Annotated in this window: 52 protein-coding genes; 36 read left to right on the top strand and 16 right to left on the bottom strand. The window is 67.9% G+C overall.

What is annotated here, in order from left to right; genetic code table 11:
* Positions 1-204 precede the first annotated feature (204 nt).
* From DFS13_RS21275 to DFS13_RS21260, 4 genes are read left to right on the top strand one after another with little or no spacing between them, the layout of a single operon-like run.
* Entirely contained in the window at positions 205-630 is a 426-nt protein-coding gene (locus DFS13_RS21275; protein WP_034203248.1) for a hypothetical protein, read from the top strand.
* A 46-nt stretch (positions 631-676) separates the two neighbouring features.
* Positions 677-2311 carry an LVIVD repeat-containing protein gene (locus DFS13_RS21270; protein WP_069352618.1) on the top strand — a complete coding sequence of 545 codons (1635 nt, stop codon included), beginning with the start codon at positions 677-679 and terminating at the stop codon, positions 2309-2311.
* A complete protein-coding gene (locus DFS13_RS21265) occupies positions 2311-3645 on the top strand; it encodes a DUF6765 family protein (RefSeq protein WP_006494240.1) in 1335 nt (444 codons plus the stop codon). The genes DFS13_RS21270 and DFS13_RS21265 overlap by 1 nt, the downstream gene beginning before the upstream one ends.
* Before the next feature lie 16 nt (positions 3646-3661).
* Positions 3662-5182, top strand: coding sequence for a hypothetical protein (locus DFS13_RS21260; protein ID WP_062910286.1), 1521 nt, complete (start codon positions 3662-3664; stop codon positions 5180-5182).
* On the opposite strand, the gene DFS13_RS21255 is transcribed toward DFS13_RS21260, so the two are convergent.
* Together DFS13_RS21255 and DFS13_RS21250 are read right to left on the bottom strand one after the other, a co-directional pair.
* The gene (locus tag DFS13_RS21255) at positions 5145-6080 is read right to left on the bottom strand and encodes an AraC family transcriptional regulator (RefSeq protein WP_176731454.1); all 936 of its coding nucleotides are present in this window, start codon (positions 6078-6080) and stop codon (positions 5145-5147) included. The two genes, DFS13_RS21260 and DFS13_RS21255, sit on opposite strands and share 38 nt — an antisense overlap.
* Before the next feature lie 143 nt (positions 6081-6223).
* Positions 6224-7114 (bottom strand): LysR family transcriptional regulator, encoded by an 891-nt coding sequence (locus tag DFS13_RS21250; protein ID WP_105866576.1) that lies wholly within the window; start codon positions 7112-7114, stop codon positions 6224-6226.
* A 101-nt stretch (positions 7115-7215) separates the two neighbouring features.
* On the opposite strand from DFS13_RS21250, the gene DFS13_RS21245 reads away from it, so the two are divergent.
* The gene (locus DFS13_RS21245) at positions 7216-7656 is read left to right on the top strand and encodes a PACE efflux transporter (protein WP_006484477.1); all 441 of its coding nucleotides are present in this window, start codon (positions 7216-7218) and stop codon (positions 7654-7656) included.
* A gap of 111 nt (positions 7657-7767) precedes the next feature.
* Here DFS13_RS21245 and DFS13_RS21240 read toward each other — a convergent pair whose 3' ends face one another.
* The 5 genes from DFS13_RS21240 to DFS13_RS21220 all read right to left on the bottom strand — a co-directional run bounded on the left by DFS13_RS21240 (position 7768) and on the right by DFS13_RS21220 (position 13962).
* On the bottom strand, positions 7768-8619 hold the full coding sequence (locus DFS13_RS21240) for an alpha/beta fold hydrolase (protein WP_059720626.1): 852 nt from the start codon (positions 8617-8619) through the stop codon (positions 7768-7770).
* A 238-nt stretch (positions 8620-8857) separates the two neighbouring features.
* The gene (locus tag DFS13_RS21235) at positions 8858-9187 is read right to left on the bottom strand and encodes a DUF3579 domain-containing protein (RefSeq protein WP_006484473.1); all 330 of its coding nucleotides are present in this window, start codon (positions 9185-9187) and stop codon (positions 8858-8860) included.
* Between the two features lie 25 nt (positions 9188-9212).
* Positions 9213-10574, bottom strand: coding sequence for a sigma-54 dependent transcriptional regulator (locus DFS13_RS21230; RefSeq protein ID WP_006484474.1), 1362 nt, complete (start codon positions 10572-10574; stop codon positions 9213-9215).
* On the bottom strand, positions 10564-12477 hold the full coding sequence (locus tag DFS13_RS21225) for an ATP-binding protein (RefSeq protein ID WP_012493577.1): 1914 nt from the start codon (positions 12475-12477) through the stop codon (positions 10564-10566). The genes DFS13_RS21230 and DFS13_RS21225 overlap by 11 nt, the downstream gene beginning before the upstream one ends.
* A gap of 120 nt (positions 12478-12597) precedes the next feature.
* The gene (locus DFS13_RS21220) at positions 12598-13962 is read right to left on the bottom strand and encodes a 2-hydroxycarboxylate transporter family protein (RefSeq protein ID WP_006481998.1); all 1365 of its coding nucleotides are present in this window, start codon (positions 13960-13962) and stop codon (positions 12598-12600) included.
* Between the two features lie 434 nt (positions 13963-14396).
* Between DFS13_RS21220 and DFS13_RS21215 the strand changes: the two genes are divergently transcribed.
* From DFS13_RS21215 to DFS13_RS21165, 11 genes are all read left to right on the top strand, one after another.
* Positions 14397-15227: a MetQ/NlpA family ABC transporter substrate-binding protein gene (locus DFS13_RS21215; protein ID WP_048985325.1), complete on the top strand. Its 831-nt coding sequence runs from the start codon at positions 14397-14399 to the stop codon at positions 15225-15227.
* A gap of 10 nt (positions 15228-15237) precedes the next feature.
* Positions 15238-16650 (top strand): LLM class flavin-dependent oxidoreductase, encoded by a 1413-nt coding sequence (locus DFS13_RS21210; protein WP_048985323.1) that lies wholly within the window; start codon positions 15238-15240, stop codon positions 16648-16650.
* Between the two features lie 18 nt (positions 16651-16668).
* Positions 16669-17853 (top strand): methionine ABC transporter ATP-binding protein, encoded by a 1185-nt coding sequence (locus DFS13_RS21205; protein ID WP_111442091.1) that lies wholly within the window; start codon positions 16669-16671, stop codon positions 17851-17853.
* Entirely contained in the window at positions 17846-18502 is a 657-nt protein-coding gene (locus DFS13_RS21200; protein ID WP_006491339.1) for a methionine ABC transporter permease, read from the top strand. The genes DFS13_RS21205 and DFS13_RS21200 overlap by 8 nt, the downstream gene beginning before the upstream one ends.
* 51 nt (positions 18503-18553) lie before the next feature.
* On the top strand, positions 18554-19396 hold the full coding sequence (locus DFS13_RS21195) for a hypothetical protein (protein WP_048985319.1): 843 nt from the start codon (positions 18554-18556) through the stop codon (positions 19394-19396).
* A complete protein-coding gene (locus tag DFS13_RS21190) occupies positions 19393-20604 on the top strand; it encodes an acyl-CoA dehydrogenase family protein (protein WP_059720631.1) in 1212 nt (403 codons plus the stop codon). Before DFS13_RS21195 ends, DFS13_RS21190 begins: the two co-directional genes overlap by 4 nt.
* A gap of 167 nt (positions 20605-20771) precedes the next feature.
* On the top strand, positions 20772-21980 hold the full coding sequence (zigA, locus tag DFS13_RS21185) for a zinc metallochaperone GTPase ZigA (protein ID WP_181461625.1): 1209 nt from the start codon (positions 20772-20774) through the stop codon (positions 21978-21980).
* 60 nt (positions 21981-22040) lie between these two features.
* Positions 22041-22961 (top strand): GTP cyclohydrolase FolE2, encoded by a 921-nt coding sequence (folE2, locus tag DFS13_RS21180; protein ID WP_034203464.1) that lies wholly within the window; start codon positions 22041-22043, stop codon positions 22959-22961.
* Positions 22955-23533 (top strand): 6-carboxytetrahydropterin synthase, encoded by a 579-nt coding sequence (locus tag DFS13_RS21175; protein WP_006491331.1) that lies wholly within the window; start codon positions 22955-22957, stop codon positions 23531-23533. The genes folE2 and DFS13_RS21175 overlap by 7 nt, the downstream gene beginning before the upstream one ends.
* On the top strand, positions 23533-24093 hold the full coding sequence (locus tag DFS13_RS21170) for a carbonate dehydratase (RefSeq protein ID WP_006491343.1): 561 nt from the start codon (positions 23533-23535) through the stop codon (positions 24091-24093). The genes DFS13_RS21175 and DFS13_RS21170 overlap by 1 nt, the downstream gene beginning before the upstream one ends.
* A gap of 3 nt (positions 24094-24096) precedes the next feature.
* On the top strand, positions 24097-25467 hold the full coding sequence (locus DFS13_RS21165; RefSeq protein WP_080331367.1) for a dihydroorotase: 1371 nt from the start codon (positions 24097-24099) through the stop codon (positions 25465-25467).
* Here the strand turns inward: DFS13_RS21165 and DFS13_RS21160 are convergent.
* Entirely contained in the window at positions 25464-25928 is a 465-nt protein-coding gene (locus tag DFS13_RS21160; RefSeq protein ID WP_006494255.1) for an Lrp/AsnC family transcriptional regulator, read from the bottom strand. The genes DFS13_RS21165 and DFS13_RS21160 overlap by 4 nt on opposite strands.
* A gap of 168 nt (positions 25929-26096) precedes the next feature.
* On the opposite strand from DFS13_RS21160, the gene DFS13_RS21155 reads away from it, so the two are divergent.
* Positions 26097-26723 carry a LysE family translocator gene (locus tag DFS13_RS21155; protein WP_034203259.1) on the top strand — a complete coding sequence of 209 codons (627 nt, stop codon included), beginning with the start codon at positions 26097-26099 and terminating at the stop codon, positions 26721-26723.
* Between the two features lie 32 nt (positions 26724-26755).
* Here the strand turns inward: DFS13_RS21155 and DFS13_RS21150 are convergent, their stop codons facing one another.
* Complete coding sequence (locus DFS13_RS21150) at positions 26756-27604, bottom strand: helix-turn-helix domain-containing protein (protein ID WP_111442089.1); 849 nt, start codon at positions 27602-27604, stop codon at positions 26756-26758.
* Positions 27605-27800: 196 nt separating this feature from the next.
* Between DFS13_RS21150 and DFS13_RS21145 the strand changes: the two genes are divergently transcribed.
* Complete coding sequence (locus DFS13_RS21145) at positions 27801-28754, top strand: DUF2167 domain-containing protein (protein WP_109342840.1); 954 nt, start codon at positions 27801-27803, stop codon at positions 28752-28754.
* On the top strand, positions 28751-29476 hold the full coding sequence (locus DFS13_RS21140; protein WP_111442088.1) for a site-2 protease family protein: 726 nt from the start codon (positions 28751-28753) through the stop codon (positions 29474-29476). Before DFS13_RS21145 ends, DFS13_RS21140 begins: the two co-directional genes overlap by 4 nt.
* A 66-nt stretch (positions 29477-29542) precedes the next feature.
* Here DFS13_RS21140 and DFS13_RS21135 read toward each other — a convergent pair whose 3' ends face one another.
* Positions 29543-30919 (bottom strand): MFS transporter, encoded by a 1377-nt coding sequence (locus tag DFS13_RS21135; protein ID WP_006491336.1) that lies wholly within the window; start codon positions 30917-30919, stop codon positions 29543-29545.
* 247 nt (positions 30920-31166) lie between these two features.
* On the opposite strand from DFS13_RS21135, the gene DFS13_RS21130 reads away from it, so the two are divergent.
* Both DFS13_RS21130 and DFS13_RS21125 read left to right on the top strand, forming a co-directional pair.
* Positions 31167-32744: an aldehyde dehydrogenase (NADP(+)) gene (locus tag DFS13_RS21130; RefSeq protein WP_111442087.1), complete on the top strand. Its 1578-nt coding sequence runs from the start codon at positions 31167-31169 to the stop codon at positions 32742-32744.
* 191 nt (positions 32745-32935) lie between these two features.
* Positions 32936-33490, top strand: a complete 555-nt coding sequence (locus DFS13_RS21125; RefSeq protein ID WP_034203261.1) for a hypothetical protein — start codon at positions 32936-32938, stop codon at positions 33488-33490.
* Between the two features lie 87 nt (positions 33491-33577).
* Here DFS13_RS21125 and kdgD read toward each other — a convergent pair whose 3' ends face one another.
* A complete protein-coding gene (gene kdgD, locus DFS13_RS21120) occupies positions 33578-34492 on the bottom strand; it encodes a 5-dehydro-4-deoxyglucarate dehydratase (protein WP_111442086.1) in 915 nt (304 codons plus the stop codon).
* Positions 34493-34721: 229 nt separating this feature from the next.
* On the opposite strand from kdgD, the gene garD reads away from it, so the two are divergent.
* From garD to DFS13_RS21100, 4 genes are all read left to right on the top strand, one after another.
* The gene (gene garD / locus DFS13_RS21115) at positions 34722-36275 is read left to right on the top strand and encodes a galactarate dehydratase (RefSeq protein WP_111442085.1); all 1554 of its coding nucleotides are present in this window, start codon (positions 34722-34724) and stop codon (positions 36273-36275) included.
* 183 nt (positions 36276-36458) lie between these two features.
* On the top strand, positions 36459-36851 hold the full coding sequence (locus tag DFS13_RS21110) for a nuclear transport factor 2 family protein (RefSeq protein ID WP_111442084.1): 393 nt from the start codon (positions 36459-36461) through the stop codon (positions 36849-36851).
* Positions 36852-36930: 79 nt separating this feature from the next.
* Positions 36931-37386: an RbsD/FucU family protein gene (locus tag DFS13_RS21105; RefSeq protein ID WP_006491332.1), complete on the top strand. Its 456-nt coding sequence runs from the start codon at positions 36931-36933 to the stop codon at positions 37384-37386.
* Between the two features lie 163 nt (positions 37387-37549).
* Positions 37550-37987: a DoxX family protein gene (locus DFS13_RS21100; protein ID WP_111442083.1), complete on the top strand. Its 438-nt coding sequence runs from the start codon at positions 37550-37552 to the stop codon at positions 37985-37987.
* Between the two features lie 113 nt (positions 37988-38100).
* On the opposite strand, the gene DFS13_RS21095 is transcribed toward DFS13_RS21100, so the two are convergent.
* Positions 38101-39411, bottom strand: a complete 1311-nt coding sequence (locus DFS13_RS21095) for an MFS transporter (RefSeq protein WP_060224768.1) — start codon at positions 39409-39411, stop codon at positions 38101-38103.
* A gap of 314 nt (positions 39412-39725) precedes the next feature.
* Positions 39726-40904 carry a branched-chain amino acid ABC transporter substrate-binding protein gene (locus DFS13_RS21090; RefSeq protein ID WP_006489492.1) on the bottom strand — a complete coding sequence of 393 codons (1179 nt, stop codon included), beginning with the start codon at positions 40902-40904 and terminating at the stop codon, positions 39726-39728.
* A gap of 580 nt (positions 40905-41484) precedes the next feature.
* Between DFS13_RS21090 and DFS13_RS21080 the strand changes: the two genes are divergently transcribed.
* Positions 41485-42279 (top strand): AraC family transcriptional regulator, encoded by a 795-nt coding sequence (locus DFS13_RS21080; RefSeq protein ID WP_006489480.1) that lies wholly within the window; start codon positions 41485-41487, stop codon positions 42277-42279.
* 84 nt (positions 42280-42363) lie between these two features.
* Here DFS13_RS21080 and DFS13_RS21075 read toward each other — a convergent pair whose 3' ends face one another.
* Together DFS13_RS21075 and DFS13_RS21070 are read right to left on the bottom strand one after the other, a co-directional pair.
* Positions 42364-42627, bottom strand: a complete 264-nt coding sequence (locus tag DFS13_RS21075; protein WP_006489463.1) for a hypothetical protein — start codon at positions 42625-42627, stop codon at positions 42364-42366.
* Positions 42628-42914: 287 nt separating this feature from the next.
* Positions 42915-44807: a bifunctional sugar phosphate isomerase/epimerase/4-hydroxyphenylpyruvate dioxygenase family protein gene (locus tag DFS13_RS21070; RefSeq protein WP_060210992.1), complete on the bottom strand. Its 1893-nt coding sequence runs from the start codon at positions 44805-44807 to the stop codon at positions 42915-42917.
* Positions 44808-45064: 257 nt separating this feature from the next.
* Here DFS13_RS21070 and aroQ point away from each other — a divergent pair, with 257 nt between their 5' ends.
* Genes aroQ through DFS13_RS21055 form a run of 3 tightly spaced genes read left to right on the top strand, consistent with a single transcriptional unit; the run spans position 45065 to position 47753 of the window.
* Positions 45065-45520 (top strand): type II 3-dehydroquinate dehydratase, encoded by a 456-nt coding sequence (gene aroQ / locus DFS13_RS21065; protein WP_006489476.1) that lies wholly within the window; start codon positions 45065-45067, stop codon positions 45518-45520.
* Positions 45517-46371, top strand: coding sequence for a shikimate dehydrogenase (locus DFS13_RS21060; protein WP_006489465.1), 855 nt, complete (start codon positions 45517-45519; stop codon positions 46369-46371). The genes aroQ and DFS13_RS21060 overlap by 4 nt, the downstream gene beginning before the upstream one ends.
* A gap of 38 nt (positions 46372-46409) precedes the next feature.
* The gene (locus tag DFS13_RS21055; RefSeq protein WP_006489486.1) at positions 46410-47753 is read left to right on the top strand and encodes an MFS transporter; all 1344 of its coding nucleotides are present in this window, start codon (positions 46410-46412) and stop codon (positions 47751-47753) included.
* 97 nt (positions 47754-47850) lie between these two features.
* Here the strand turns inward: DFS13_RS21055 and DFS13_RS21050 are convergent, their stop codons facing one another.
* Positions 47851-48960 (bottom strand): 2-aminoethylphosphonate--pyruvate transaminase, encoded by a 1110-nt coding sequence (locus DFS13_RS21050; RefSeq protein WP_034203267.1) that lies wholly within the window; start codon positions 48958-48960, stop codon positions 47851-47853.
* 261 nt (positions 48961-49221) lie between these two features.
* Here DFS13_RS21050 and phnS point away from each other — a divergent pair, with 261 nt between their 5' ends.
* The 7 genes from phnS to DFS13_RS21015 are packed head-to-tail and all read left to right on the top strand — an operon-like array spanning position 49222 to position 56516.
* Entirely contained in the window at positions 49222-50313 is a 1092-nt protein-coding gene (gene phnS, locus DFS13_RS21045; protein WP_006489475.1) for a 2-aminoethylphosphonate ABC transporter substrate-binding protein, read from the top strand.
* 34 nt (positions 50314-50347) lie between these two features.
* Entirely contained in the window at positions 50348-51451 is a 1104-nt protein-coding gene (gene phnT / locus DFS13_RS21040; protein WP_006494272.1) for a 2-aminoethylphosphonate ABC transport system ATP-binding subunit PhnT, read from the top strand.
* Positions 51429-52349: a 2-aminoethylphosphonate ABC transporter permease subunit gene (phnU, locus tag DFS13_RS21035; RefSeq protein WP_006489467.1), complete on the top strand. Its 921-nt coding sequence runs from the start codon at positions 51429-51431 to the stop codon at positions 52347-52349. Before phnT ends, phnU begins: the two co-directional genes overlap by 23 nt.
* The gene (phnV, locus tag DFS13_RS21030; RefSeq protein WP_006489484.1) at positions 52339-53199 is read left to right on the top strand and encodes a 2-aminoethylphosphonate ABC transport system, membrane component PhnV; all 861 of its coding nucleotides are present in this window, start codon (positions 52339-52341) and stop codon (positions 53197-53199) included. Before phnU ends, phnV begins: the two co-directional genes overlap by 11 nt.
* Entirely contained in the window at positions 53196-54506 is a 1311-nt protein-coding gene (gene phnA / locus DFS13_RS21025; protein ID WP_166677922.1) for a phosphonoacetate hydrolase, read from the top strand. Before phnV ends, phnA begins: the two co-directional genes overlap by 4 nt.
* Positions 54503-55957 (top strand): phosphonoacetaldehyde dehydrogenase, encoded by a 1455-nt coding sequence (phnY, locus tag DFS13_RS21020; RefSeq protein ID WP_034203268.1) that lies wholly within the window; start codon positions 54503-54505, stop codon positions 55955-55957. The genes phnA and phnY overlap by 4 nt, the downstream gene beginning before the upstream one ends.
* Before the next feature lie 4 nt (positions 55958-55961).
* Positions 55962-56516, top strand: a complete 555-nt coding sequence (locus tag DFS13_RS21015) for a phosphonate degradation HD-domain oxygenase (RefSeq protein ID WP_111442082.1) — start codon at positions 55962-55964, stop codon at positions 56514-56516.
* The last annotated feature ends 263 nt before the right edge of the window (positions 56517-56779 follow it).

The following is a 56779-nucleotide window of genomic DNA, read 5'->3' as shown; positions in this document are numbered from 1 at the left end:
GTTCCCTTTCCCGCCACCCGCCGAAACGACATCGGCGCGGCGCTTCATTCGTCGCGCCCACTCGGGTTACTCGGTACGCAATTTCTCGACAGTCCGCAATAAGTTGATATCTCGTCGCGGCACCGCTCACTACCATCCATCGATATCGAATCCACCCGATGGGCGGGCGGTTTGACGGAGCCACCTCGCGTGGCGTGAGTGTCGATGGAACGAAGCACGAGCATCGAGGCAGGGCGCCGGTCGTCGTGTGGCCGGGCGTCGGCATGGATCGCGATCGCGTTGACGCTGCTGCTGGCGTACGGCGTCGCGAGGCATGTGTCGCGGGCATCGCCGGCGCTGCCGCAGCAACGGCATTTTTCCGTCGACGTGGACCGCGACCGGGCGCCGTGGGCGCGACCCGTGATCGCGATTCACGAAGGCATGCCGGTGCATATCGACGTGCATGCGCGGGAAACCGGCGTCCTGATGGCGCACGAAATACCGGGGGCGTTGGCGGCATGCGCGTCCGGCAGCACGCAGTCGCTGGATATTGTCCCGGTCGGCATCACCGGGCGTTTCTCGCTGCATTTCCACAGCCGGACCGGCGACACGATCGAGGTCGCCGTGATCGAAATCTATCCGGGGCCGTGACCGCAGCGCATTTTCACCACGACAAACAAGACGGAAGGAGACAACGATGCAATCACCGATTCGCGCAGCGTTCGCGCTGTCGCTCTGCATGTTCGTGCTGACCGGCTGCGGCGGAGAAGCCGATGACACGCCGGCGGCCACGCCCGGCGTGTCCGTGGCCGACTATGTCGTGCCGCGGGTGCCGAGCTGCAGCCCGGGCGATACGCCCGAGACCGCGCTGCAGGGGCAGGTGCCGGCCGCACTTCGACAGGCCGGCTTCGGTGGCTTCAACTGCAACCTCAAGCGCGTGAGCCAGGTTCAGGGCGAAGGCGCGTCGTGGTCGGCCGCTACGTATACCGACAGGAAAGGCCAGACCTGCTTCTATCACGCGACGATGGGCGCGAGCGCGCTGTTCAATAATCCCGATGCGCCGCCGCGCGTGAACCCGGGCGTGCCGGTGATCGACATCACCAACCCGGCGCGGCCGGTGCGGGTGAGCTCGCTGACGTCCACGTCGATGATCGATCCGTGGGAGTCGCTGCGCGTGAACGTCGCGCGCGGGATCCTCGCCGCCGACAACGGCCTGGGCGGCGGTGGCGGCCCGGAGATCGACCTGTACGACATTGCTTCGGATTGCACACGGCCGCAGTTGCTGGCGAGCGTGCCGGTCGGCACGGGCGCGGACGGCGGTATCGTACCGACCACCCGGTCGCTCGGCCACGAAGGCGGATTTTCACCCGACGGGCTGACCTATTACGTCGGCGGCGCCTTCACGAAAAGCTACTACGCGATCGACCTGACCGTGCCGACCCGGCCGAAGATGATTTCCGCGATCGGCCTGCCGGATCTGGGCATGGGCAGTTTTTCGCACGGCCTGTCGGTGAGCCAGGACGGAACGCGGGCGTACTTCGTCGCGTCGGGGAACGGCGGTGCGGCCGTCGGCATGAGTGCGCCGCCGCTGAACGACGCGAACGCGACCGGCGACAACGGCTTTTTCGTCGTCGATACCAGCGAAGTGCAGAGCCGGCGTCCCAACGCGCAGATGCACCGGATCGCGACCGTGCCGGTGCGGAACGGCAGCGTCGCGCAACATACGATCTCGTTCGCCGTGGCGGGCAAACCGTATCTGATCGAAGTCGACGAGGGCGGGGGCGGCGGGCTCCAGGATCCGGGCGCAACGGCGGTCAAAGCCGCATGCAATGCCGGTGTGGCGCCGTTCCCGATGGGGCACATCTACGACATGTCCAACGAAGCTGCGCCGCGGCTGGTGTCGGAGCTCCGGCTCGAAACGCACGCGATCGCGAACTGCAGCCAGGTCATTCCCGATATCGCCGGCCTGACCACATTCACGTACGGCGCGCACTACTGCAGCGTCGACAACCGGCAGAACGCGACCGCGCTCGCGTGCAGTTACTTCAACTCCGGCATTCGCGTCTTCGACATTCGCGATCCGTCGAAGCCGAAGGAGATCGCGTACTACAACCCGGCTTCGGTGAAGTCGCCCGGCGCGGGCTCGGCGCATCTGATGTTCGGTCAGTACCGTGCGGGCGGGCCGGACTGGTGTGCGTCGCGTCTCGATTTCGATTTCGATCGCCACCTGCTGACCACCGCATGCCAGGACAACGGCATGCTCGTGTTGTCGTTCGAGAACGACAGTTGGCCGTTCCCCGAAAGCACGAAGGCGACGGAGATCGGCAATTGATGCGCTTTCGCCGTGACCTGCTGGTTTGCGCGATTGCGCTCGCGATGCCGCTGACGTGTGCCGGTTTCGAGGCCGACGTGCACTTCGGCCTCACGCTTTGGCTGGCACGGCAGGCCGGCTTCGCGCCGCGCGACGCCGAGGCCATTGCGCTCGCGGATCAACGCATCGATGCAGGATCGATCGAGTACATGACATCGCCGTTGCAGTACGCGTGCCTGTCGCGCTTTGTCCCCGATGCGCTCGATGCGCAGGCCCGACACTATCCGGGCGCGCCCAGCGTACCGGTCGATGCGCAGGCAAGAGCCGTAGTGCCCGGTGGGCCGGCTGCGCTCGCGCCCGTCGACGCGGCGCTCGGCAAGGCCGGCGGCGGCAAGGCCGCATTCATGCTCGGCGAATTCGGCCGCGCGCTCCATGGCTGGCAGGATTCGTGGGCGCATCGCGGTGTGCCGTCCGTTCCGGACTGGAGCCGCGACGGCATCGCGTGCGATGCCGGTCTGGCGATGGCGGCGCCGCTCGATCGACACACATCGTCTAGCCACGCGGCGGAGCTGACCTGGCGTCGGGTCGCCGATGTGGAAGCGATGGCGCAGGCGACCTACCTTCAGATGATCCGGTATCCGGCTATCGATGGAGCGGCGCGGCAGGCGGCACCCTGGGATCAAGTCCGGCAACGGCTTCCCGACTTCGTCGCTGCGCGAACGAAGCGCGCGAAGTCGGACTGGTTCGTCGCGAACGGCATCGCGGATACGTCGTTTCTCGACGGTATCAGCCTGCCCGACGGGCCTGCGTGGAAAACCGTCCGATGGCATGGGCGGCGCGACCTGCCCGCGCCGCTGCCGTCGGCGATGCAAGCTGGCGTCGACAAGGACATCGTCGATTTCTACACACGCTTTCTCAGCGACTGGGTCACGACGTCGCCGGTCGACAAGCGCTGGCTGCCCGCGATTTCGGTCGAGCGCGGGCAGAAGCCTGACGATGCGTTGGTCAACGCGCTGGTTGGATGGAGACTGAGGGATCACGGCGCTTATCTGGCCGTCGAGGGGTTACCGCATTCGGCGACGCATTCGCTCGCACCTGCGCGCAATCGCACGTCGTTCGAGGTGTTCAGGTCATTGAACGACGCCGTGCTGCCGCTGATCGTCGAAGGCGAGAAGCCGTCCCCCGTCCTGCCTTTCGTGGTGTTTGCGCTACCGTGGTCGAGCGCCGGCCACCCGCGCGCCGTTGCACTCGTCAAACTGCTCGACGCACCGTACGACACCGTGGGGATCGTGTCGGAGAAGCGCAATGGAATCGGCTGGAAGGTGACGGGATGGGTCTCGTCGGCCGACTACTGATCGGGAAGACGTCGAAATGCGTGACGATATCGTGCATCAATCGGCGCGGGCGAGCGGCCAGTTCGAAGGTGTCGCATTGCACGGAAAGGGATGGCTGACCTTCGGGCTCGCATGGATTGTTTTGTGCACGCCAACCGGCGCGAGCGCCCACGCATGGAATATCCCGTACTACCTTCCGGTGCCGTTGTGGCTGTATGCGTATGCCGCAACGGGCACGCTGATGGTGTCCTTCATGATCCTTGCGTTTGCGTCGGGCATGCGCGCACCCGAGCCGGGAAGGCGATCCGAAACCTGGACGAAAGCGCTGCGAATCCCGGTTCCGCTCGTGAACGCCGCGCAAATCGCGAGTGCGGTATTCGTCGCGCTCCTGGTCGTGGCCGGCCTCGCGGGAACCACGAATCCGTTCCTGAACTTGGCGATGCCGGGCTTCTGGATCTGGTTCTATCTGGGCGCTTTGTATGTCAGCGCGATATTGGGTGACGTCTATGCATTCACCAATCCGTTTGCGCTTCTGTTGCGAATCGCCGTGCGCTGTTTCCCCGTCCTGGAGCGCGGGCGCTATCGTTATCCCGAACATCTCGCCTCGTGGCCCGCGTTGGGCGGCTATATCGCGCTCATCGCGCTGGAACTGTTCGGCGCGGGGCGCCCCCGAGACGTCGGCCTGTTCCTCGTCGCGTATGCCGCGTATGCGCTGATTGGTGCGTTCTGCTTCGGGCGCGAGCGCTGGCTCGCCCACGGCGATACGTTCGGCGTGCTGTGCAGGCTATGCGCGAAGCTGTCGCCGCTGAAATGGCGTGGGGCAGCGCGTCGTCACGTGATCGTGGAATCGAGAAAGCCGGTCGCGGACATGTCGCGCGACGGGCCGGCGGATACCAGCGTCATCGCCGTTCTGTCGTTCATGCTGTCGTCGACGGCCTACGACGGCTTGCGCGATACGGCTACGTGGCACGCATTCTTCTGGCGCAGCATCTATCCGCACGTCGTCGATCTGTTTCCGTCGCTCGGCCGGCACTACGCTTTTTCAGCGGACATCCTGCTGATCTGGCAATGGCTGGCGTTCGCGATCATCGGCATCGCGTATTACCTGGTGTTCCGGGGCTGCTGCACGCTCGGCGCGATCAGTTCGCGTTCGTCGTCGGGCGGAGCGTCGTTCTCGCGGCAGTTCTGCCTGGTACTGCTGCCGATCGCGTTCTTCTACAACGTCTGCCATTACTTCACGCTGTTCTGGGATCAGGGGCGGCAGATCTTCCGGCTCGCGTCCGATCCGCTCGGCCTCGGGTGGAATCTGCTGCCGGTGGCGGCCGCGGCCGATCAGATGTCGGCGGCCCAGGCGCTCATCGACGTCGGATACATCTGGCATGCGCAGGTGCTCCTGATTCTCGCCGGGCACGTCGTGAGCGTGATGCTCACGCATGCGATTGCCGTCCGGAGCGACCGTCCGGCCGCAACGGCGACCGTCGGCCAGTTGCCGCTGCTGGTGCTGACGATCGCATTGACGATCAGCGGCCTGTGGATTCTGTCGCTTCCGCTGGCGTAGCGGTCGCGGCGCGCGGCTTGAGTGCGGAGGGCGACACGCCCCACCGCTTGCGGAATGTCGCCGAAAAGTGGCTCGCCGACGAGAAGCCGCAGTCGATCGCGGCTTCCGTCACGCCGTATGCCCCGCGCTCGATCAGGCGGCGGGCGGCTTGAAGGCGGTTCTCGATGATGTACTGGTGCGGCGTCAGTCCGTTGGCCTTTCTGAAGCTCCGGATGAACGAATAGAGATCGCCCGGGTAGCCGACCGCATCGGCCACCATCATCAGCGTCAGCGGGCCGCGGAAATGGTCCCTGATGTACTCACCGGCCTTGCGCATCATGCCGGCTTGCGCATATTGCTTCGCCTGCGGCCGAGCTTCCAGGTGCAGCATGCGGTGCAGCGCGGCTGAGCCGAGCGCTTCCGCATAGGTCGGGCCCTGCGGCATCCCCGCGACGGCGTCTTCATGGAGGCTGCGGACGATCTGTGTGAGCAGGTCGTCGATCACGTCCATCCGGAGCGCGGCCGACGCGAACCAGACGTCGCTTTGCAGCCCTGTCCGCGACAGCCATGACGGTTCGAAGTGGACGCTGATCCACTCGATTTCATCGGACCATCGGCCGGAAAACGAGAAGCCGGGCGGAACATAAGCCAGCGGTCCGCGGATGCGGGTCGGTGCCCACCGGCCGGTGTTCGTTCGCAGCTCGAGTGTCGTGGGCGCCTGCAGATACATGCCCAGGATCGGGCCGGTCGTCTCCAGATCGACGATTTCCGTGGCGCCAGCGATGTAGTGCTCGATCGAGACCGCGGCGAACGATGGTGCGACGGGCTGCCTTTTCCACTTGTGCGGCGGATGCCAACTGACGCGGCTTCCGTTCGGCGCAATCGCGCAGACGTCCCTCATGGCTGGCCGGCTGATCACGCGTTCTCCTTTCGTCTGATCTGGCGAGCGGTTCCCGAGATGCGATTCGATGCCTCGATGGCATCGCGCAAGCGAACCCACTGTAGGCCGCGATACTTACTCGATGCTTACCTGGCGGCGTGTGTGAGCCAGGGCCGCAACCGTCAGGAATTGCCGGCGGCAGCCCGCAGCGCCCGCACCAGCTCGCTCGCCGCCTTGCCGAGCCCCGTATGTTTCGGCCGCCGCAAGTACACGGGCAACGGCAACCCGTTGCGGATGTTCGCGAACACGAGCGGTGCGAGTTCGCCGTCGGCCACATACCGGCCAATGATCGATTCCGGCAAGTTCGCCCAGCCATGACCGGCCTTCACGAGCGCGATCGCGGTCGCCATGTCGGTCACCTTCCACGTGCGGTTGCCGATCAGCGGCCGCACGTCGGTGAGTGGCCGCTCCGGATCGGCGATCACGATCTGCCGAAATCCCGACAATCGCTCGATCGCTTCCGGATGCGCGGCTTCGGCAATCGCAGGATGGTCGGGCGCGGCGACCGCGATCAGCGTCTCGGTCCACAGCGCGTGAATCTGTTCCTGCGGATGCAGATCGAGCCCGCCGTACGCGACGCAAAGATCGACGGCGCCGCGATGCAGCGCATCGACGATCGCATCCTGCGGCGCCGTGACGACGCTGACCGCGAGCGCCGGATATTGCGCCGCGACGGCCGTCAGCGCGCGTGCAACCGGCGCACCGTCGATTTCGGCCGCGAGCCCGAGCCGCAGCGTGTCCTCGACGCCTTCCGACAAGTGCTGCGCATGCGCGCGCAGCGCATGCAGCCGTTCGGCGATCGCGCGCGCGTCGGGCAGCAGCGCGGCCATCGCGGCGGTCGGCGTCGGCTCGCGCGTGCCGCGATCGAACAGCACGAGGTCGAGTTCGGCCTCGAGGTTCGCGATCGCCATGCTGACTGCCGACGGCGTACGGCCGAGCGCACGCGCGGCCGCCGAGAACGAGCCTTTGTCGATGACGGTCAGCAGCATGTCGATGTGATCGCTGGTCAGCATGGTCGGCCGTCTCCTGTCAGAAAAATTGAAAGGACCTGACTTTGGCGGACGACGTGCCCGCGGTAGTCTCGCCACCTGGTTCGATATGAAGGTGGTCGGTCATGCAAGGATGGAAGAGACGCATAGTCTACGTCGTGATGTTCGAGGTGCTCGGCATCCTCGTCGCGTCGTCGGTGCTCGGCATGTTGAGCGGCGCGAGCGCGGCGACGAGCGGGCTGCTCGGCGTGATGATCTCGACGACGGGCGTCATCGTCAATTTTCTGTACAACCTCGGCTTCGAGGCGTGGGAGCGGCGGCGCGCGGAAACGACGCGCACCGTCGGGCGGCGCGTCGTGCATGCGATCGGGTTCCAGATCGCGCTCGTGACGTTCCTGATTCCGCTGATCGCGTGGTGGCTCGACGTGTCGCTGCTGCAGGCGTTCCTGTACGACGCGGTGCTGATCGTGTTCTTCCCGATCTTCACGTTCACGTACAACTGGGCGTTCGACAGCGTGTTCGGGTTGCCGGACGCGGTGACGCGCAAGGCGGCGCCGGTGGCATGACGCAGAGGGATGCGAAACGATTCGATGCGGGCAGTACGCGTCGTTTCGTTTCGGTGGCAGGCCGTGCGACGACGGCAGCGAAGACGGGCGGCGCGCCTGCCGCCCGCGACGTTACGCGCCGACGAACTCGTGCACGTAACGGTTGAACACCGCGGGGCTCGCCGCGTTCATTCCGTGCGATGCGCCGGCGACGGTCTGCCGTTGCGCATCGCCGATCCACTGCGACAGCGTGTCGACGTTGTGACGGAACATCTTCGGGCTGCGCTGGCCGTCGATCAGCAGCGTGCGGCATGCGATGTCGCCGGCCGTGTGCTGCGAATACGCGGGCAGCGGGTCGCGCAGCTGCTTCGGCAGCGTGCTCGCATTGTCGATCGCCATCGTGCGAAAGCGCGACGTGCTCTTCTTCCATGCGCCGGGCAGGCTCACGGAATCGACGAACATCTCGAGACCGGCTTCGACGTCGCCTTGCCCGATCAGGTTCACGGCCTTCGTGCGCAGCGCGAGGGCGGCGGCCGGAAGCGCGGCTTCGCGCACGCCGGGCTGCTGGAGCGGGCCGCCCGGATCGGCGAGCGTCAGCGACTCGACGAGGTGCGGATGCTGGCGCGCGACGTTGAACGCGACGCTACCGCCGCGCGAATGGCCGACCAGGTGCACGGGGCCGAGATCGAGCGCATCGATGAATTCGGCGAGTTCGTCGACGTGGTTCTGCCAGCTGAACTCGTCCTGAATGCCCGCTTCGACGGCCGGCCAGTAATGGCTGAGGCTCGGCGCGATGCAGCGGTAGTGGGCCGACAGCGCCGCGAGCTGCGGATCCCAGTAGCGGTAGTCGCACAGCGAGCCGTGCACGAACACCATCGGCGCACCGCTGCCCCGCTCGACATACGGCAGGCTGATGCCTGACGAAAGCGTCGCAAATTGCAGGTCGGGGTTCGCGAGCACGGACGGCTCGATTCGCATGTTCATGGCTGAAAGGCTCAAAGGTGCGTCAACACGACGCAACTATGCATCACGGCGACCTGCAAGGAAAACGCATAATTTTCATCGTGACGATCAATTTTTTTGATGGCACAGCCGGAAACCCCTGTCGGAGCGTGGTCATGTACCGAAGCCTTCAATCGTCTGACGATTCGTTTCGCCGATGAAAGGGCGTGCCGCGGGCTGCGCGCACGCGCGCTGGCATCGGAACGGGGAAGGGGGCGCGTCAGCGCACGCTCAACGCGGGCGCGGTCTGAAGCTCGACGGGGAGGTCGTTGTCGGTGGCGAACTGCATCGCGAAATCGAATGCGTCCGCGCAGACGGCGCGCAATTCGTCGGACACGAACAGGCATTTGACGCCGCCGTCGACGACCGGCATCGCAAGCCGCGACAGCGCGCACGGATAGCCGGGCCGCCGTTCGCCGACGAACAGCGTGATGACGCCCGCGAGGCGCTCGGGCCAGTCGCTCGGGCGGAAGGTTTTCTGCGCGCGCGTGACGCCGCGGATCAAATGGCCGGCGATGCGGCCGTGGTCGGTGATGTCGATGCGATCCATGCTGGGGTGCGTGTCCTCGTGCGCGTCATTCGCCGCCGTCGGCCGCGGCGTCGCCGCGCGCGGGAATCCGGAGGTTGCGCAGCTTGTGATAGAGCGTTTTCTTCGGCATGCCGAGCGCCTCGCTCGCGTCCGCGACGTTGCCGTGGTGACGCCGCAGCATGTCCTCGATCAGCATCCGCTCGAAATACGCGAGCTGCTCCGCGAGCGTGCTGCCGGCCGTCGGCGTGCCGCCGGACGACAGCAGGCTGTCGCCGGTCAGCCCGAGCACGAAGCGGTCGGCCACGTTCTGCAGCTCGCGCACGTTGCCCGGCCACGCGTGCGTCATCAGTTCGGATACCTGCGCGGCGGTGACGACCGGCGCCGGCTGCCCGAAGCGCCGCGCGGCCGCGAGCACGAAATGCTCGAACAGCAGCGGCACGTCCTCGCGCCGCTCGCGCAGCGGCGGCAGCTCGATCTGCGCGACGTTGAGGCGATACAGCAGATCCGCGCGAAAACGTCCGTCGGCCGCGAGTTCGGCGAGATCCGCCTTCGACGCGGCCACCACGCGGCAGTCGACCGGAATCAGGTCGTTCGCGCCGAGCCGCTCGACCACGCGTTCCTGCAGCACGCGCAGCATCTTGATCTGCAGCGCGATCGGCATCGTCTCGATCTCGTCGAGGAACAGCGTGCCGCCGTCCGCCCACTCGATCTTGCCGATGCGCTTCTTGATCGCGCCGGTGAACGCGCCGGCCTCGTGGCCGAACAGCTCGCTCTCGAACACCTGCTCGGGCAGGCCGCCGCAGTTCAGCGCGACGAAATGCGCGTCGCGGCGGCCGCCGAAGTCGTGCAGGCTGCGCGCGATCAACTCCTTGCCGGTGCCCGTCTCGCCGGTGATCAGCACCGACACCGACGTATCGGCGAGGCGCAGGATCTTCTTGCGCACGTCGGCCATCGCGGGCGACTTGCCGAGCACGAACGCCTCGATGCCCTGCCAGTTGTTCAGCGCCGCGCGCAGCCCCTGCACCTCGAGCGTCAGGCGGCGCTTCTCGACCGCGCGCGCGACGCGGCCGGCGATCACGTCCGACGAAAACGGCTTCTCGATGAAGTCGTACGCGCCGACCTGCATCGCGCCGACGGCCGTCGAGATGTCCGCGTGGCCGCTGATCAGCACGACCGGGATCTGCGCGTCGATGGCCATCACGCGGTCGAGCAGCTGCAGCCCGTCGATGCCGGGCATCCGCACGTCCGACACGATCACCACCGGCGCGCCGGGCGCGACGTGCGCGAGCGCGTCGGCGGCGGACGCGAACGCGTCGACCGGGAACCCGGCGAGCGCGACGGCCTGCTCGACGCCGATCCGGACGTTTTCATCGTCCTCGACGACCAGCACCCGAATCTCATCTTCCATGCTCTGTCCTCTGTTGCGGCGTCGCCGCCGCGAATTCGATGGTGAACTGCGCGCCGCCTTCGTCGCGGTTCGTCGCGGTGATCCTCGCGCCGAACGCCTCGACGATGCGCGACGTGATCGCGAGGCCGAGCCCGAGGCCCTGGCCGCGCGGCTTGGTCGTGACGAACGGCTCGAACAGGTGCGGCAGCACGTCGGGCGCGATGCCCGCGCCGCTGTCGGTCACCGTCAGGCGCACGCGACCGGCGTCGTCCGCCTCGTCCGCGTCGTCCGCTTCGTCCGCTTCGACCGCCTCGATGACGATGCGGCGCACCGGCGCGTCGTGCACCGCGTCGAGCGCGTTGCCGAGCAGGTTCACGATCACCTGCTGCAACTGGCTCGATTCGGCCGAGACCGTCGTGCCGGGCGCGATGTTCACGTCGAGCCGTACGCCTTCGTCGCGAATGCGCGCATCGTAGATGAGCCGCGCATGCGCGACGGCCTCGTTCAGCGATACCGCGACGCGCTCGACGTCGGGCTTGCGCGCGAAGGTCTTCAGCTCGCCGGTGAGCACGGCCATGCCGTCGACCAGCTTGCCGACCCGCTCGAGATTCGCGAGCGCCGGCGCCGGCTGGCCGCGCTCGAAGAACGTGCGCGCGTTGTCGCACAGCGTGCGGATCGCGACGAGCGGCTGGTTCAGCTCGTGCGTGAGGCCGGCGGCCATCTGCCCGAGCACCGCGAGCTTGCCCGCGTGCACGACTTCCTGCTGCGACGCGCGCAGCCGCTGCTCGGTGCGTTCGCGCTCGTCGATCTCGCGCTGCATCCGCTCGTTCGCGGCCGTCAGCGCGGCGGTGCGTTGCGCGACGGTCAGTTCGAGCCGGTCGTTCGCGCGGCGCAGCGCATCCTGCGCGTTCAGCCGCGCGAGGATCGCCCGGCGGCGCTGGATCGCATAGCCGACCAGCAGCGCGACGATCAGGAACGCGCCGGTGACGAACACGAACGCCGTCTGCTGCTGGCGTCGCGCGCCCGCGATGTCGAGCAGCACCATCAGCGAATCGCCGGCCTGCGGCGCGGGGCGCGACATCACGAGATAGCGCGTGGTGCGGCCGGCGTGGCGCGGATCGGGGAAGGTGCCGAACCACGCGGCCGAGCTGCGATCGCCGATGCGGCGATAGGGCAGCGCGTCGACGGTGCGGCCCGCGTACTGGCGCGACGCCTGGATGTCGCGCTGCTGCTGCGCGGTGATCGGGCGCAGCGCGGTGAATTTCCACGCGGGCTCGGTCGAGATCACGACCACGCCGTTGCTGTCGACGACCATCGCGGCGACGCCCGGCGCGCGCCATGCCGATTCGAGCGGATCGACGCTGATCTTCACGGCGGCCACGCCGATCGGTACGCCGTCGCTGCGCACCGCGCTCGCGAAGTAGACGCCCGGCACGCCGGTGTTGGTGCCGATGCCGAAGAAGCGGCCGCTGCCGCGCGCGAGCGCGTCCTTGAAGTACGGCCGGTACGACACGTTGGTGCCGACGAAGCTGATCGTCTCGTTCCAGTTGCTCGCGGCGATCACGTCGCCTTGCAGGTCGATCACGTCGACCGCGCCGCTGCCCGCGTCGCGGTTCACGGCTTCGAGGTAGGTGTTCACCGCATGCACGCGCTCGGGCGCATCGTTCGGCGCGGCTTTCAGCATCGCGCGCACGCCGTCCTGCCGCGCGACCAGGCCGGGCAGGATCTCGAAGCGGCCGAGCTCGCTTTTCAGGCTCGACGCATACAGGTCGAGCCGGTGCGCGCCGGCTTCCTCGAGCGCGTCGATCGCGCGTTCCCACGCGAAGTCGACGGCCGCGCCGGCCACGCCGACATACAGCACCGCGGCCGATGCCCAGCCCCACCACGGGATTCCCTTGAAGCTCTTCTGCACGTTCGCCCTCATCGAAGCCCGCTATCGGCGTGAACCGGCCCTGGCCGCGTTGAACGACGCGCGCCGCGCACCGGCCAAGGCCGGCGGCGGCGCGTGCGAGGCAGCCGGCGCGACGGGGCGCGCGGCCGCGCGTTATCCGAAGTGCGCGACCAGGATCAGCGTCACCGTGACGACGATCGCGCCGCCGATGCGGGTGGCGATCTGCGCGAACGGCATCAGCTGCATCCGGTTCGCGGCGGTCAGGATCGCGACGTCGCCGGTGCCGCCTTGCCCGCTGTGGCAGGCGTTCACGATTGCGGTGTCGATAGGGTACATCTTCAGCAGGCGGCCGACCACGAAACCGGTGCCCATCAACGTCGCGACGGTCGACACGATCGTGACCACGTTGACGAGCGTGAACGCGGCGGTCAGCTTGTCCCACGGCGTCATCGCGACGCCGATCGCGAACAGCAGCGGATACGTGACGGCGGTCGAGAAGAACTTGTAGACGACGAACGCGCCTTCCTGCAGCGGCGGCGACACCGCACGCGCGAGCTTCACCAGCACCGCGAGGAACAGCATCGCGACCGGCGCGGGCAGGCCGAACAGCTTGTGCGCCATCAGGCCGACGAGGTACAGCGTGATCGCGGTGATGCCGGCGCCCGCGATGTGCGTGACGTCGACGTGGCCGCGGATCTCTTCGCTTTCCGGCGTCATGTCGCCGCTTTCGCCGACCTGCAGGCGGCCGTTGCCGGTCAGGTGCGGCAGGCGCTTGCCGAGCATGTCGAGCGCGCCCGACAGGATGATCGCGGTCAGGCTGCCGAGCATCACCGGCGGCAGCACCATCGCGAACATCTCGCCCTGCGGCAGGTGCATCAGTTCCGAATAGCCGATCGACAGCGGAATCGCGCCTTCGCCGACGCCGCCCGCCATGATCGGCACGACGATGTACAGCAGCGTGTGGCGCGCGCCGAGGCCGAGCGCGGTGCCGACCGCCGTGCCGACGATCGCCGCGGCGACCGACCCGGCCGCGAGCGGAATGAAGATCTTCACGAAGCCCTGGATCAGCACGCGGCGGTCCATGCTCAGGATGCTGCCGACGATGATCGACGCGATGAACAGGTACAGGAAGTTGGTCGACTTCGTGAACTCGACGGTGAGGTTCAGCACCGGCTTCGGCAGCACGTGGTAGTACGTGAGCGCCGACGGCACGAAGGTCGCGAAGATCGCGGCCGCGCCGATGTTGCGCAAGAGCGGCAGGCGCTTGCCGAGTTCGGCGCAGGTGAAGCCGAAGAACGCGAGGACGGCGATCGCCATCGAGATTTCGCCGGGCACCTTGCCCGTGACCGCGAAGCCGACGATCAGCCCGAACAGGATCACGTAGACCGGCAGCGGGATGATGCCGATGCGGATTTCCATCAGCTTCCACCAGCCTTCCGGCCAGAAGCGTTCGCGCGTGGCGGGACCGGCCGCGGCAAGCGGCTCCGGATGGGACGGGGTTTGGATAGAGGTCTGCAAGACGTGTCTCCTGATGTTTGGAATGCCTGCATCGCTTCGCGGCATCGTGTGCCGTCTATTACGCAACCCCCGTGCCAGCATGACGGCCTGCCGGAATATTTTTAATGCATTGATTCATAAGGGATTTGTTTCGTCTGCGGAAAGGGTTTTCCGGGCAAGCTGGCCGAGATTTCGGAATCGGCGCGGCGCTCAGGCCGAGATTTCGGCCTGGCGGCGGCCGGGGTGCGCGGCCAGGCCCGCCGTCCGCCGTACCGCCGGCCATATCGCCGCGCGCGATTTTCTTCGCACAATCGCTTCGTAGACCGCCTTCCCGCCGCTCTCTATCATCGGCTGATCCTTTTCCGATGCGATGACGACTGTCCGGAGAACGCCCGCGCGTTCGCCGCGGCGTCGCTCATCCGTCGATACCGTCTTTGGACAGGAGAGTGGTTTCCATGCTGCATCCCGTTTTTTCCGCCCGCTTTTCCGCCGGCCGCCTGGCCCGCCTGGTGACGACCGCGCTGCTCGGCGTCGTGCTGCTGAACGGCGCGCGCGCCGACACCGCGCCGCTGAAGGTCGGAATCTCGACCAGCCCGCAGATCGAGGCGCTGAAGATCGCCGCGAAGGAGGCGAAGGAGCAGGGGCTCGACGTGAAGATCGTCGAATTCACCGACTGGAATACGCCGAACGCGGCGCTCGCGAACAAGGACATCGACGTCAACTACTTCCAGCACATCCCGTTTCTCGAGAACGCGAAGAAGCAGGGCGGCTACAACTTCATCTCGATCGCGCCCGGCACGATCATGAAGATCGGTCTCTATTCGAAGAAGGTGAAAAGCTTCGCCGAGCTGAAGGACGGCGCGCGCGTCGCGATCGCGAACGATCCGGTCAATGGCGGGCGCGGGCTGTTGCTGCTGCAGCGCGCGGGGCTCATCACGCTGAAGCCGGGCGCCGACTACCGCGCGACCACGCACGACATCGTCGCCAACCCGAAGCACCTGAAGATCATCCCGCTCGAAGCGTCGCAGCTCGCGCGTTCGCTCGACGACGTCGATCTCGCGCAGGGTTACCCGAGCTTCATCAAGCTCGCCGGCACGACCGACCCGAACAGCGCGCTGCTGTTCGACGGCACCGAGAACAAGAACTTCGCGATCCAGTGGGTCGTGCGGCCCGAGAGCGCGAACGATCCGCGCATCCGCAAGTTCATCGCGATCTACCAGCACTCGCCGGCGGTGCGCCGTGCGCTCGACAACGCGTTCGGCTCGCTGTACGCGATCGCGTGGTGACGGAGGCGGCATGACGACGGCGAACCGCAAGAAGATCCTGCTCAACGCGTTCAACATGAACTGCGTCGGGCACATCAACCACGGGCTGTGGACGCATCCGCGCGACCGCTCCGCGCATTACACCGATCTCGACTACTGGGCCGATCTCGCGAGGACGCTGGAGCGCGGCAAGTTCGACGGGATCTTTCTCGCGGACATCGTCGGCGTGTACGACGTGTTCGGCGGCGGGCCCGACGCCGCGCTGCGCGAATCGGTGCAGGTGCCCGTCAACGATCCGCTCTTGCTCGTGCCGGCGATGGCGCAGGTCACGCGGCATCTCGGCTTCGGCGTGACCGCGAACCTGACCTACGAGCCGCCGTACCTGTTCGCGCGCCGCATGTCGACGCTCGATCATCTGACGAAAGGGCGCGTGGGCTGGAACATCGTCACCGGCTACCTCGACAGCGCCGCGCGCGGGATGGGCCTCGCGCAGCAGATCGGCCACGACGACCGCTACGAGCGCGCCGACGACTACATGGACGTCGTCTACAAGCTGTGGGAACAGAGCTGGGACGACGATGCGGTGATCCGCGACGCGCAGGCGCGCGTGTTCGCGCAGCCGGGCAAGGTGCGGCGCGTGAAGCACGACGGGCAGTTCTATTCGGTCGATGCGATTCACCTGAGCGAACCGTCGCTGCAGCGCACGCCGGTGCTGTACCAGGCCGGCTCGTCCGCGCGCGGCGTCGAGTTCGCGGGGCGCCACGCGGAATGCGTGTTCGTGAACGGGCAGAGCAAGGCGGCCGCACGCGCGGCGGCGCTCGACATCCGCGCGGCCGCCGCGCGGCAGGGGCGCGACCCGGCGTCGATCAGGATCTTTGCCGGCGTGAGCGTCGTGACGGCCGAGACCGAATTGCTCGCCCGCGAGAAATTCGACGAGTACCGGCGCTACGCGAGCCCGGAAGCCGGCCTCGCGCATTTCGCGAGCTCGACCGGCATCGACTTCTCGAAGTACGGCCTCGACGAGCCGATCTCGTACGTGAAGACCGATTCGATCCAGTCGGCCGTCGACGCGATCTCGAAGAAGAGCACGACCGGCACGTGGACCGTGCGCCGCATGCTCGAGCAGATGTCGCTCGGCGGCCGCTATGCGCCGATCGTCGGCTCGCCGTCGCAGGTCGCGGACGAGCTGCAGTCGTGGATCGACGAGACCGGCATCGACGGCTTCAACCTGACGCGCACCGTGATGCCCGAGTCGTTCGAGGATTTCGTCGACTGGGTCGTGCCCGAGCTGCAGAACCGCGGCGTCTACAAGGAAGACTACGATCCCGCGCCGACGCTGCGCGAGAAGCTGTTCGGTGCGGGGCCGCGCCTGCCCGCGTGGCATACCGGTGCGCAGCACCGGCCGGCGGCCGCAGCCGAACCCGCGCACCCCGCGCATGCCTGAACGTGACGGAGCGAAGCGATGACGCAATTGTTCGATACGCTGGGTTTCATCGAGGCATCGGCCGTGCGCGCCGGTACCGGTACCGATGCAGCGGCACATGAGGAAGCCGTGACGCCGGCCGGCGGCGCGGCCGTGTCGCTGGAACAGGTCGGCAAGGTATTCGCGACACCGCGCGGCCACGCCGCCGCGCTGCGCGACGTGACGCTCGACGTGCGGCGCGGCGAGGTGTTCGGGATCATCGGCCGCAGCGGCGCCGGCAAGTCGACGTTGCTGCGGCTCCTGAACGGCCTCGAGCGGCCGAGTTCGGGCCGCGTGCGCGTGCAGGGCGTCGACGTCGGCGCGCTCGACGAGGATGGCCTCGTCGCGTTGCGTCGTCGCACCGGCATGGTGTTCCAGCATTTCAACCTGCTGTCCGCGAAGACGGTGTTCGAGAACGTCGCGCTGCCACTGAAGATCGCCGGCGTGCCGAAGGCCGAGCGCGTGCGCAAGGTCGAGGCGCTGCTCGAGCTCGTCGGGCTCGCCGCGAAGCGCGACGCGTATCCGGCGAGCCTGTCGGGCGGGCAGAAGCAGCGCGTCGGCATCGCGCGGGCGCTGGTGCACGATCCCGAAGTGCTGCTGTGCGACGAAGCGACGTCGGCGCTCGATCCGGAAACCACGCAATCGATCCTCGCGCTGCTCGCCGACATCAACCGCCGTCTCGGGCTGACGATCGTGCTGATCACGCACGAGATGGAGGTGATCCGCGCGGTGTGCGACACGGTCGCGGTGATCGAACAGGGCGAAGTCGTCGAAACCGGCCCGGTGTGGCGCGTGTTCGGCGATCCGCGCCACGGCGCAACGCGCGCGCTGCTGAGCACGCTGCAGCACGACTTGCCGGCCGAACTGGCCGCGCGGGTGCGGCCGCTGCCCGAGCAGGCCGCGCTGCCCGACGGCGCACAGATCGTGCTCGACGTCCGCTATACGGGCGAGAGCGGCGGCGAGCCGGATGTCGGTGCGCTCGCGGCGGCGCTCGGCGGCTCCGTGCGGTTCCTGCACGGCGGCATCGAACGCATCCAGGGGCACGCGCAGGGGCGGCTCGTGATCGCCGCGACGCCGCGGGCGGACGACGCCGGCCCGTCGGCGGCGCGCGGCGGTGCGGTCGCCGCGCTGCTCGAACGTGCGCGCCGCCATGCGAATCACGCGGAGGTGCTCGGCTATGTTTGACCTCTGGTGGCCCGAACTGCTCGACGCGATCCGCGACACGCTGTCGATGGTCGCCGCATCGGCCGCGATCGCGGCGCTGATCGGCATTCCGCTCGCGGTGATCCTCGTGACCACCGCGCCCGGCGGCATCTATGCGCGGCGCGGCGTGAACGCGGTGCTCGGCGCGCTCGTCAACGTGTTCCGCTCGACGCCGTTCATCATCCTGCTGGTCGCGCTGCTGCCGTTCACGCGCGTGCTGATCGGCACGACGATCGGCGTGTGGGCGGCCGTCGTGCCGCTATCGATCGCCGCGATCCCGTTCTTCGCGCGAATCGCCGAAGTGAGCCTGCGCGAAGTCGATCGCGGGCTGATCGAGGCCGCGCTCGCGATGGGCGCGAAGCGCCGCCACATCGTGTGGCACGTGCTGCTGCCCGAAGCGTTGCCCGGCATGCTCGGCGGCTTCACGATCACCGTCGTCGCGCTGATCGGCTCGACCGCGATGGCGGGCGCCGTCGGCGCGGGCGGGCTCGGCGATCTCGCGATCCGCTACGGCTATCAACGTTTCGACACCACCGTCATGGCGACCGTGATCGTGATCCTGATCGCGCTCGTCTCGGCCGTGCAAATCACGGGCGACCGCCTGGTCCGACGCGTGACCCGGCGCACCTGAGCGACGCCACGAGCGTCCGCTCGCTTCATTCCTGATCCTGAGAGAAAAATCATGACCTTGCCCATCGGCGCGCCGCGCGAATGGAACGGACAATTCGAGGAAGCGCTGTTTCTTGAGGTGGCGCGACGCCATCGTCCGGACTTCCCCGACAAGCTGGCGACCCCGCCGCGCGAGCCGCGCGACGGCGACGAGCTGGCCGCCGTCGCCGACTACTACACGAAGATGGCGTCGCACGACCTGTTCATCGTGCAGGTCGTCGCGAAGGCGATCGACACGCTGTTCCGCGACGATCCGCATTTCCAGTTGATCCTGTCGCGCCAGTTGGGCGACGACGGCGCGCACGCGGTGATCGGCCGCGAACGCGTGACCGCGCTCACCGGGCGCGATCCGCTGCCGGAAGTCGACCGGCTGGTCGCCGCGCACTGGGCACGCGTCGGCGACATCGCGGTGCGCGACGTCGCGGGCTTTCTCGCGTTCGAATGGCATTACGAGCTGCACATCCTCGCGAAGCTGTGGATCCAGCGCAAGACCGGCCGCATCGGCGACAGTGCGATGCGCGAGCACGGCGAGAACCGGATCCGGCCGGACGAGGAGTGGCACCGCGTGCAGATCGTCCAGTGGTGGTTCGACACGCTGCAGGCGTTGCCGGCCGCCGAGCGCGACGCACTGATCGATCGCGTGATCGCGGCCGACGAGGAAACCCAGGCGCGGCTCGACGGCTATTTGCACGACGAGTACGCGCATACCGCACTGGTGTTCGGCGCGGATATCGCCGAATATCGTGCGATCTACGACGACTGGCGGCGCGAGATCCTGTCGCGGCTGACCGGCCGTCAGCTCGGCGCGCTCGTCCCGCTGTCGGGCGAAACCGTTGAACAGGAAGCTGTCGCATGAACGATCCCCGCGGCCCGGCGACGCTGGCGCCGGATACCGATGCACCGGCCGTCGACCGCGCTGCGCTGGCGCGCGCGATCGACGCGCTGCGCGTGAGCGCCGCCGAGCGCGACCGCGCGGGCGGTCACGCCGCCCAGGAAAAGCAGTGGCTCGCCGACGCAGGTTTGCTGACGCTCGCGGTTCCGCGCGCGTTCGGCGGCCAGGAGGCGGCGTGGCCCGCGATCTACGACGTGATCCGGCAGGTCGCGCGGGTCGACAGCGCGCTCGCGCATCTCGTCGGGTTCCAGTGCCTGCAGGTGGTGAGCGTCGACGTGTGGGGCAACGCCGCGCAGCGCGAACGCTACCTGCGCGGCACGGTCGACGGGCGCTGGTGGTGGGGCAACGCGGTCAATCCGCTCGACACGCGGCTCGTGGCCACGGCCACGCCCGACGGCGGCTACCGGCTCGACGGCGTGAAGGGCTTCTGTTCCGGCACGCGCGGCTCGCAGCGGATGACGGTATCCGCGCACGATCCGGCCATCGGCCGCACCGTGTTCGGCGTGGTGCCGACCGATCGGGCCGGGATCACCGTGAACGACGACTGGGATCCGGTCGGCCAGCGCCAGACCGACAGCGGCAGCGTGCGCTTCGACGGCGTGACGCTCGCGGCCGACGAGGTGCTGCATCGGTCGGAAGCGCCGCCGACGCCGCGCGCGACGCTGCGCACGCTCGTGTCGCAGCTCGTGCTGACGAACCTGTTCGTCGGTCTCGCGGAAGGTGCGCTGGCCGAGGCGCGCGACTACGTGCGGCAGCACGGCCGCCCGTGGATTCACTCGGACGTCGAGCGGGCCGAGGACGATCCGTACACGCTGCAGCGCTTCGGCGACATGCGCGTGCGTGCGGTCGCCGCGGCGGCGCTGGCCGATCGCGCGGCCCACGCGTTGCAGCACGCGTGGGCGCGGCAGGATGCGCTGACGGCCGACGAACGCGCCGAAGTCGCACTCGCGGTGTCGGAAGCGAAGATCGTCGCGCAGCGCGCGGCGCTCGACAACGGCGAGGCGCTGTTCGACGCATGCGGCGCGCGCGCGACGGCCGCGTCGCTCGGCCTCGACCGCTTCTGGCGGAACGCCCGCACGCATACGCTCCATGATCCGCTCGACTACCGGCTGCGCGACGTGGGCCGGTTCGCGCTGACCGACGCATTGCCGCCGGCGTCGCTCTATACGTAATACGCAGCGGGGCGCTGCCGGCACGGCCCCGCGTACCGCGGCCTTCCTGCCGCCCTCGCTGTCGCCGCATCGATGATGCCGGGCTGCTGGACGCCTGGAATGATATGTTATATCGTAGCGATACAATATATCATTTCATCCTCAACGTCCTGTTCCGGAATCGCCCGATGAGCCCCGCCCTTCACCCGTCCACGCGGCTTCCCGTGACCGTCCTGTCCGGCTTTCTCGGCGCCGGCAAGACGACGCTGCTCAACCACATCCTCAACAATCGCGAGGGCCGGCGCGTCGCGGTCATCGTCAACGACATGTCGGAGGTCAACATCGACGCCGCGCTCGTGCGCGACGGCGGCGCGGGGCTGTCGCGCACCGACGAGAAGCTGGTCGAGATGAGCAACGGCTGCATTTGCTGCACGCTGCGCGAGGATCTGCTGATCGAGGTTGACCGGCTCGCGCGCGAAGGGCGCTTCGATCAGCTCGTGATCGAATCGACCGGCATCTCGGAGCCGCTGCCGGTGGCCGAGACGTTCACGTTCGAAGGCGAGGACGGCCGCAGCCTCGGCGAAGTCGCGCGGCTCGACACGATGGTGACGGTGGTCGACGCGTTCAATTTCCTGCGCGATTACGCGTCGCGCGACAGCCTGCAAGCGCGCGGCGAATCGATGGGCGACGAGGACGCGCGCACGGTCGTCGATCTGCTGATCGACCAGATCGAGTTCTGCGACGTGCTCGTGATCAACAAGATCGACCTGATCGACTGCAGCGCACGCGAGCGGCTGGTCGCGCTGCTGCGCGGGCTGAACCCGCGTGCGCGGATCGAGATCGCCGAATTCGGCAAGGTGCCGCTCGAACGTGTGCTCGACACCGGCCTGTTCGACTTCGACGCGGCGTCGCGCGCGCCGGGCTGGCTGCAGGAACTGCGCGGCACGCACACGCCGGAGACCGACGAATACGGGATCCGCAGTTTCGTCTATCGCGCGCGGCGGCCGTTCCATCCGCAGCGCTTCTTCGATCTCGTCGAGAGCGAATGGCCGGGCGTCGTCCGCTCGAAGGGGTTCTTCTGGCTGGCCACGCATCCGGCCGTCGCCGGTTCGTGGTCGCAGGCGGGCGCGGTCGCGCGGCACGGGCCGGCCGGCCACTGGTGGGCGGCCGTGCCGCCCGAGCGTTGGCCGCAGGACCCGGAAGCCGTCGCGCAGATCCGCGCGCGCTGGGACGAGCATGTCGGCGACGCCCGGCAGGAACTCGTGCTGATCGGCATGGACATGGACGAGCCGGCGTTGCGCGCGCGCTTCGACGCGTGTCTGCTGACCGACGCCGAGATGGCGACCGGCCCCGAACAATGGACCACGTGGAACAACCCGTTTCGCGACTGGCCCTGACCTGAACGCGCGCTTCCTGCATCGATCCGGATGGAGAAGGCGCTCCACCGGATGTCAAGCATGAACGCAGCGCTTCCCGATATTTCCCTGACCGATGTCGCGCCGGGGCACCGCCCGCTGGAATGGGTCGGCATGCAGGGCATCGACCTGCCCGTCGTCGTGGCGGAGCCCGGCTGCCGGCGCGACGTGCATGCGCGTGCCGACGTGCAGGTCGATCTGCCTGCGCCGCAGGTGAAAGGCATTCACATGTCGCGGCTGTACTGGCTGCTCGACTGGCTGGCCGACGGCGAAGCGCTGTCGCCGGCCGGCCTGCAGCGCGTGCTGCGCGCGATGGTCGACAGCCACCGCGACTGCGATACGCGCAGCGCACGCGTGCGGCTGCACTTCGACCTGCTGGCCCGCCGCACGGCGCTCGTGACCGACGGGCTGAGCGGCTGGAAGGCCTATCCGGTGCGGGTCGACGCGACGCTGGCCGGCGACGCATTCGCGTTGCGCGCGCAGGTGACGGTCGTCTATTCGTCGACGTGCCCGTGTTCGGCCGCGTTGTCGCGGCACTGGATCGAACAGGCGTTCCTGACGGCGTTCGGCCGCGAGGATCGCGTGGACCCGGCAGCGGTCGCCGCATGGCTGAAACAGCATGCGACGGCCGCCACGCCGCACAGCCAGCGCAGCGAAGCCGTCGTCAGCGTGGCGCTGCCCGCCGATGGCGCGACGCTGGGGCTGATCGGCCTGATCGATCGCGTCGAGCAGGCGCTCGGCACGCCGGTGCAGACGGCCGTCAAGCGTGCGGACGAGCAGGCGTTCGCGGTGCTGAACGGCGGCAACCTGATGTTCGTCGAGGATGCCGCGCGCCGCGTGCAGGCCGCGCTGGAAGGCCATCATGCGGGCCCGCGCGTGCGCGTGCGCCATCTCGAAAGCCTGCATCCGCACGATGCGGTGGCATGGGCCGCTCCGCTGCGCGAGGGGGCCGACGCATGCTGATCCGCAAGCTGTTCCGCTTCGAGAATGCGCACGTCGTGCGCGGCTGCAGCACGCGGCGCTGCTCGCATTCGATCCATGGTCATTCGTACCGTGTCGAGTTGCTGCTCGAAGCGCATGCGCTGGACCACGGGCAGATGATCTACGACTTCGGGCTGCTCAAGGGCGACGTGCGCGACCTGATCGACGCGTTCGACCATGCGGTGACGCTGTGGTCGGACGACGATCCGCGCTATGTCGAAAGCATGCGCCGGCATTCGGAGCGCTGGGTGCTGCTGCCGGTGTCGCCGAGCGCCGAGCAGTTCTCGCGCGTGCTGTTCCGGCTCGTCGATGCCGCGCTGTCGGGCACGCCGATGTCGAACGGCGAAGCCGACGTGCGACTGCATTCGGTGATCGTTCACGAGACCGAGACCGGCTACGCGCAGTGCTTCCGCGACGACGCATTCAACCCGCGCATGGGCCGCATCGATCTCGACGCGATCGTGTTCGCGCCGGCCATCGTCGCGCAGTGGCGCGATCCGGGCCTGTTCGAGCGGCTCAAGCGCAGTCATGTCCTTTCCAGGCAGGAATCCTGATGATCCGAAAGAACCCGCGCGGCGATCTGCCGACGATTCATCCGAACGCGTTCGTCGACCCGACCGCCATCCTGTGCGGGCACGTGATCGTCGAGGAGAACGTGTTCATCGGCCCGTACGCGGTGATCCGTGCCGACGAAACGGATGCCGACGGCCAGATCGCGCCGATCGTGATCGGCGCGCATTCGAACATCCAGGACGGCGTCGTGATCCACTCGAAATCGGGTGCGAGCGTGACGATCGGCCGGCACACGTCGATCGCGCATCGCGCGATCGTCCACGGGCCGTGCAAGGTCGGCGACGGCGTGTTCGTCGGCTTCAACAGCGTGCTGTTCAACTGCACGATCGACGACGGCTGCGTGGTGCGCTACAACGCGGTCGTCGACGGCTGCCACCTGCCGCCGGGCTTCTACGTGCGCTCGACCGAACGCATCGGGCCCGAAACGGACCTCGCCGCGCTGCCGCAGGTGACGGCCGACGCGAGCGATTTCTCCGAGGACGTCGCGCGCACGAACAATGCGCTGGTGCTCGGTTACAAGCACATCCAGAACGAGTTCTGACGCATGGACGCGCGGCTGCGACAGGAAGCGGGCGACCGATCGAAGCTGCGGCACGCCGATCTGCTGGTGCACGGCGGCACGGTGATGACGCCCGGCGGCACCGAGCGGATCGACGTCGCGTGCGCGGATGGCCGCGTCGTCGCGCTGGGCGCGTTGCACGGCGCGTGGAGCGCCGACGTGCTGCTCGATGCGCGCGGCTTGCACGTGTTGCCGGGCGTGGTCGACAGCCAGGTGCATTTCCGCGAACCGGGGCTCACGCACAAGGAGACCCTCGAGGCCGGCACGCGCGGCGCGGTGCTCGGCGGCGTCACGACGATCTTCGAGATGCCCAATACGCATCCGCTGACGCTGGACGAGCAGGATCTGGGCGCCAAGCTCGATCTCGCGCGCGGCCGTGCGTGGTGCGACTATGCGTTCTACATCGGCGGCTCGGCCGTGAATGCCGAACGGCTGCCGGTGCTCGAACGGTTGCCCGGCTGCGCGGGGGTGAAGGTCTTCATGGGCAGTTCGTTCGGCGATCTGCTGGCCGACGACGAAACCGTGCTGCGCCGGATCCTGCGCAACGGCCGGCGGCGCATGGCCGTGCATGCGGAGGACGAGGCGCGGCTGCGCGAGCGCAAGGCGATCGCGGAAGCGAGCGGCGACGTGCGCGACCATCCGCGCTGGCGCGACGCGGAAAGCGCGCTGGCCGCGACGCGGCGCATCGTCGGGCTGGCCGCGCAAGCGGGCCGCCGGCTGCATGTGCTGCACGTGTCCACGGCGGATGAAATGGCGTTGCTCGCGCGGCACCGGCGGCGCGTGACGGTCGAAGTCACGCCGCATCACCTGAGCCTGCATGCACCGGATTGCTACGAGCGACTCGGCACGTTCGCGCAGATGAATCCGCCCGTGCGCGAACGGCATCATCGGGATGCGCTGTGGCAGGCGGTTCGCGACGGCGTGGTCGACGTGATCGGCAGCGATCACGCGCCGCATACGCGCGACGAAAAGCGCCGCCCGTATCCGCAGTCGCCGAGCGGGATGACCGGCGTGCAGACGCTGCTGCCGTTGATGCTCGATCACGTGCAGGCCGGCCGCCTGAGCCTCGAACGGCTGGTCGACCTGACGAGCGCCGGGCCGGCGCGCGTTTTCGGCATCGAGGGGAAGGGGCGCATCGCGGCGGGCTACGACGCCGATTTCAGCATCGTCGACCTGCGCGCGCGGCGGATCATTCGCGACGCATGGATCGCGAGCGTGAGCGGGTGGACGCCGTACGACGGCTGTGCGGTCACGGGGTGGCCCGTGCATACGGTCGTGCGCGGGCAGGTCGTCGTGCGGGACGAGGCGCTGAACGGGCAGCCGGCGGGGGAGGCCGTGACGTTTCTCGACACCTAGATCGGCAACCGCACCGTCTGCTTGATGCGCTTCAGCGGGATCTCGGTTTCGACGTTGCGCACGCCTTCGATCTGCGTGAGCGTTTCCATCTGAAAGCGCTGATAGTCGTCGAGATCCTTCGCGATCACGCGCAGCAGATAGTCGTAGCTACCGGCCATCAGGTGGCACTCGAGCACTTCGGGCGCCTGTTCCATCTCGCGCGCGAAGCGTTCGACCGTCGTCTTGTCCTGACGCTCCAGCGTGACGCGCACGAATGCCGTGAAGCGCAGCTCGACGGCTGCCGGGTTCAGCAGCGCGACGTAGGCGTCGATCACGCCCTGTTCCTCGAGCAGGTGAACGCGGCGCAGGCACGGCGTGGGCGACAGGCCGGCCTGTTGCGCGATGTCGGCGTTCGTCTGGTTCGAATTCTGCTGCAACGCACGCAGAATGCGTCGGTCGATTGCATCCAGTTTGATTGGCATGTTTGGCTACCGAAAACCTCAAGATTGGAGAATAACTCCAAATCAACAGCCGGAAGTAGCCGGTTTTGCATCCAATCTCCACGGGAAATTGCCGATAATCTGACGACTGCCCGGCCTCCGAAGCGCGCGATCCCCGCGCGCCGCGGCGCCGCTTTCAGGAGTTTCCAGATGCCGCACGTCGCCTGGTTGCCGTTCATGGCCACCTCCCTTCTGATCATTCTGACGCCCGGCCAGGACATGGTCCTCGTGATGTCGCGCACGCTGTCCGGCGGCACGCGCGCGGGCCTCGTGACCGCCGCGGGTGTCAGCGTCGGGCTGCTCGTGCATACGATGCTCGCGACGCTCGGGCTGGGCGCCCTTCTTCAGGCCTCCGAATGGCTGTTCACGGCGCTTAAGATGGTGGGCGCGCTGTACCTGCTGTACCTCGGCATCACGCTGTTGCGCTCGACGGGCGAATTGACGCTCGCGGGCCACGGCAATGCGCCGGCATCGCGGCTGCGGACGTTCGCGCAAGGCGCGCTGTCCAATGTATCCAATCCGAAGGTCGCGCTTTTCTATCTGGCGTTCCTGCCGCAATTCGTGCCGGCCGGCGTCCCCCATCCGATGCTGTCGCTGTTCGTGCTGGGTGCGACGTTTGCCGGGCTGACGTTTCTCGTCAAGGGGCCGGTCGCGTTGTTCGCCGGCCTGCTGTCGGCATCGATCCGCCGCAACCCGCGCATCCTGACGCGCATGCATCGCGTCAGCGGGGTAGTCTTGCTCGCGCTGGGCGTGAAGCTGGCGCTCGAACGCCGCTGAGCGCGGCCGCGGCGCCGCCACGCCTGCGGGCGTTACTCCACCGGCAACCCGTTCGCCAGCGCCCGCATCGCCTCCGCCGTTTCCGGATTCGCCGGAAAGAACGCCTCGATCGCGAGTTCCGACAGCGTCACGTCGACCGGCGTGCCGAATACCGTCGTCGTACTGAAGAACGTCAGTTCGCCGCTCGCCGTGCGCAGCCGCAGCGGCACGGCGATCTCCGCGAAATCGGTGCGTGTGTGCGCATCGTCGGGCTGGCCGGCCGGTGCCGGATACGCGGCGAGCTCGTCGCGCAGCGCATGCAGCGTACGGTCGCCGCTCGCATCGATCTGCCGCTGCAACCGATGCAGGATGTGCGCGCGCCATTCGTGCCAGTTGGCGATCTGCGACGCGAGGCCGTCCGGATGCAGGCTCAGTCGCAGCACGTTGACGGGCGGCTGCAGCAGCGCCGGATCGGCCTGCGCGACCAGCGCGCCGAGCATCCGGTTCGCGGCGAGCAGCGTCCAGTGGCGGTCCACCGCGAGCGCCGGATAAGGCTCGTGCCCGCGCAGCACGGCTTCGACCGCATGACGCGCGGCATCCAGTTGCGGGTCCGAAAACGGCCGTTCGCGAAACAGCGGCGCGAAGCCGGCCGCGACGAGCAGCGCGTTGCGTTCGCGCAGCGGCACGTCGAGGCGTTCGGCGAGATGCAGCACCATCTCGCGGCTCGGCTGCGCGCGGCCCGATTCGACGAAGCTCAGGTGGCGCGCGGAGACTTCCGCGTCGAGCGCGAGCGCCATCTGGCTCAGGCGCCGGCGTTGCCGCCACGTGCGCAGCAGCGGGCCGATGCCGGACGCGCGGCCGGCGGACGGGGAGGGCGAATGGAGCGTGGCGGTCGAGTTCATGGAGCGAATGATAGGCAATCTCGCGCCGCTTCGGCATTACCTGCGAGGTAAGCGCCGCGTGCCGCCGCGGTCGCGCGCAGTCGCTGCGTTACCATAGCCCCCGTGCCACCTGAGAGGCGGCGCCGGACCCGCGACCACAACGCATGGGCCGGACGCCGCGCATATCGACAACAAGGCATTCCAGGGGAATCCAACAATGAAAAAACTTGCCGTCCGGCTCGCCTGCGTGGCGACGCTCGCACTCGCCGCGACCAGTGGCCACGCGCAGACCGAAGCCGCGCAGGTGGAAATGAGGGCCGCCGCCGCGGCCGCCAACGAAGCGGTCGTGAAAGGCCCGACCGACATCGACGTGAAACACGAAGCCGTGCTGAAGCTGAAGGCCGGCGAATCGTTCGTGCCGGCCGCCGAAGCCGGCCGCTACCTGCGCTCGATGGGCAACGCGATCGACGAAGCGAAGCTGGTCGGCCTCGTGCTGCCCGACGATCCGGACGCCGACTGGATCTCGGTCGTGTCGTTCGAGCCGAGCGGCTACATCCGCGACGACGACGCGAAGGACTGGAAGCCCGACGAATTGCTGAAAAGCCTGCAGGCCGGCACCGAGGAAAACAACCCGGCGCGCAAGGCGCGCGGCCTGCCCGAAACCGAGGTGGTCGGCTGGGCGAAGGCGCCCGCGTACGACGCGGCCACGCACCGGCTCGTGTGGTCGGCGATCATCCGGGACAAGGGCGCGGCGCCGAATGCCGCGAACGACGGCGTGAACTACCGGACGCTCGTGCTCGGCCGCGACGGCTACCTGTCGCTGACGATGGCGTCGACGCTTGCCGACCTGCCGAAGTACAAGGCGTCGGCCGACGAACTGCTGTCGAACATCCGTTTCAACGACGGCAAGCGCTATGCCGACTTCAACCAGTCGACCGACCACGTCGCCGAGTACGGGCTCGCGGCGCTGATCGTCGGCGTCGGCGCGAAGAAGCTCGGCCTGCTCGCGCTGATCGGCGCGTTCGCGGTCAAGTTCTTCAAGATCGGCGCGGTCGCGCTGCTGGCCGGCGGCGCGGCGCTCAAGCGTTTCTTCGGGCGCAAGCCGAAGGCGGCCGCGGCGCCGGCCATCGCGGATGCATCCGACGCCGCCGCCACGGAGCGCAAGGAATGACGAAGCTGTTGCTGCTGATCTTCGGCGGCCTGAAGCTCGGCAAGGTGCTCGTCTCGGCGGGCACGATGCTCGCGTCGATCGCGGTCTACGCGCTGTTCTACGGCTGGCGCTTCGCGGCCGGTTTCGTCGCGTTGCTGCTGGTGCACGAAGCCGGCCACTACGTCGCCGCGCAGCGGCGCGGGCTCGACGTCGGGCTGCCGACCTTCATCCCGTTCGTCGGCGCGTGGATCCAGTTGAAGGACATGCCGCACGACGCGGAAACGGAGGCCTACGTCGGCCTCGCCGGGCCGTTCGTCGGCACCCTCGGCGCGCTGGCCTGCTACGCGGCCGCGCGCCACACCGACAGCAACCTGCTGCTCGCGCTGTCGTACACGGGTTTCTTCCTGAATCTGTTCAACATGATTCCGCTGTCGCCGTTCGACGGCGGGCGGATCACCGCGGTGCTGTCGCCGCGCATCTGGTTCGCCGGCGTGCCGGTGCTGATCGCGCTGTTCGTGTATCGGCCGAGCCCGCTGCTGATCGTGACGGCGATCCTCGCGCTGCCGCAACTGAAGCGCGCGTGGCGCTACGATCCCGACGCGCCGGAGAACCGCGTGTACTACGCGACGTCGATCGAGACGAAGACGACCTACGCGCTTTGCTACGTCGGTCTGCTCGTGTTCCTCGCGCTGATGACGTCCGGTGTGCACGACATGCTGCGCGTCGTGCATGCGTCGACCTGACGTCGATCCGATGCAAAAAAACGGCGGCCGCGTAAGAAGCGGCCGCCGTTTTTCAAAGGTCGAACCTCACGCGTCGCGATGACGCAGTTCGACGCGCTTGATCTCCTTCACGATCACGAGATAGCTGAACACGGTAACGAGCGCGTTCAGCCCGACGAACACGAGCGCGCCGTTGAACGAGCCGCTCGCGCCGACGAGGTAGCCGATCGCGATCGGCGCGACGATGCCCGCCGTGTTGCCGAACATGTTGAACAGGCTGCCCGACAGGCCGATCGCTTCTTTCGGCGCGGTATCCGCGACGACGGCCCAGCCGAGCGAGCCGATCCCCTTGCCGAAGAACGACACGGCCATCAGCATGATGACCAGCGCTTCGCTGTCGACGTAGTTGCAGCCGATGATGACCATCGACAGCAGCATCCCGCCGACGATCGGGATCTTGCGCGCGAGCGTCAGCGAAACGCCGCGGCGGATCAGCGCGTCCGACAGCATCCCGCCGAGCACGCCGCCGAGGAACCCGCAGATCGCCGGCAGCGACGTCATGAAGCCGGCCTTCAGCAGCGACATCCCGCGCGCCTGCACGAGATAGATCGGGAACCACGTGAGGAAGAAGTACGTGAGCACGTTCACGCAGTACTGGCCGAGGTACACGCCGATCAGCATCCGGTTCGACAGCAGCTGGCGCACGTAGTACCAGCCCGCCACGCGGCTGCCTTCGGACGCGCCGCCGCTACCGCGCGTGGTGGACCGCACGAGGCCGCCGCCCTGCTCGATATGGTCGAGCTCCGCCCGGTTCACGGCCGGATGGTCGGCCGGGTCCTTCACGACGCGCAGCCACAGGAATGCGAGCGCGATGCCGGCGAGGCCGAGCCACAGGTACACCTGGTGCCAGCCGTACGCATGCGTGAGCCAGGCCATCAGCGGCGAGAACACCACGGCCGCGAAGTACTGCGCGGCGTTGAAGATCGCCGATGCGGTGCCGCGCTCGGCCGTCGGGAACCAGCTCGCGACGACCTTCGCGTTCGCCGGAAACGCCGGCGCCTCCGCGATGCCGACCGCGAAGCGCATCGCGAACAGCGCGGCGACCGCGAACGCGGCGCTGCCGCCGAGGCCGATCGTGCTCTGCAGCAGCGTGAACGCCGACCACAGGAAGATGCTCGCCGCATACACGCGCCGCGCGCCGAAGCGGTCGAGCAGCCAGCCGCTCGGCAGTTGCGCGAGCACGTACGCCCAGCTGAACGCCGAGAAGATGTAGCCCATCGTCACCGGATCGATGCCGAACGCCTTGCGGATCGGCGTGCCGGTAATCGACAGCGTCGCGCGGTCCGCATAGTTGAGCGTCGTGACGACGAACAGCATCGCCAGGATCCAGTAGCGCACGGCGGTCCGGCGCGCGGTGCGCGCGAGGTCGAGCGGAAGATCGCGCGGGGAGGGTTGATTGCTCACTTTGAATGTACGTCGTCGTATGACATAGGCGAAAGTTTATTGAGAATGCTCGAATCCAGAAACCTCGGGTTTTCCCTTTGAGGATCGTCATCACAGTGTGGGAAAGTCGTGAGAAGCTAGCCGGGAGAGGCTTCCGCGTGTATCGTCGGCGCCTTTGCCCGCGGACAGGATACTGCGTGGATGTCGGCAGACATCGTATCTGTTGAGCTACAATAGGCAATCCATTCCCGAACCACGGAGCACACCCATGCAACTGACAGGAGAGATGCTGATCGGCGCCGAAGCGGTGGCCGGCTCGGCCGGAACCTTGCGCGCGTTCGACCCGACGAAGGGCGCGCCGATCGACGTCCCGGCGTTCGGCGTCGCGACGCAGGCCGACGTCGACCGCGCGTGCGAACTCGCACGCGACGCGTTCGATGCGTACCGCACGCAGCCGCTCGCGGCTCGTGCGGCGTTTCTCGAAGCGATCGCCGATGAAATCGTCGCGCTCGGCGACGCGCTGATCGAGCGCGCGCACGCCGAAACGGGCCTGCCCGTCGCGCGGCTGCAGGGCGAGCGCGGCCGTACCGTCGGCCAGCTCCGGCTGTTCGCGCGTGTCGTGCGCGACGGACGTTTCCTCGCCGCGTCGATCGATCCCGCGCAGCCGGCGCGCACGCCGCTGCCGCGTTCGGACCTGCGGCTGCAGAAAGTCGCGCTCGGGCCCGTCGTCGTGTTCGGCGCGAGCAATTTCCCGCTCGCGTTCTCGGTGGCGGGCGGCGATACCGCGTCGGCGCTCGCGGCCGGCTGCCCGGTGATCGTGAAGGCGCATGAAGCGCACCTCGGCACGTCCGAGCTGGTCGGCCGCGCGATCCGCGCCGCCGTCGCGAAAACCGGCATGCCGGCCGGCGTGTTCTCGCTGCTGGTCGGCCCCGGCCGCGTGATCGGGGCGGCGCTGGTCAGTCATCCGGCGATCCAGGCCGTCGGCTTCACTGGCTCGCGGCAGGGCGGGATGGCGCTCGTGCAGCTCGCGAACGCGCGTCCGCAGCCGATTCCCGTCTATGCGGAAATGAGCAGCATCAACCCGGTCGTGCTGTTCCCGGCCGCGCTGGCCGCGCGCGGCGACGCGATCGCCGCGGGCTTCGTCGATTCGCTGACGCTCGGCGTCGGCCAGTTCTGTACCAATCCGGGCCTCGTGCTCGCGATCGACGGCCCCGATCTCGACCGCTTCGAGACGGTCGCCGCGCAGGCGCTCGCGAAGAAGCCGGCCGGCGTGATGCTCACGCGCGGCATCGCCGATGCGTACCGTCACGGTCGCGGCAAGCTGGCCGAACTGTCGGGCGTGCGCGAAATCGGCGCGGGCGAGGCGGCGCAGACCGACTGCCAGGCGGGCGGCGCGCTGTACGAAGTGGGCGCGCAGGCGTTCCTGGCCGAGCCGGCGTTCAGCCACGAAGTGTTCGGGCCGGCGTCGCTGATCGTGCGCTGCCGCGATCTCGACGAAGTCGCACGCGTGCTCGACGCGCTCGAAGGCCAGTTGACGGCCACGCTGCAGATGGATGCCGACGACAAGCCGCTCGCGCGCCGGCTGCTGCCGATCCTCGAGCGCAAGGCCGGGCGCCTGCTGGTCAACGGTTACCCGACCGGCGTCGAGGTGTGTGACGCGATGGTGCACGGCGGGCCGTTCCCCGCGACGTCGAACCCGGCCGTCACGTCGGTCGGTGCGACGGCGATCGAGCGTTTCCTGCGGCCGGTGTGCTATCAGGACTTCCCGGACGACCTGCTGCCCGAAGGGTTGCAGGAAGGCAACCCGCTCGCGATTCCGCGGCTGCGGGACGGCAAGGCGGAGTGACGGGCGGCGGCCCGGCGGCGGACGCCGGGCCGCTCGCCGGATGGGTAAAAACGGAGGCGGCCGGTGGCCGTCTCCGTTTTTTTCAGCGCGGCTTTCCTGTTGGCACCGTTTCTCCTACAGTAGCGAAGCCTCGGACCGTCAGGTCCGCGGGCGAGCCTGAGAGACGCACAAGACCAACAAGGAACCATCCAATGAATATCAGCAAGCGTGGCGACCACCTGTTCGCGGCCGGATTGTGGAAAGCGATCGGCGACGTCGCGAAATCGGTCCGTACCCAGATCGGCGAAACCAGCGAAGGGCGCGTGCTGGCCGACGCGCTGTTCGCGCTGCAGCGCGAGCTGGGCGGCAGCGAATTCGACGTGACGATCAACCAGGGGCGGCCCGTCGTGGGCCCCGATCCGCATTCGGTGATCTTCGGCAGGGCCGTCGAGCGCTTCAAGCAAGACATGGAGGCGGTGGTGTTCGCGCTGAAGCACCGCCGCAGCATCGACGGGCCGAACGGCGCGCAGCGCGCCGACGCGCTCACGCAGGCCAACACGCATCTCGCGACGGCGAAGCAGTACGCGATGTTTACCGTCGGGCGCTTCTTCGATGCAGTCGTCGATCGCGACGTGCTGGAGCAGATCGTGGGCGCCGAGTCGCCGGCGCGCGGCCGGCCGCTCGCGGCGCGCAAGGGGATCGACGAGACGCAGCGCACGCTCACCGGTGTGCGTCAGCGGATCATCGGCGCGATCGCGCAGATGTAATGCAATGGCCGCGCCGGCTCGTCGAGCCGCGCGGCCATTGCGTGAGACGGAGGCGGAGCGGGACGCCCGCGCCACCGGCGAACCCGCCTACTGCGGGCCCATCTTCCTGATCAGCACGTCGAGCTCGGCCGCTTCTTCGTCGGTCAGGTCGACGAGCGGTGCGCGCACCGGGCCCGCATCGTGGCCGACGAGCTTCGCGCCCGCCTTCACGATGCTGACCGCGTAGCCCGCGCGGCGATTGCGGATCTTCAGGTACGGCAGGAAGAACTCGTCGATCAGGCGGCCGACCGTCGCGTGGTCGTCCTTCGCGATCGCTTCGTAGAACGCCATCGCCGTCTTCGGGATGAAGTTGAACACGGCTGACGAATACACCGGCACGCCGAGCGCCTTGTACGCGGCGGCATAGACTTCGGCCGTCGGCAGGCCGCCGAGGTACGCAAAGCGATCGCCGAGGCGGCGGCGGATCGTGACCATGCTCTCGATTTCACCGACGCCGTCCTTGAAGCCGATCAGGTTCGGGCAACGGTCGGCGAGGCGCTCGAGCATGTCCGCATTCAGCTTCGAATTCGCGCGGTTGTACACCACGACGCCGATCTTCAGCGCGCGGCACACCTGCTCGACGTGGTCGGCGATCCCTTCCTGACTCGCTTCGGTCAGGTAGTGCGGCATCAGCAGCACGCCGCTCGCGCCGAGGCGCTCGGCCTCCTGCGCATATTCGATCGCGACGCGCGTCGCGCCGCCCGCGCCGGCGAGGATCGGCACCTTGCCCTTGCAGGTTTCCGTCGCGACGCGGATCACGTCCGAATACTCGCGCTGCGTGAGCGAGAAGAATTCGCCGGTGCCGCCGGCCGCGAACAGCGCGCTCGCGCCGTACGGCGCCAGCCATTCCAGGCGCTCGGCATAGGTGCTCGGACGGAAGCTGCCGTCGACGTCGAAATCCGTCAGCGGAAACGACAGCAGGCCGTGGGAGATGATCTGTTTGAGTTCTTGCGGTGAAGTCATGGTTGGGGTCGTCCGTCTAGCGCGAGTGCTGGTTCGTCGGGAACGGCATACGAGCCGAATTGGCGATGTCGTTGTATGTCATCGTACAACGCAAGAAAGAGCGACGCAAGCGGTTTGCTGGCGGGTCAAGGGTAGGGTCTTTCCGGATAAGGGTTTACGCAGCATCGTCGAGTGAGGTTGAATGTCGTATGATGACTAACGATATCGCAGAATGCTTCCAGGAATTCCGATGACTGCTTCCCCGCTCTACATCCGCGTGCATCCGGACGACAACGTCGCGATCGTCGTCAACGACGGCGGTTTGCCCGAAGGCGCGACGTTCGCCGACGGGCTGACGCTGTGCGAAGGCGTGCCGCAAGGACACAAGGTCGCGCTCGTCGACCTCGCGGCCGGCGACCCGGTCGTGCGCTACAACGTGGTGATCGGCTATGCGCTGACCGACCTGCGCCGCGGCAGCTGGGTCAACGAGCGCACGATGCGCATGCCCGAGCCGCCGGGCCTCGACGACCTGCCGCTCGCGACGCGTGCCGCGCCGCCGCTCGAGCCGCTCGAAGGCTATACGTTCGAGGGTTTCCGCAACGCCGACGGTTCGGTCGGCACGCGCAACATCCTCGCGATCACGACGACCGTGCAATGCGTGTCGGGCGTCGTCGAACATGCGGTGAAGCGGATCAAGGACGAACTGCTGCCGGGCTACCCGAACGTCGACGACGTGGTCGGGCTCGAACATACGTATGGCTGCGGCGTCGCGATCGATGCGCCGGACGCCGACATCCCGATCCGCACGCTGCGCAACATCAGCCTGAATCCGAATTTCGGCGGCGAAGTGATGACCGTGAGCCTCGGCTGCGAGAAGCTGCAGCCCGAGCGTCTGCTGCCGCCGGGCGCGATCCCGGTGACCGCCGACGGCGCGACCGGCAACGGCGGCGTCGTGTGCCTGCAGGATGCCGCGCACGTCGGCTTCAATTCGATGATCGACTCGATCATGAAGATGGCCGAATCGCATCTCGAGCGGCTCAACCGCCGCCGTCGCGAGACGTGTCCCGCGTCGGATCTCGTCGTCGGCGTGCAGTGCGGCGGCAGCGACGCGTTCTCGGGGCTCACCGCGAACCCGGCGGTCGGCTTCGCGGCCGACCTGCTGGTGCGTGCGGGTGCAACGATCATGTTCTCGGAAGTGACCGAAGTGCGCGACGGCGTCGCGCAGCTCACGTCGCGCGCGGCGAACGAGGACGTCGCCCGCGAGATCATTCGCGAGATGGACTGGTACGACCGCTACCTGCAGCGCGGCCGCGTCGACCGCAGCGCGAACACGACGCCGGGCAACAAGAAGGGCGGGCTGTCGAACATCGTCGAGAAAGCGATGGGGTCGATCGTGAAGTCGGGCAGCGCGCCGATCGCCGGCGTCGTGCGTCCCGGCGATCGGGCGCGGCAGAAGGGGCTGCTGTACGCGGCGACGCCCGCGAGCGATTTCATCTGCGGCACGCTGCAGCTCGCGGCGGGGATGAACCTGCACATTTTCACGACCGGCCGCGGCACGCCGTACGGCCTCGCGCAGGTGCCGGTGATCAAGGTCGCGACGCGCAGCGATCTCGCGCGCCGCTGGCACGACCTGATGGATCTCGACGCAGGACGGATCGCGACCGGCGCGGCGACGATCGAGGACACGGGCTGGGAATTGTTCCGGCTGATGCTCGACGTCGCCAGCGGCAAGCGCCGCACGTGGGCCGAGCAATGGAAGCTCGCGAATGCGCTGACGCTGTTCAATCCGGCGCCGGTGACCTGATACGTGCGGGTGGTAGCGGCAAGACGATGCGGGCGCCTTCGGGCGCCCGTTTTGTTTTGGGGCGGCGCACGCGCGATTTCATTACCTCCCACGTAATCGACCGTCCGCGCGCGCCTGGCGACGATAGCGGCACGCGGACCCGAAACGTCCGCGACATCGTCCACCGACACAAGGAGCCTCGCCATGAACACCGCTCAATCCGCTTCGTCCGTCCACGCCGACCTGGTCGACCGCTACTTCGACGCGTGGAACGAACCCGACGTCGCGCGCCGCCGCGCGCTGATCGATGCGACCTACGCGAGCGACGCGGCCTATCGCGATCCGCTGATGGCCGGCGACGGCCACGCGGGCATCGATGCGATGATCGCCGCCGTGCAGCAACGTTTCCCCGCGCACCGCTTCCGCCGCACGACCGACGTCGACGCGTTCGGCCAGCATCTGCGGTTCTCGTGGGCGCTCGAGTCGCCCGACGGCGCGGCGATCGTGAAGGGCTCGGACTTCGGCACCGTCGACGCATCGGGCCGCCTCGCATCGGTCACGGGCTTCATCGACGAAATGCCGGCCGCGGCGTCGTGACGCGAACGGCACATGCGCAGCGGCCGCCGGGATCGGGTAACGTTATGCGATTCGTTCCTGATCCCGGAGACTAGCCGACATGCTGAAGAATCTCGACCCGCTGCTGCACGCCGACATCCTGCACACGCTGCGCGCGATGGGCCACGGTGACGAAATCGCGATCTGCGATGCGAATTTCCCGGCGGAATCCGTCGCGGAGCATACGGTGGTCGGCCGCGCGCTGCGGATCGACGGCGCCGATTCGGCGCGCGTCGTGCGCGCGGTGCTGTCCGTGCTGCCGCTCGATACGTTCGTCGACACGCCCGCATGGCGGATGGAAGTCGTCGGCGACGCGGCCGCGGTGCCGCCCGTGCAGCGCGAAGTGCAGGCCGAGATCGACCGCGCGGAAGGGCGCGCGGTGCCGCTCGCCGGCATCGACCGTTTCGCGTTCTACGAGCGCGCGCAGCAGGCGTATGCGGTGATCGTCACCGGCGAAACGCGCGGCTACGGCTGCTTCATCTTCAAGAAGGGCGTGCTGTTGAGCGACGCGGGCTAAACGCGTTTTTTCCACGCGTCGGGCCGCGGGCGTCGCCGCCGCAGTGTAAAGATTTGCTACAACCTTTTTCTTGGACACCGCGGAAAGACCCTCTATGCTGGCCCATTTGCCGCGCGCCCTGCCGGGCCGCGCGGCCGGCCGAATTGCATACGAGGAGAGAGGCATGACGCGTACCGTCGATTCCGGCGTCATTTTTTTCGCACGCCTGGCGCTGGCGGCGTTGTTCTTGTGGGGCGGCATCATGAAGCTGCTCGGCTACAGCGACTTCGTCGCGTATCTGCACGGGATGAAGGTGCCCTATCAGCAGGTCGTCGCGCCGATCGTCGTCGCGATCGAGGGGCTCGGCGGCCTGCTGCTGATCGTCGGCTACAAGGTACGGCCGCTCGCGTTGCTGATGGCGGTCTACACGATCGCGACCGCGATGGTCGGGCACAATTTCTGGGACGCGACGAACGCGGCCGTCCAGCACGACATGGTGATCCACTTCTGGAAGAACGTCGCGATCGCCGGCGGGTTCCTGCTGCTGTTCGTCACGGGCGCCGGCGGCGCGAGCATCGACGCGCTGCGCCGGCCGAGTTCGTCGTACGGCGTGCTGCGTTGAGCTAAGCCAATTCGCGCCGCGACGCCGGCGCCGACGCAAAACAAAAGGGCCGAATCCCGCACGCCGCGGGATTCGGCCCTTCGTTCATCCGGCCCGCGCGTGCGCGCCGACGTTCAGCGTGCGTCCTTCACATCCTTCGCATCCTTCGAGAACTGCACGGCGATCGCGCCCAGCACGCAGATTGCCGCGACGTACACGACCGGCGCGAGCGGATTCGACTTCATCATCAGCGACACGATCACCGGCGTGAGGCCGCCGAAGATCGCATACGCGACGTTGTACGAGAACGAGATGCCCGAGAAGCGCACGACGGCCGGGAAGCTCTTGACCATCACGAACGGCACCGCGCCGATCGTGCCGACCATGAAGCCCGCGATCCCGTAGTAGAGCGGCAGCGTCGACGCATCGGCCGCGACCTGCGCGAACAGCAGGTAGTAGCACGCGGCCAGCCCGATGCCGCCGATGCCAAGCACGCGCTTCGCGCCGATCCAGCCCGCGAGCGAACCCGCGGTGATGCAGCCGGCCGTCAGGCACAGCGTCGCGACGCTGTTCGCGAACAGCGTCGTCGCGGGCGTCAGGTGGAACTGCTTCTGCAGCAGCGCGGGCGTCATCAGGATCACGACGACGATCGCGGCCGACAGCATCCACGTGAGCAGCATCGACACGATCACCGCGCGGCCGTGGTCGCGCAGCACCGCCTTCAGCGGAATCTCGGCCGCGAGCGCCTTCTTCGCCTTCATCTCGGCGAACACCGGCGTTTCATGCAGCCAGCGGCGCAGGTACACCGAGAACAGCCCGAACACGCCGCCGAGCAGGAACGGGATGCGCCATGCGAACGCGCCGACTTCGGCCGTCGAGTAGCGGCTGTTGATGCCGGCCGCGACGAGCGAGCCGAGCAGGATGCCGGCCGTGAGACCCGCGGTCAGCGTGCCGCATGCGTAGCCGATATGGCGCGACGGCACGTGCTCGGACACGAACACCCACGCGCCCGGCACTTCGCCGCCGACCGCCGCGCCCTGCAGCACGCGGAACAGCAGCAGCAACACCGGCGCGAGGATGCCGATCGTGTCGTAGGTCGGCAGCAGGCCCATCAGCAGCGTCGGCACCGACATCATCAGCACGCTCAGCGTGAACATCCGCTTGCGGCCGAACAGGTCGCCGAAGTGCGCCATGATCACGCCGCCGAGCGGGCGCGCGAGATAGCCGGCCGCGAAGATGCCGAACGTCTGCAACTGGCGCAGCCAGTCGGGAATGTCGTGCGGGAAGAACAGTTGTCCTATCGCCGGCGCGAAGAACACGAAGATGATGAAGTCGTAGAACTCGAGGGCGCCGCCGAGTGCGGCAAGGCCAAGGGTCTTGTAGTCGCTGCGCGTGAGCGCGCGTTCGGCGGCGCGAGGCACGCCGCTCAATTCGGAAGCTTGCATGGTCAGGACGATCGGTATTCGAATGTTGTTGTCGGTGCTGCGTCTCCAGGGCCCGCTTTTCGGCATGGACTGACAAGGCGCGGCTTGCGTCGTCGAAGCGTGCGGCGTGCCGGGTGGGGCGCGCAACACGCGCCGCCGCACCGGGATGGGGCACGGCGGAGACGAAGCGTCAAAGCGGGTGGGGGGATTCTACAGGAGCGCGAAATGCCTGCGCGCGGGCGCGCGCCGAGGACGGCTTCGGACCAGGCGGCCGAAGCGCGCGCGGCGCGGGCGGCCGGTGAGCCGCTGGCGCGCCGCGCGGGAAGGGGCGCGTATCAGTTGCCGGCGATCGTATCGACCGGCTTGAACGCGCCGCGCTCGACCTTGTAGATCGTCACCGGCGCATCCTTCAGGTCGCCCTTCGCGTCGTACGCGATGCTCGGGGCCGACACACCCTTGATCGACACCTTGCCGAGGTACGGCGTGTACACCTTCGGGTCGGTCGAGTTCGCGTCCTTCATCGCGGTGAGCAGCGCGATCGTGCCGTCGTACGAATACGGCGAGTAGGTGATCACGTCTTCGTTGAAGCGCGCCTTGTAGCGGGCCGCGTAGCCGGAGAAGCCCGGCATCTTTTCCTTCGGCAGGCCGCCCATGTAGACGATCGCGCCTTCGGCCGCGTCGCCGCCGACCTTCAGGAACGTCGGCGAGCGCGACATTTCGCCCGTTACGAAGGCCGACTTCATCCCGAGCTGGCGCATCTTGCGGATCATCGGTGACGATTGCGCATCGCCGCCGCCGTAGAAGATTGCGTCCGGATTCATGCCCTTCAGGTTGGTCAGGATCGCGGAGAAATCGAGCGCCTTGTCGTTCGTGAAGTCGCGCTTGACGATCGTGCCGCCGGCCGCTTCCACGGCCTTCGCGAATTCGTCCGCGATGCCCTGGCCGTAGGCCGTGCGGTCGTCGATGATCGCGATGCGCTTGAAGCGCAGCGTCTTCACCGCGTACGTGCCGACGATGCGGCCCGCCTGCGCGTCGCTCGTCAGCAGCCGGTAGGTCGTCTTGTAGCCGCGCGCCGTGTATTGCGGCGACGTCGCCATCGAGATCTGCGGCAGCCCCGCGCGATCGTACAGGTCGGACGCCGGAATGCTGGTGCCCGAGTTGAAGTGGCCGATGATCCCGCGGACGTTGTCGTCGATCAGTCGCTGCGCGACGGTGGTGCCGGTGCGCGGGTCGGCCTGGTCGTCCTGCGAGTCGAGCTGGAACGTGACGGGCTTGCCGCCGATCGTCGGATGCGTCGCGTTGAAATCGGCGATCGCGAGCTGCACGCCCTTCTGCATGTCCGTGCCGTAATTCGACTGCGGGCCGGTCAGCGGTGCGGCGAAACCGATCTTGACGACGTCGGCGGCGATGGCGTGCGCGCCCGACAGTGCGCAGGCGGCGGCCAGCGCGACGTGCGATACCTTCAGCTTCACTTTCACTTCCCCTTGATGGCGTGGTTGGGCCGCCGCCGGCATGCGGGCCGGCGCCGGTAAACCGGGCGAGACGTATCGATCCGCAGGCCGGTGCGCAGCGGCGATGCGTGCTCGCCGCGTGCTGCGTGTGCTATGCCGGAATCGGCGTGCGCGACGGCGGATGCGACGGGTCGTGCGTGCCGATTGCGGCAGCGGCGGGATGTCGTCTCGTGACCGTGAAGCGAAGTCTAGATAGCGAAAATGCGTGCGTCTTGCGCGTTCGATGCGTGACCGGCGACGATATCGGCATATCGTCGATTACCCTGATATATGCCGAAATCGTCATGGCGAATGCGCAAACCCGCCAAGACGCGGGTCGCCGGCATTTTTAGGATGGCGGATTCGGGGGCGTGCTGGCAGTGTGTCGATGTGCTGCGCCGGCCGCGGCGAAAGCGGAACCTTCGCCGGCGCCGCACGCGCTTCGCAGTAGTTGTGTGCGCAACCTGTGCGGCTGACCGATGCGGCCGATCGCGACGCACGATGCAACCGGCCGCCGCCTTGCCCGCCCCGCGTTCAGCGCGACGCGAACGAAGGGGCGCTCCTATAATCGACGCCATCTGCCACTCGCTTCGCGGTTGCCGGGATGACGACCTTGCTTGCCGTACCGCCCATGAGCCTGTCCGACACGTTGCGCTACCAGCCCGACAACGCCGATCTCGGCGCGATGCTCGTGCATTTCCGCCTGCTCGAACCGGTGTTCGATGCGCTGCCGGACGTCGCGTTCTTCGTGAAGGATGCGAGCGGCCGCTACGCGATCGTCAATCGCACGCTGGCGATGCGCTGCGGCTACAAGGACAAGCGCGACCTGCTCGGCAAGACGGCCGACGAGGTGTTTCCGCGTCGCTTCGGCCGCAGCTATTTCGAGCAGGACATGGCGACGATCAACGCCGGCCAGCAACTGATGGACCAGCTCGAGCTGCACCTGTATCCGGGCCGCCAGCCAGGCTGGTGCCTGACCTGCAAGGAGCCGCTGCGCGACGCCGCGGGCCGGGTGGTCGGCCTCGCGGGCATCTCGCGCGACCTGAAGGCGCACGAGGGATCGCACCCGGCCTACAGCCGGCTCGCCGACGTGGTCCAGCACATCCAGGATCATTACGTGCAGCCGCTGAACCTGAAGCAGCTCGCGCAGATGGCCGGGATGTCGGTCGCGCAGCTCGAACGCTACTTCCACAAGGTGTTCCACCTGACGCCGCGCCAGGTGCTGCTGAAGACGCGGCTCGACGCGGCCACCGCGCTGCTCGTCACGCACGACAAGGTGACCGACGTCGCCGCACTGTGCGGCTACACGGATCACAGCGCGTTCACGCGTCAGTTCAAGGCGACGGTCGGCGTGACGCCGACGGAATACCGGTTGATGCTGCAGGAGCGGGCGGGGTGACGCAACTCGCCGGCGTGGCCGGCGCGTTGCGGGGATCGGGGTAAGGCGGGGAAGCGGGAAGGGTGAAGCGGTGAAAGCGGCGGCTCAGCGGTAGCCGAGCCCTTTCAGGACGGCCGTGCCGTCTTCGGTCAGCCGGAAGCTCGGGGCCGTATCGGGGTCGAGCTTGACCATTTCGACGAGGCCGGCTTCCTGCAGCGCGGGCAATTCGGGTTTGGCGTTCGCACCGATCGGCGCATGCAGCAGCACGAGCAGCGTCGCGATTTCATGATGACTGAGCAGGCGGCGCAGCATCGTCTTCTTTGCAGGGGGCGCGGCCGGGCGGCCCGCGGGTGCTTCTACGGCGCTCATCGCTTTCCTCCTTTTCGAGATGACCATCGGGTACTGGTTGCGGATGGTGCCGTCGAAGACTTAAGCGATTCTTAAAACCGTGGCGGACGGCGCAATGCTGCGCTGCGGTACGGGTTACGGGATGTAACGCCAGACGCCGCGTAGCTTCCCCGCTGATCGCCGCCGGCCGTGCGGGCGGGCCTTCGGCGGTGCGATTCACCACGATGGTGCGGGTGAAAGGTGGGCCGCCCGAATGGTCGCCGAATCGCTTGCGTGGTCCGGCCCCAACTCCGCTTCGCGTCCTTTCCTTATTTCCTGCGCTGCGCCTGCGCGGCGAGCCGCACGGCCGCATTCGCCGCGCCATAGCCGTCGTATCCGCCGCGCCGCTCGACGATCTCCAGCGAGAAGCGGTTGTCGACCAGCTCCGTGTACGCATGCAGGAATTCGCCGCCGTGCTCGTCGCGGTCGTACAGCAGGTGATGCGCGCTCAGCGTGTCGATCAGTTCGTCCGGCAGCGCGTAGCGCGCGGCGAGATCGTCGTAGTAGTTGGCCGGAATCCGCAGGAACGGCACGCCGTCGGCCGCGAACGCGGCGACCGTCTTCACGATGTCGTCGGTGCGGAACGCGACGTGGTTCAGCCCGGTGCCGTGGTAGCGGTCGAGCGATTCGGCGACGGCCGTATGGCGGTCGACCGACGCGTTCAGCGCGATCCGCACCGAGCCGTCGGCGCTGCGCACCGCGCGGCTGCGCATCAGCCCGTACGGGTCGGGCACGAGCCAGCTGCGCTCGGCCTCGAAGCCGAACGCCGTCTTGAAGAACAGGATCCAGGTGTCGAGCGCGTCGGCCGGCAGCGCGAGGCACACGTGATCGATGCCCGTCAGCGGGCCGACTTCGCTCGGGCCGTCGATGTCGGTCAGCACGAAGTCCGATTCATACAGCGTCGGCGCATCCGGCGCCTCGTCGACGAAATATTCGAGGCTGCCGTCCGGCGCCTTCACGCTCGGCAGCACACGCTCGTTCGGCCCGACCCGGCCGGAGAACGGCGCGTAGCCGAAGCCGGCCGCGCGTTCGAACGCCACTTTGGCATCGTCGACGCGGAATGCCGACGCGCACAGCGACAGCCCGTGCTGCTGGAAGAACGCATCGGCGAACGAGTCGCGCTCGGCGTTCAGCACGATCGACGCGGCGCCGTGCTGGAACAGCGTCACGTCCTTCGAGCGATGCCGGCCGGCGAGCCGGAAGCGCATCCGGCCGAGCCATTCGCCGACGGTCGCCGCCGCCGGTGCGTCGACCGCGAATTCGATGAACTGGAACCCGACGTGCGCGGGCGGGGCCGGCGGCGCGAACAGCGGCTGGCTGGCGGCCGGCGTGCGACCGTCCTGCGCGAGCCGCGCGCGCGTCAGGTCTTCCAGATAGAGCAGCGAGCGATGGCCGTCGGCGGCCGTGAGCGCGGTCGGCGCCGCGCGGAAGCCGTCGTTGAAGATCTCGAGCGACAGCGGCCCCGTATAGCCCGACTCGATCACGCGCGCGGTGAAGCGCGCCAGGTCGAAGTCGCCCTGGCCCGGGAACGAGCGGTAGTGGCGGCTCCATTCGAGCACGTCCATCACGAGCTTCGGCGCGTCGGCGATCTGCACGAACGCGATCCGGTCGCCGGGGATGTCGGCGATCGCGTCCGGCGAATCGTCGAGCGACAGCGTGTGGAAACTGTCGAGCGCCAGGCCGAGGTGCGGGCTGTTCACCGCGTTCACGAGCTTCCACGCGTGGCCGTACCGCTTCACGACGCGGCCCCACGCGAGCGCTTCGTACGCGGCCACCACGCCGGCCTGCCGCGCGGCTTCGGCGAGCACGCCGAGCTGGTCGACGAGCAGCCCGTCGTCCGCGATCGTGTCGGCCGCCACACTGCTGCAGACGAGGATGCGGTCGGTGCCGAGCGCATGCATCACGTCGAACTTGCGCTTGATCCGGTCGAGATTGCGCGCAAGCTGGGCCGCGCTCACGCCCTCGAAGTCGCGAAACGGCTGGAACAGCACGATGTCGAGGCCGAGGTCGGCGGCCATGCGCCGGACGTCGGCCGGCGATCCGTCGAAGTAGACGAGATCGTTTTCGAAGATTTCGACGCCGTCGAAGCCCGCGGCCTGGACGGCGGCGAGCTTCTCGGCGAGCGTGCCGGACAGTGACACGGTGGCGATCGAGCGCTGCATGGGCGTTTCCTGCGGATGAACAGGGCATGGCGCCGGTCGAACCGGCCCTGAATGAACCAGTCGTTGAGTTCCGTACGCGCGCCATATCCCGAATTTACTGGGTTAGTGATGCGTATTGTACAAACTAACTAGGTGGTACAAATTAGCGAAAACCCGAAAAGACAGCCCGCGTGCACGGGCGCACACTAGCGCCAAATTCCGATGTCTTCGGGGCGGCGCCGATCCTGGTCTGCCCCTGTTTCAGGAGCAGAAACACGATGAGCAAGCACAAGGTGCTGGTGCTGAACGGCCCGAACCTCAATCTGCTGGGCACCCGCGAGCCCCATATCTACGGCGCGGAAACGCTCGCCGATCTCGAGCAGCGCTGCCGCACGGCGGCGGAAGGGCTCGGGCTGGAAATCGAGTTTCGCCAGTCGAACGCCGAGCATCAGCTGATCGACTGGCTGCATGCCGCGCGTCACGACACGCACGGCATCGTGATCAACCCGGCCGCCTATACGCACACGTCGGTCGCGCTGGCCGACGCGCTTTCCGCGATCGCGAAGCCGGTGATCGAGGTGCATATCTCGAACGTCCATCGCCGCGAGGCGTTTCGCCACCATTCGTATATCTCGGCGATCGCCGAAGCCGTGATCTGCGGCTGCGGCACCGAAGGCTACGTGTTCGCGCTGCAGCGCCTGGCGACGCTGTTCGCGCAGGGGGCCGCCCGATGAGCCGCCCGTCGTTTCTGATCGGCCTGATCGGCCAGGGCATCGGCGGTTCGCTGTCGCCCGCGATGCACGAGGAAGAGGGCTTCCGCCAGGGCTTCGGCTACGTGTACCGGCGCATCGATCTCGATGCGCTTGGCGTGACCGTCGACGCACTGCCGCAACTGCTCGAGGCCGCGCAGCGGATGGGCTACAACGGACTGAACATCACGCATCCGTGCAAGCAGCGCGTGATCGAGCACCTCGACGCGCTGTCGGACGACGCGCGTGCGCTTGGCGCGGTGAACACCGTGCTGTTCAAGGACGGCAAGCGGATCGGCCACAACACCGACTGGTCGGGCTTTGCGAAATCGTTCCGCCGCGGGCTGCCGGACGCGAAGCTCGACCGCGTCGTCCAGCTCGGCGCGGGCGGCGCGGGCGCGGCCGTCGCGCACGCCGCGCTGCAGATGGGCGCGGCTGAACTGACGATTTTCGACGTCGACGGCACGCGCGCCACCGCGCTGGCGGGCGAATTGCAGCAGCGCTTCCCTGCCGCCCGGGTCACGCCGGGCAGCGATCTCGCGGCCGCGATGCGCGCAACGACCGGCCTGATCCACTGCACGCCGACCGGCATGGCCAAGCATCCGGGCCTGCCGCTGCCGGCCGAACTGCTCCACGCAGGCATGTGGGTGGCCGACATCGTGTATTTCCCGCTCGAAACCGAACTGATCCACGCCGCGCGCGCGGCCGGCTGCGCGACGCTGCCGGGCGGCGGGATGGCCGTGTACCAGGCCGTCGACGCGTTCGAGCTCTTCACCGGGCGCACGCCCGACGCCGAGCGGATGTTCGATCACTTTCAGTCGCTCGTCGCGCGCTGACCCCCTTGCAGACACAGAAAGAGAGACAGGAGACGACCATGCAACACACCACCCACACGAGCGCCGCGCCGGCGCAGGCGGCCGGCACGGTCCGGCGCACGTCGGCGCGCTACAAGATCCTCGCGCTGCTCGCGATCGGCACGATGATCAACTATCTCGACCGCACCGTGCTGGGCGTGGCGGCGCCGCAGCTCACCAAGGAGCTCGGCATCAACGCGGCCGTGATGGGCGTCATGTTCTCCGCGTTTTCGTGGACGTACGTGGCGATGCAGGTGCCCGGCGGCCTGTTCCTCGACCGCTTCGGCAGCAAGATCACCTACTACTGGTCGATGACGCTGTGGTCGCTGTGCACGTTCCTGCAAGGCTTCGTGCCGGGCGTCGCGACGTTGCTCGCGTGCCGGCTCGGTCTCGGCGTGACGGAAGCGCCGTGCTTCCCGACCAACAGCCGCGTCGTCGCGACGTGGTTCCCGCAGAACGAACGCGCGATGGCGACCGGCACCTACACCGTCGGCGAGTACATCGGCCTCGCGTTCTTCAGCCCGGTGCTGTTCGCGTTGATGGGCGCGTTCGGCTGGCGCTCGCTGTTCTGGGTGGTCGGTGCGGTCGGCATCGTGTTCGGCCTGGTCTGGTGGAAGTTCTACCACGAGCCGCGCAACCACCCGGGCGCGAATTCGGCGGAACTGGCCTATATCGAAGCGGGCGGCGGTCTCGTGCACGGTGCGCGCAAGGACGGCGACAAGAGCGGCAAGCCGGCGCAGGCCAAGTTCAGCTGGTCGATGGTCGGCCAACTGGTGAAGAAGCGCCAGCTCGCGGGCATCTGCCTCGGCCAGTTCGCCGGCAACTCGACGCTCGTATTCTTCCTGACCTGGTTCCCGACCTATCTGGCAACCGAGCGCCACATGGGCTGGCTGAAGATCGGCTTCTTCGCGGTGATGCCGTTCATCGCCGCGTCGGTCGGCGTGATGTTCGGCGGGATCTTCTCCGACTGGCTGCTGCGCCGCGGCAAGTCCGCGAACCTCGCGCGCAAGCTGCCGATCATCGCGGGCCTGCTGCTCGCGTCGACGATCATTCTCGCGAACTACGTGCAGAGCAACGAGGCGGTGATCGCGATCATGTCGGTCGCGTTCTTCGCGCAGGGGATGGCCGCGCTCGGCTGGACGCTCGTGTCGGACATCGCGCCGGACGGCCTGCTCGGCGTGACGGGCGGCATCTTCAACTTCGCGGCGAACCTGGCGGGCATCGTCACGCCGCTCGTGGTCGGCTTCATCGTCGCGTCGACCGGCTCGTTCGTCGGCGCGCTCGTGTTCATCGGCGTGATCGCGCTGGTCGGTGCGCTGTCGTACATCTTCGTCGTCGGCGACATCAAGCGGATCGAGCTGTAAGCACCGGCTCCACGTACACTCGGTGCGTTCGCCCGGCGGCCGGTTGGCCGCCGGGTTTTTTGTTTGCGCGTGCCGACCGGTCGGCACATACCTCGCTTCATGCGGGCTGCATCGCGATGCCGAGCGATTCGATTGCCTGCGCGATCGCGGCGACCGCCCGCCGGATATCGCCCGCATCGATCGCGCCGATGCAGCCGACGCGGAACGTCTCGAGCCGCGTCAGTTTGCCCGGATACAGGATGAAGCCCGCGTCGCGCACCGCGTCGTAGAAACGGCGGAAATCGTAGGCTGGATGGTCGGGCGCGTGAAACGTGACGATCACCGGCGCCTGCACGCTCGCGTCGAGGAACGGCACGAAACCGAGCGCGCGCATCGATTCGACCAGCGTCCGGCAGTTGTCCGCATAGCGCGCGCCGCGCGCCGGCTGGCCGCCTTCGGCGAGATACTGGTCGAGCGCGGCGCGCAGCGCGGCAATCACGTGCGTCGGCGGCGTGAAGCGCCATTGCCCCGTCCTGCGCAGGTACGCGTACTGGTCGTGGAGATCGAGCGCGAGCGAGGGCGAGTTGCCTTCGCTCGCGTCGAGCGCGTCGCGCCGCACGATCGCGAATCCCATTCCCGGCACGCCTTCGAGACATTTGCCGCTGGCCGAGATCAGCGCGTCGATGCCGCTGTCCGCCAGCGCGATCGGCAGCGCGCCGAACGAACTCATCGCATCGACGATCAGCCGCTTGCCGTGCCGCCGGCACGCGGCCGCGATCGCGTCGAGCGGATTCAGGATCCCGGCGCTCGTTTCCAGGTGCACGAGCGCGACGTGCGTGATGCGCGGCTCGCGCGCGAACGCAGCCTCAATGGCCGCCGCGTCGACGGCCGCGTCTTCGCCGAACGGCAGCGCGATCGCGTCGATACCGAGCCGGCCGAGAATTTTCAGGATGCGCGCGCAATACGCGCCGTTCTCGGGCACCAGCACGACGCCGTCGCGCGGCACCAGCGTGCCGAGCGCGGCTTCGACCGAGAACGTGCCGCTACCCTGCATCGGCACGCATACGTACTCGTCTCCGCCATGCGCGATGGCGACGAGATCCGCGCAGACGCTGGCCGTCAGCTGGTTGAAAGCGGCATCCCACGACCCCCAGTCATGTTGCATTGCGTGGCGTGTTGTGGCGGACGTGGTGAGCGGGCCGGGCGTGAGCAGGATCGGGTCGGACATGGCTTTTGTCTCCAGCAAAGGGCGAACGAAACACCGGACGGCATTTCCGAATGACTTGCATGATAGTGGCAAAATGTGTCATTTTTTGGAAATTGTGGCATTCGTCACGGCTTTGTCATCGAACGCTGTGATCCTTCGGTTGCCGCGCGACACCCAGCCTGAGCGCGGTAGCGAGGCGGGCCGCCAGGCGGCTCGCCCGAAGACAACAGGAGAGCCGGATCGTGCCCCGGCCGTTTGGTGTTCCGCCTACGGAGAAGTGAGATGACACTGCAGAAACCCTCGCGCGCCGCCGCCGGCGCGTTCCGCAAACTCGCGCTGGCCGCCTGCGCCGCCGGTCTGCTGCAAGGCGCCGCGATGCCGGCGCATGCGGCAAACGCGGTCGTGCTGTACACGGCGGACGGCCTCGAGAACCTCTATCGCGACGTGCTGCCGGCTTTCGAGAAGAAGGAAGGCGTGAAGGTCAACATCGTGACGGCGGGCAGCGGCGAGGTGGTGAACCGCGCGAACATCGAGAAGAATTCCCCGAAGGCCGACGTGATCGTCACGCTGCCGCCGTTCATCCAGCAAGCCGGCCAGATGGGCCTGCTGCAGCCGTACCAGAGCGTGAACTACAAGAACGTGCCGGCCATCGCGAAGGCCGAGGACGGCACCTGGGCGACGTTCGTGAACAACTACTTCTCGTTCGCGATCAACCCGGACGTCGTGAAGAACCAGCCGAAGACGTTCGCCGACCTGCTCGCGCCGGCCTACGCCGGCAAGGTCGCGTACTCGAACCCGGCCACGGCCGGCGACGGGATGGCCGTGCTGATCCTGACGACGTCGCTGATGGGCGAGGACAAGGCGTTCGACTATCTCGCGAAGCTGTCGCAGAGCGTGAAGTTCCACACGAAGGGCACGGGCTACCTGAACGTGCTGCTGTCGCGCAACGAGATCAGCGTCGCGAACGGCGACCTGCAGATGGACCTCGACGACGCCGAACACGGCGCGCTGTCCATCAAGCCGATCTTCCTGGCCGCGAAGGACGGCGACCAGCCGACCACGTTCCAGCTCCCGTACGGCATCGGCCTGATCAAGAGCGGCCCGAACCAGGACGCCGGCCGGAAGCTGATCGACTACCTGATGTCGACGGAAGTGCAGTCGAAGGTGCCGGACATGTACGGCATCCCGGGCCGCACCGACGTGCCGCTGGCCGGCAAGAACGGCGAAGCGGTCAAGAAGGCGATCGCGGGTGTGAAGCTGATTCCGGTCGACTGGACCCAGGTGATGGCGAAGAAGCCGGTGTGGATCGAGCGCTGGAAGAAGGACGTGATCGGCAGCTCGGGCAAGCAGCTCGACGTCGTCAAGCCGAAGTGATCGGCGCACGCCGCCTGTATTCGCGAGCAAGAGGATGAACCCGGTGGAAACCACCCTGACCCATCCCGGCGCATTCGGCGCCGCCGAACCGCACGCGACGCTGCGGTCCGGCGCGCCGGGCGGCGTGCAGATCGAGCATCTGAGCGTGCGCTACGGCGCGCGCACGGTGCTGGAGGATCTGTCGCTGTCGATCGGCGCCGGTGAATTTCTGACCGTGCTCGGCAAGAGCGGTTGCGGCAAGACCACGCTGCTGCGCTTCATCGCCGGGTTCGTGAAGGCCGACGGCCTGACCGGCACGCTGACCGTTGCCGGACGCGACCTGACCTATGCGCCGCCGCACAAGCGCAACCTCGGTCTGCTGTTCCAGAATTACGCGTTGTTCCCGCACCTGTCGGTGTTCGAGAACGTCGCATTCGGGCTGCGCGCGCGTGGCATGGCGTCGTCGGAAGTGACGCGCCGCGTCGCCGATGCGCTGAAGCTCGTGCAGCTCGGCGACGCGGGTCACCATCTGCCCGCGCAACTGTCGGGCGGGATGCAGCAGCGCGTCGCGCTGGCCCGCGCGCTGGTGATCGAGCCCGACGTGCTGCTGCTCGACGAGCCGCTGTCGGCGCTCGACGCCAACCTGCGCGCGTCGGTGCGCAGCGAACTGAAGGCGCTGCACGAGCGCCTGCCGAACTTGACCGTCGTCTGCGTGACGCACGACCGCGACGATGCGCTCGTGCTGTCCGACCGCGCGCTGCTGATGCGCGATGGTCACATCGCGCAGCTCGGCACGCCGCAGCAGTTGTACGACGCGCCGCGCGACGGCTACGTCGCGCGCTATCTCGGCCCGGCGAACCTGCTGCCGCCGCATGTGATCTTCCCGCTCGGCGATCCGCGCCACGAGGTGCGCGGCAAGGTCGCGTGCGTGCGTCCCGAGCGGCTGACCGTGATGCCGCCCGCAGCGGGCGGCCTGCACGGCACGGTGTCGTCGGTCGAATGGCAGGGCGCGGACCTGTCGATCGCCGTCGTGATCGACGCGGCGCCCGACGAGCCCGTGCGCGTCACGATGCAACGCGGCCGCGGCGCGGCTCCCGAGCGCGGTGCGCGCGTGTCCCTGCATTGCGAGGCAGACGATGTCGTCCTTATCGAGCCCTGAAGCCGGCCTGCCGCCGCACGTGCTCGCGTCGGCCGCCGCACACGCCGCGGCCGCGCGGCGCGGCAGGCGCATGGGCGATTTGCACCTCGCTGCGCTGGCGATCGTCGTGCTCGGCCCGCTCGTCGTCTATCCGCTGGTGCGGCTCGTGCTGCTGAGCGTGTCGGGCGATCACGGGCTGAGTTTCGCCGCGTACCGCACCTTCTTCGGCAATCCCGACACGCGCAACGTGCTGCTGACGACGCTCGGCGTGCTGTTCGCGAGCGCCGGCACCGCATCGGTGTTCGGCGTGCTGCTGGCCGCGCTGCTGTTCTTCAAGCCGTTCCCGGGTGCATCGCTCGTCACGCGCTTCCTGGAGCTGTACGTCGCGTTTCCGTCGTTCCTCGTCGCGTTCACGCTGATCTTCCTGTACGGCTCGCAGGGCTCGGTCAGCATCGCGCTGCAGCACCTGTTCCATCTCGAGCATCCGCCGCTCGATTTCCTGTTCGGCATCGGCGGCGTGATTCTCGCGCAGACCGTGTTCTACACGCCGTTCGTCGTGCGGCCGACGCTCGCGTCGTTCGCGACGCTGGACCTGCGGCTGATCGAAGCCGCGCGCAGCCTCGGCGCGCCCGGCTGGATGCTCGCGCGCCGCGTCGTGCTGCCGATCGCGTGGCCGGGCATCGCCGCCGGCACCGTGCTGTGCTTCCTGCTGACGCTGAACGAGTTCGGCATCCTGCTCGTGCTCGGCAGCGCGCGGCTCGTCACGTTGCCGGTCGCGATCTACAGCAGCGCGACCGTCGATCTCGACCTGCCGACCGCGTCGGCCGGCGCGGTCGTGATGTTGACGCTGTCGCTGGCGTTGTATGCGGTTTATCGCCGGGTGAACCGGCGTGCGACGGGAGGGAACGATGTCCGCTGAATTCCGTATCGGGCAGGCCGTGCCGCGGCACCAGGTCGGCTGGACCGACGCGTTGCTCAAGCATGCGTCGCGCGCCGCGCTCGCATTGGCCGCGTTCGCGTGCTTCTGGCTGTTCGTGCTGCCGGTGATCGTCGTCGCGCTGTCGAGCGTGTCGACGCAGTGGTCGGGCACGATCTTGCCGGCCGGCTACAGCCTGCGCTGGTTCGAGCGGCTCGGCTCGCCGGAATACGACGCGCTGGTGACGAGCCTCGAAATCGGCTTCGGCGTATCGGCGCTCGGCACGATCCTCGGGCTGTGGCTGGCGCTCGCGCTCGAAGGGCGCGACCGGCGCGGCCTCGGGGCGGTCGTCGACGCGCTTGTGATGGTGCCGAACGGCGTACCGAGCGTCGTGCTCGGGCTCGCGGTGCTGATCGCGTATCACCGGAAGCCGCTCGACCTGTCCAGCTCGGCGGCGATCGTCGTGCTGGTGCAGCTCGCGCTGATTCTGCCGTTCTGCTATCGCTGCGCGGCCGCCGCGCTGCGCCCGGAATTGACCGTGCTGCGCGAAGCTGCCGCGAGCCTCGGTGCGCCGCCCGCGATGGTGCTGCGCCGCGTGCTGCTGCCGCAGCTCGTGCCGGCGCTGCGCGCGAGCCTCGCGCTCGGCTTCGCGCTGTCGCTCGGTGAGCTCGGCGCGACGCTGACGGTATATCCGCCCGGCTTCGCGACCGTGCCGATCGTCGTGATCGGGCAGGTGGAGCGCGGCTACTACCTGCCGGCGTCGGCGCTGTCGCTGCTGATGCTCGGCGCGTCGCTCGCGGCGTTGCTGCTGATCGCCGCGCGCGTGCCGCGCGGCAAGCGGGCGGCATCATGAACGCCGCGTTCGCGTTGCGGCTCCCCGGCGAGCAACCGGCCGCCGGCAAGGGTGCGCCGGATCTCGCGGGACGCTCGATCGACGTCAACGGCCGGCGCTACCGGCTGCCGGTCGAGCCGACCGTCGTCATCTGTGTCGACGGCTGCGAGTACGACTATCTCGAACGGGCGGTGGCAGCGGGCGTCGCGCCGTTCATCGGCCGGATGATCGAGCAAGGCACCGCGTGGCGCGCCGATTGCGTCGTGCCGACCTTCACCAACCCGAACAACCTGTCGATCGTCTGCGGCGTGCCGCCGTCGGTTCACGGCATCTGCGGCAACTACTTCTGGGATCCGGCCGCCGACGGCGGGCGCGGCGCCGAAGTCATGATGAACGACCCGGCCTACCTGCGGGCCGGCACGCTGCTCGCCGCGGCGTCCGACGCCGGCGCGCGGGTGGCCGTCGTGACCGCGAAGGACAAGCTGCGCCGGCTGCTCGGCTGGCGGCTGAACGGCATCTGCTTTTCGGCCGAGAAGGCCGCGCAGGCCAATCTCGCGGAAAACGGGATCGTCGACGTGCTCGACTGGGTCGGCCTGCCGTCGCCGGATGTGTACAGCGCGGCATTGTCCGAATTCGTGTTCGCGGCCGGCGTACGCCTCGCGCAGACGCGGCAGGTCGACCTGATGTACCTGTCGACCACCGACTACGTGCAGCACAAATGCGAGCCGGGCAGTGCCGGCGCGAACGCGTTCTACGCGATGATGGACGGCTACCTCGCGCAGCTCGACGCGCTCGGCTGGGTGATCGGGCTCACGGCCGATCACGGGATGAACGCGAAGCACGATCCGGAGACGGGCCGGCCGAACGTGATCTATCTGCAGGACGCCTTCGACGGCTGGTACGGCACGCAGGCGGCGCGCGTGATCCTGCCGATTACCGATCCGTACGTCGTGCATCACGGCGCGCTCGGTTCGTTCGCGACGATCTACCTGGCGCCGGGCGTCGATCGGCCCGAAGCGATGTGGCGCATCGGTGGCCTCGATGGCGTCGAGCTCGTGCTCGACAACGCGGAAGCCGCCGCTCGTTTCGAACTGCCGGCCGACCGGATCGGCGATCTCGTCGTGATCGGCCGCCGCGACATGACGCTCGGTACGCGTGAACGCGACCACGATCTGTCGGGCCTCACGGTGCCGCTGCGTTCGCATGGCGGCGTGTCGGAGCAGGAGGTGCCGCTGCTGTTCAATCGCCGTATCGAGCGGGACGATCCCGCACGTCGCCCGCGTAACTTCGACGTGTTCGATTTCGTGTTGAACCGGATCGCGACATGATGGCTCATCCGCGGCAAGATCATCCGTCGTTTCGTGCCGAAGCGTTGCGTTGGTGCGGCACGCGCGCGATGCGCGAGCGCACGCTCGACGTCACGGACCCGTACACGGGCACGCGCGTCGGCACCGCGCCGCTCGCCAGCGTCGACGACGTGCGTGCGGCGTTCGATTACGCGATGGCCTACCGGCCGACGCTGACGCGCTACGAACGCTCGCAGATTCTCGAACGTGCGGCCGCGCTGCTGCGCGAGCGCACCGAGGAGGCGTCCGACCTGATCACGCTCGAGTCGGGATTGTCGAAACAGGATTCGCGCTACGAGATCGGCCGGGTGGCCGACGTGCTGAAGTTCGCGGCGGTCGAGGCGCTGCGTGACGACGCGCAGAGTTTCTCTTGCGACCTGACGCCCCACGGCAAGGCGCGGCGCGTGTTCTCGCAGCGCCAGCCGCTCGACGGCGTGATCGTCGCGATTACGCCGTTCAATCATCCGATGAACCAGGTCGCGCACAAGATCGCGCCGGCGATCGCGACCAACAACCGCGTGATCGTGAAGCCGTCGGAGAAGGTACCGCTGTCGGCGTTCTATCTGGCCGACCTGCTGTATGAAGCCGGGCTGCCGGAACCGATGCTGCAGGTGCTGACCGGCGACCCGGCCGAGATCGCGGACGAGCTCGTCACGCATCCGCATGCGTCGCTGATCACGTTCACGGGCGGCGTCGCGATCGGCAAGGCGATTGCGGCGCGGGCCGGCTACCGGCGCATCGTGCTGGAGCTGGGCGGCAACGATCCGCTGATCGTCCTCGCCGATGCCGATCCCGACCGCGCGGCGTCGCTCGCGGTGTTGGGCTCGTACCGGAATTCGGGCCAGCGCTGCACGGCCGTCAAGCGGATGCTGGTGCAGCGCTCCATCGCGCCGGCGTTCACCGAATTGCTCGTCGAGAAGACGCGCGCCTGGAAATACGGCGATCCATTCGATCCCTCGAACGAAATGGGCACGGTGATCGACGAAGCCGCGGCGCGACTGTTCGAGGCACGCGTGAACGAGGCGGTCGCGCAGGGCGCGCGCCTGCTGACCGGCAATGTGCGGCGCGGCGCGTTGTACGCGCCGACCGTGCTCGACAACGTCGATCCGTCGATGACGCTGGTGCGCGAGGAGACCTTCGGGCCCGTGTCGCCCGTCATCGCATTCGATACGATCGACGACGCGATCCGGCTCAGCAACGGCACGGCGTTCGGGCTGTCGTCGGGTGTCTGTACGGACAGCACGGCCGCCGTCGTACGGTTCGTGAACGAGTTGAACGTCGGCACGGTGAACGTATGGGAAGTGCCCGGATACCGGATCGAACTGTCGCCGTTCGGCGGGATCAAGGATTCGGGGCTCGGTTACAAGGAAGGCGTCCAGGAGGCGATGAAGAGTTTCACGAACCTGAAGACGTTTTCGCTGCCTTGGGAGTAAACGAATGGCGCTGACGGTGGAAGAGATCCACGGCCTGTATCGCGAGCATGGCCATGTGGCCTATAGCGGCGAACCCGTCACGCAGCTCGAGCATGCATTGCAGAGCGGGTTGCTGGCGGAAGCGTCCGGGGCGGACGAAGCGCTGGTCGCGGCGGCGTTCCTGCACGACCTCGGCCATTTGCTGAATCGCCAGGGCGACACGCCGAGCGCGCGCGGGATCGACGATCTGCATCAGTATTACGTGCTGCCGTTCCTGCGGCCGCTGTTTTCCGACGCGGTGCTGGAGCCGATCCGGTTGCACGTCGACGCGAAGCGCTGTCTGTGCCGCACGGACGCCGGCTATTTCGAGAGCCTGTCGCCGGACTCGGTGCGCAGCCTGGCGTTGCAGGGCGGTATCTTCAGTGACGAGGAAGCGGCGGCGTTCCTGCAGCGCCCGTTCGCGGAGGACGCGCTGCACCTGCGCCGCTGGGACGATACGGCGAAGGAGCCACGCAAGGCGACGCCGGATCTCGATCACTATATGGCGATCGTCGCACGCCAGGCGCGCGTGGTTTCCTGACGGTTCGGTTGCTTCTATATAAGGTGCCGCACGCGGCAGCGTGCGGCACCTTATATTTTTTGCGAAACCCCTTGCGCGATCGCCGTGAGCTGCATAGAATCACGCCTCTTTCGCGCTAACGGAAACGCGGCGCGGAAGGAAGGGAAGCAGTGCTGTTGGGGTTCGGAAGTAGCGAGCCTCGGCGGTACGGAAGTTGAGCCCCGCAGTCGCAACGAAGTCGTTCAGAAAGTTGTTGACGAACTGCGAAACACGGTTCATAATCT

Source organism: Burkholderia sp. 28_3 (assembly GCF_003253915.1).
Classification (GTDB): Bacteria; Pseudomonadota; Gammaproteobacteria; order Burkholderiales; family Burkholderiaceae; genus Burkholderia; species Burkholderia cenocepacia.
The sequence above is the reverse complement of the archived record's forward strand: the minus strand, read 5'-3'. Positions and strand labels throughout refer to the sequence as shown.

Coding starts and splice junctions, on each gene's coding strand:
- DFS13_RS21275 (WP_034203248.1), top strand. CDS start 205: ATGGAACGAAGCACGAGCATCGAGGCAGGGCGCCGGTCGTCGTGTGGC.
- DFS13_RS21270 (WP_069352618.1), top strand. CDS start 677: ATGCAATCACCGATTCGCGCAGCGTTCGCGCTGTCGCTCTGCATGTTC.
- DFS13_RS21265 (WP_006494240.1), top strand. CDS start 2,311: ATGCGCTTTCGCCGTGACCTGCTGGTTTGCGCGATTGCGCTCGCGATG.
- DFS13_RS21260 (WP_062910286.1), top strand. CDS start 3,662: ATGCGTGACGATATCGTGCATCAATCGGCGCGGGCGAGCGGCCAGTTC.
- DFS13_RS21250 (WP_105866576.1), bottom strand. CDS start 7,114: ATGCTGACCAGCGATCACATCGACATGCTGCTGACCGTCATCGACAAA.
- DFS13_RS21245 (WP_006484477.1), top strand. CDS start 7,216: ATGCAAGGATGGAAGAGACGCATAGTCTACGTCGTGATGTTCGAGGTG.
- DFS13_RS21240 (WP_059720626.1), bottom strand. CDS start 8,619: ATGAACATGCGAATCGAGCCGTCCGTGCTCGCGAACCCCGACCTGCAA.
- DFS13_RS21235 (WP_006484473.1), bottom strand. CDS start 9,187: ATGGATCGCATCGACATCACCGACCACGGCCGCATCGCCGGCCATTTG.
- DFS13_RS21230 (WP_006484474.1), bottom strand. CDS start 10,574: ATGGAAGATGAGATTCGGGTGCTGGTCGTCGAGGACGATGAAAACGTC.
- DFS13_RS21225 (WP_012493577.1), bottom strand. CDS start 12,477: ATGAGGGCGAACGTGCAGAAGAGCTTCAAGGGAATCCCGTGGTGGGGC.
- DFS13_RS21215 (WP_048985325.1), top strand. CDS start 14,397: ATGCTGCATCCCGTTTTTTCCGCCCGCTTTTCCGCCGGCCGCCTGGCC.
- DFS13_RS21210 (WP_048985323.1), top strand. CDS start 15,238: ATGACGACGGCGAACCGCAAGAAGATCCTGCTCAACGCGTTCAACATG.
- DFS13_RS21205 (WP_111442091.1), top strand. CDS start 16,669: ATGACGCAATTGTTCGATACGCTGGGTTTCATCGAGGCATCGGCCGTG.
- DFS13_RS21200 (WP_006491339.1), top strand. CDS start 17,846: ATGTTTGACCTCTGGTGGCCCGAACTGCTCGACGCGATCCGCGACACG.
- DFS13_RS21195 (WP_048985319.1), top strand. CDS start 18,554: ATGACCTTGCCCATCGGCGCGCCGCGCGAATGGAACGGACAATTCGAG.
- DFS13_RS21190 (WP_059720631.1), top strand. CDS start 19,393: ATGAACGATCCCCGCGGCCCGGCGACGCTGGCGCCGGATACCGATGCA.
- zigA (WP_181461625.1), top strand. CDS start 20,772: ATGAGCCCCGCCCTTCACCCGTCCACGCGGCTTCCCGTGACCGTCCTG.
- folE2 (WP_034203464.1), top strand. CDS start 22,041: ATGAACGCAGCGCTTCCCGATATTTCCCTGACCGATGTCGCGCCGGGG.
- DFS13_RS21175 (WP_006491331.1), top strand. CDS start 22,955: ATGCTGATCCGCAAGCTGTTCCGCTTCGAGAATGCGCACGTCGTGCGC.
- DFS13_RS21170 (WP_006491343.1), top strand. CDS start 23,533: ATGATCCGAAAGAACCCGCGCGGCGATCTGCCGACGATTCATCCGAAC.
- DFS13_RS21165 (WP_080331367.1), top strand. CDS start 24,097: ATGGACGCGCGGCTGCGACAGGAAGCGGGCGACCGATCGAAGCTGCGG.
- DFS13_RS21160 (WP_006494255.1), bottom strand. CDS start 25,928: ATGCCAATCAAACTGGATGCAATCGACCGACGCATTCTGCGTGCGTTG.
- DFS13_RS21155 (WP_034203259.1), top strand. CDS start 26,097: ATGCCGCACGTCGCCTGGTTGCCGTTCATGGCCACCTCCCTTCTGATC.
- DFS13_RS21150 (WP_111442089.1), bottom strand. CDS start 27,604: ATGAACTCGACCGCCACGCTCCATTCGCCCTCCCCGTCCGCCGGCCGC.
- DFS13_RS21145 (WP_109342840.1), top strand. CDS start 27,801: ATGAAAAAACTTGCCGTCCGGCTCGCCTGCGTGGCGACGCTCGCACTC.
- DFS13_RS21140 (WP_111442088.1), top strand. CDS start 28,751: ATGACGAAGCTGTTGCTGCTGATCTTCGGCGGCCTGAAGCTCGGCAAG.
- DFS13_RS21130 (WP_111442087.1), top strand. CDS start 31,167: ATGCAACTGACAGGAGAGATGCTGATCGGCGCCGAAGCGGTGGCCGGC.
- DFS13_RS21125 (WP_034203261.1), top strand. CDS start 32,936: ATGAATATCAGCAAGCGTGGCGACCACCTGTTCGCGGCCGGATTGTGG.
- kdgD (WP_111442086.1), bottom strand. CDS start 34,492: ATGACTTCACCGCAAGAACTCAAACAGATCATCTCCCACGGCCTGCTG.
- garD (WP_111442085.1), top strand. CDS start 34,722: ATGACTGCTTCCCCGCTCTACATCCGCGTGCATCCGGACGACAACGTC.
- DFS13_RS21110 (WP_111442084.1), top strand. CDS start 36,459: ATGAACACCGCTCAATCCGCTTCGTCCGTCCACGCCGACCTGGTCGAC.
- DFS13_RS21105 (WP_006491332.1), top strand. CDS start 36,931: ATGCTGAAGAATCTCGACCCGCTGCTGCACGCCGACATCCTGCACACG.
- DFS13_RS21100 (WP_111442083.1), top strand. CDS start 37,550: ATGACGCGTACCGTCGATTCCGGCGTCATTTTTTTCGCACGCCTGGCG.
- DFS13_RS21095 (WP_060224768.1), bottom strand. CDS start 39,411: ATGCAAGCTTCCGAATTGAGCGGCGTGCCTCGCGCCGCCGAACGCGCG.
- DFS13_RS21090 (WP_006489492.1), bottom strand. CDS start 40,904: ATGCCGGCGGCGGCCCAACCACGCCATCAAGGGGAAGTGAAAGTGAAG.
- DFS13_RS21080 (WP_006489480.1), top strand. CDS start 41,485: ATGACGACCTTGCTTGCCGTACCGCCCATGAGCCTGTCCGACACGTTG.
- DFS13_RS21075 (WP_006489463.1), bottom strand. CDS start 42,627: ATGAGCGCCGTAGAAGCACCCGCGGGCCGCCCGGCCGCGCCCCCTGCA.
- DFS13_RS21070 (WP_060210992.1), bottom strand. CDS start 44,807: ATGCAGCGCTCGATCGCCACCGTGTCACTGTCCGGCACGCTCGCCGAG.
- aroQ (WP_006489476.1), top strand. CDS start 45,065: ATGAGCAAGCACAAGGTGCTGGTGCTGAACGGCCCGAACCTCAATCTG.
- DFS13_RS21060 (WP_006489465.1), top strand. CDS start 45,517: ATGAGCCGCCCGTCGTTTCTGATCGGCCTGATCGGCCAGGGCATCGGC.
- DFS13_RS21055 (WP_006489486.1), top strand. CDS start 46,410: ATGCAACACACCACCCACACGAGCGCCGCGCCGGCGCAGGCGGCCGGC.
- DFS13_RS21050 (WP_034203267.1), bottom strand. CDS start 48,960: ATGTCCGACCCGATCCTGCTCACGCCCGGCCCGCTCACCACGTCCGCC.
- phnS (WP_006489475.1), top strand. CDS start 49,222: ATGACACTGCAGAAACCCTCGCGCGCCGCCGCCGGCGCGTTCCGCAAA.
- phnT (WP_006494272.1), top strand. CDS start 50,348: ATGAACCCGGTGGAAACCACCCTGACCCATCCCGGCGCATTCGGCGCC.
- phnU (WP_006489467.1), top strand. CDS start 51,429: ATGTCGTCCTTATCGAGCCCTGAAGCCGGCCTGCCGCCGCACGTGCTC.
- phnV (WP_006489484.1), top strand. CDS start 52,339: ATGTCCGCTGAATTCCGTATCGGGCAGGCCGTGCCGCGGCACCAGGTC.
- phnA (WP_166677922.1), top strand. CDS start 53,196: ATGAACGCCGCGTTCGCGTTGCGGCTCCCCGGCGAGCAACCGGCCGCC.
- phnY (WP_034203268.1), top strand. CDS start 54,503: ATGATGGCTCATCCGCGGCAAGATCATCCGTCGTTTCGTGCCGAAGCG.
- DFS13_RS21015 (WP_111442082.1), top strand. CDS start 55,962: ATGGCGCTGACGGTGGAAGAGATCCACGGCCTGTATCGCGAGCATGGC.